This is a genomic window from Streptomyces coerulescens, assembly GCF_042657965.1.
Classification (GTDB): Bacteria; Actinomycetota; Actinomycetes; order Streptomycetales; family Streptomycetaceae; genus Streptomyces; species Streptomyces coerulescens.
Map to the genome: position 1 here is coordinate 56,182 of NZ_JBHSKM010000001.1, position 54,847 is coordinate 111,028.

Annotated in this window: 49 protein-coding genes (1 of these 49 cut by a window edge); 15 read left to right on the forward strand and 34 right to left on the reverse strand. The window is 69.9% G+C overall.

Annotated features, from left to right (window positions below):
• Both meaB and ACFPQ9_RS00275 read right to left on the reverse strand, forming a co-directional pair.
• Positions 1-771 carry the 5' portion of a methylmalonyl Co-A mutase-associated GTPase MeaB gene (gene meaB, locus ACFPQ9_RS00270; RefSeq protein WP_359045793.1) on the reverse strand. The gene continues 186 nt to the left of window position 1, outside the view, so only the first 771 of its 957 coding nucleotides appear in the window; it begins with the start codon at positions 769-771; its stop codon lies off the left edge, out of view.
• A 38-nt stretch (positions 772-809) separates the two neighbouring features.
• Entirely contained in the window at positions 810-2,012 is a 1,203-nt protein-coding gene (locus tag ACFPQ9_RS00275) for an acetyl-CoA C-acetyltransferase (protein WP_380844523.1), read from the reverse strand.
• Between the two features lie 148 nt (positions 2,013-2,160).
• Here ACFPQ9_RS00275 and mce point away from each other — a divergent pair, with 148 nt between their 5' ends.
• From mce to ACFPQ9_RS00310, 7 genes are all read left to right on the forward strand, one after another.
• Complete coding sequence (gene mce, locus ACFPQ9_RS00280; RefSeq protein ID WP_380844526.1) at positions 2,161-2,601, forward strand: methylmalonyl-CoA epimerase; 441 nt, start codon at positions 2,161-2,163, stop codon at positions 2,599-2,601.
• Positions 2,602-2,814: 213 nt separating this feature from the next.
• Positions 2,815-6,663 carry a polarized growth protein Scy gene (gene scy, locus ACFPQ9_RS00285; RefSeq protein ID WP_380844529.1) on the forward strand — a complete coding sequence of 1,283 codons (3,849 nt, stop codon included), beginning with the start codon at positions 2,815-2,817 and terminating at the stop codon, positions 6,661-6,663.
• Positions 6,664-6,847: 184 nt separating this feature from the next.
• Positions 6,848-7,786, forward strand: coding sequence for a coiled-coil domain-containing protein (locus ACFPQ9_RS00290; protein WP_125524869.1), 939 nt, complete (start codon positions 6,848-6,850; stop codon positions 7,784-7,786).
• An 86-nt stretch (positions 7,787-7,872) separates the two neighbouring features.
• A complete protein-coding gene (locus ACFPQ9_RS00295) occupies positions 7,873-8,838 on the forward strand; it encodes an ATP-binding cassette domain-containing protein (RefSeq protein WP_380844532.1) in 966 nt (321 codons plus the stop codon).
• Between the two features lie 2 nt (positions 8,839-8,840).
• Positions 8,841-9,611 (forward strand): ABC transporter permease, encoded by a 771-nt coding sequence (locus tag ACFPQ9_RS00300; RefSeq protein WP_380844535.1) that lies wholly within the window; start codon positions 8,841-8,843, stop codon positions 9,609-9,611.
• A gap of 122 nt (positions 9,612-9,733) precedes the next feature.
• Complete coding sequence (locus tag ACFPQ9_RS00305) at positions 9,734-11,014, forward strand: ABC transporter ATP-binding protein (RefSeq protein ID WP_380844538.1); 1,281 nt, start codon at positions 9,734-9,736, stop codon at positions 11,012-11,014.
• The gene (locus ACFPQ9_RS00310; RefSeq protein ID WP_380844541.1) at positions 11,011-11,883 is read left to right on the forward strand and encodes an ABC transporter permease; all 873 of its coding nucleotides are present in this window, start codon (positions 11,011-11,013) and stop codon (positions 11,881-11,883) included. The genes ACFPQ9_RS00305 and ACFPQ9_RS00310 overlap by 4 nt, the downstream gene beginning before the upstream one ends.
• 10 nt (positions 11,884-11,893) lie before the next feature.
• Here ACFPQ9_RS00310 and ACFPQ9_RS00315 read toward each other — a convergent pair whose 3' ends face one another.
• Positions 11,894-12,226 carry an ATP/GTP-binding protein gene (locus ACFPQ9_RS00315; RefSeq protein WP_380844544.1) on the reverse strand — a complete coding sequence of 111 codons (333 nt, stop codon included), beginning with the start codon at positions 12,224-12,226 and terminating at the stop codon, positions 11,894-11,896.
• A 223-nt stretch (positions 12,227-12,449) separates the two neighbouring features.
• Here ACFPQ9_RS00315 and ACFPQ9_RS00320 point away from each other — a divergent pair, with 223 nt between their 5' ends.
• A complete protein-coding gene (locus ACFPQ9_RS00320; RefSeq protein WP_380844547.1) occupies positions 12,450-13,478 on the forward strand; it encodes an LLM class flavin-dependent oxidoreductase in 1,029 nt (342 codons plus the stop codon).
• Positions 13,479-13,581: 103 nt separating this feature from the next.
• Here ACFPQ9_RS00320 and ACFPQ9_RS00325 read toward each other — a convergent pair whose 3' ends face one another.
• Positions 13,582-13,974 (reverse strand): SCO5389 family protein, encoded by a 393-nt coding sequence (locus ACFPQ9_RS00325; RefSeq protein WP_030959211.1) that lies wholly within the window; start codon positions 13,972-13,974, stop codon positions 13,582-13,584.
• Between the two features lie 265 nt (positions 13,975-14,239).
• Here ACFPQ9_RS00325 and nucS point away from each other — a divergent pair, with 265 nt between their 5' ends.
• On the forward strand, positions 14,240-14,911 hold the full coding sequence (gene nucS / locus ACFPQ9_RS00330; protein WP_380844550.1) for an endonuclease NucS: 672 nt from the start codon (positions 14,240-14,242) through the stop codon (positions 14,909-14,911).
• A 406-nt stretch (positions 14,912-15,317) separates the two neighbouring features.
• Here nucS and ACFPQ9_RS00335 read toward each other — a convergent pair whose 3' ends face one another.
• The 4 genes from ACFPQ9_RS00335 to ACFPQ9_RS00350 form a co-directional block, all read right to left on the reverse strand.
• Entirely contained in the window at positions 15,318-17,867 is a 2,550-nt protein-coding gene (locus tag ACFPQ9_RS00335; protein WP_380844553.1) for a P-loop NTPase family protein, read from the reverse strand.
• Positions 17,868-18,127: 260 nt separating this feature from the next.
• Complete coding sequence (locus ACFPQ9_RS00340) at positions 18,128-18,451, reverse strand: STAS domain-containing protein (protein ID WP_019760944.1); 324 nt, start codon at positions 18,449-18,451, stop codon at positions 18,128-18,130.
• A gap of 206 nt (positions 18,452-18,657) precedes the next feature.
• The gene (locus tag ACFPQ9_RS00345) at positions 18,658-19,506 is read right to left on the reverse strand and encodes a 3-hydroxyacyl-CoA dehydrogenase family protein (RefSeq protein ID WP_380844556.1); all 849 of its coding nucleotides are present in this window, start codon (positions 19,504-19,506) and stop codon (positions 18,658-18,660) included.
• Positions 19,507-19,666: 160 nt separating this feature from the next.
• On the reverse strand, positions 19,667-20,308 hold the full coding sequence (locus ACFPQ9_RS00350) for a TetR/AcrR family transcriptional regulator (RefSeq protein WP_380844559.1): 642 nt from the start codon (positions 20,306-20,308) through the stop codon (positions 19,667-19,669).
• Positions 20,309-20,387: 79 nt separating this feature from the next.
• Between ACFPQ9_RS00350 and ACFPQ9_RS00355 the strand changes: the two genes are divergently transcribed.
• Genes ACFPQ9_RS00355 through ACFPQ9_RS00365 form a run of 3 tightly spaced genes read left to right on the forward strand, consistent with a single transcriptional unit; the run spans position 20,388 to position 22,516 of the window.
• Complete coding sequence (locus tag ACFPQ9_RS00355; RefSeq protein WP_380844562.1) at positions 20,388-21,170, forward strand: ABC transporter ATP-binding protein; 783 nt, start codon at positions 20,388-20,390, stop codon at positions 21,168-21,170.
• Positions 21,171-21,180: 10 nt separating this feature from the next.
• Positions 21,181-21,930 (forward strand): ABC transporter permease, encoded by a 750-nt coding sequence (locus ACFPQ9_RS00360; protein WP_380844565.1) that lies wholly within the window; start codon positions 21,181-21,183, stop codon positions 21,928-21,930.
• A 13-nt stretch (positions 21,931-21,943) separates the two neighbouring features.
• Entirely contained in the window at positions 21,944-22,516 is a 573-nt protein-coding gene (locus tag ACFPQ9_RS00365; protein WP_380844568.1) for a cob(I)yrinic acid a,c-diamide adenosyltransferase, read from the forward strand.
• 81 nt (positions 22,517-22,597) lie between these two features.
• Here the strand turns inward: ACFPQ9_RS00365 and ACFPQ9_RS00370 are convergent, their stop codons facing one another.
• Positions 22,598-23,185: a hypothetical protein gene (locus ACFPQ9_RS00370; RefSeq protein WP_380844571.1), complete on the reverse strand. Its 588-nt coding sequence runs from the start codon at positions 23,183-23,185 to the stop codon at positions 22,598-22,600.
• A gap of 152 nt (positions 23,186-23,337) precedes the next feature.
• Between ACFPQ9_RS00370 and ACFPQ9_RS00375 the strand changes: the two genes are divergently transcribed.
• The 3 genes from ACFPQ9_RS00375 to ACFPQ9_RS00385 all read left to right on the forward strand — a co-directional run bounded on the left by ACFPQ9_RS00375 (position 23,338) and on the right by ACFPQ9_RS00385 (position 27,117).
• Positions 23,338-24,516 carry a sensor histidine kinase gene (locus tag ACFPQ9_RS00375; RefSeq protein ID WP_380844574.1) on the forward strand — a complete coding sequence of 393 codons (1,179 nt, stop codon included), beginning with the start codon at positions 23,338-23,340 and terminating at the stop codon, positions 24,514-24,516.
• On the forward strand, positions 24,513-25,154 hold the full coding sequence (locus tag ACFPQ9_RS00380; RefSeq protein ID WP_380844577.1) for a response regulator: 642 nt from the start codon (positions 24,513-24,515) through the stop codon (positions 25,152-25,154). The genes ACFPQ9_RS00375 and ACFPQ9_RS00380 overlap by 4 nt, the downstream gene beginning before the upstream one ends.
• A gap of 136 nt (positions 25,155-25,290) precedes the next feature.
• Complete coding sequence (locus ACFPQ9_RS00385) at positions 25,291-27,117, forward strand: glycosyl hydrolase family 18 protein (protein ID WP_380844580.1); 1,827 nt, start codon at positions 25,291-25,293, stop codon at positions 27,115-27,117.
• A gap of 8 nt (positions 27,118-27,125) precedes the next feature.
• Here the strand turns inward: ACFPQ9_RS00385 and ACFPQ9_RS00390 are convergent, their stop codons facing one another.
• The 25 genes from ACFPQ9_RS00390 to nrtL all read right to left on the reverse strand — a co-directional run bounded on the left by ACFPQ9_RS00390 (position 27,126) and on the right by nrtL (position 54,765).
• Positions 27,126-27,572, reverse strand: coding sequence for a DUF2550 domain-containing protein (locus tag ACFPQ9_RS00390; protein ID WP_380844583.1), 447 nt, complete (start codon positions 27,570-27,572; stop codon positions 27,126-27,128).
• Positions 27,573-27,734: 162 nt separating this feature from the next.
• Complete coding sequence (locus tag ACFPQ9_RS00395) at positions 27,735-28,109, reverse strand: F0F1 ATP synthase subunit epsilon (protein WP_380844586.1); 375 nt, start codon at positions 28,107-28,109, stop codon at positions 27,735-27,737.
• 129 nt (positions 28,110-28,238) lie between these two features.
• On the reverse strand, positions 28,239-29,675 hold the full coding sequence (gene atpD / locus ACFPQ9_RS00400) for a F0F1 ATP synthase subunit beta (RefSeq protein WP_380844589.1): 1,437 nt from the start codon (positions 29,673-29,675) through the stop codon (positions 28,239-28,241).
• Positions 29,675-30,592, reverse strand: coding sequence for a F0F1 ATP synthase subunit gamma (locus tag ACFPQ9_RS00405; protein ID WP_380844592.1), 918 nt, complete (start codon positions 30,590-30,592; stop codon positions 29,675-29,677). Before ACFPQ9_RS00405 ends, atpD begins: the two co-directional genes overlap by 1 nt.
• Before the next feature lie 21 nt (positions 30,593-30,613).
• On the reverse strand, positions 30,614-32,221 hold the full coding sequence (gene atpA, locus ACFPQ9_RS00410) for a F0F1 ATP synthase subunit alpha (RefSeq protein WP_380844595.1): 1,608 nt from the start codon (positions 32,219-32,221) through the stop codon (positions 30,614-30,616).
• Positions 32,222-32,353: 132 nt separating this feature from the next.
• Positions 32,354-33,169 (reverse strand): F0F1 ATP synthase subunit delta, encoded by an 816-nt coding sequence (locus tag ACFPQ9_RS00415; protein ID WP_380844598.1) that lies wholly within the window; start codon positions 33,167-33,169, stop codon positions 32,354-32,356.
• A complete protein-coding gene (locus ACFPQ9_RS00420; RefSeq protein ID WP_380844601.1) occupies positions 33,166-33,708 on the reverse strand; it encodes a F0F1 ATP synthase subunit B in 543 nt (180 codons plus the stop codon). Before ACFPQ9_RS00420 ends, ACFPQ9_RS00415 begins: the two co-directional genes overlap by 4 nt.
• 40 nt (positions 33,709-33,748) lie before the next feature.
• On the reverse strand, positions 33,749-33,979 hold the full coding sequence (atpE, locus tag ACFPQ9_RS00425; RefSeq protein WP_007384721.1) for an ATP synthase F0 subunit C: 231 nt from the start codon (positions 33,977-33,979) through the stop codon (positions 33,749-33,751).
• 76 nt (positions 33,980-34,055) lie between these two features.
• The gene (atpB, locus tag ACFPQ9_RS00430) at positions 34,056-34,883 is read right to left on the reverse strand and encodes a F0F1 ATP synthase subunit A (RefSeq protein WP_380844604.1); all 828 of its coding nucleotides are present in this window, start codon (positions 34,881-34,883) and stop codon (positions 34,056-34,058) included.
• Between the two features lie 225 nt (positions 34,884-35,108).
• A complete protein-coding gene (locus ACFPQ9_RS00435) occupies positions 35,109-35,555 on the reverse strand; it encodes a hypothetical protein (protein ID WP_030944972.1) in 447 nt (148 codons plus the stop codon).
• A gap of 317 nt (positions 35,556-35,872) precedes the next feature.
• Positions 35,873-37,207, reverse strand: coding sequence for an MraY family glycosyltransferase (locus ACFPQ9_RS00440; RefSeq protein WP_380844607.1), 1,335 nt, complete (start codon positions 37,205-37,207; stop codon positions 35,873-35,875).
• 140 nt (positions 37,208-37,347) lie between these two features.
• The gene (locus ACFPQ9_RS00445) at positions 37,348-38,586 is read right to left on the reverse strand and encodes a serine hydroxymethyltransferase (protein ID WP_380844610.1); all 1,239 of its coding nucleotides are present in this window, start codon (positions 38,584-38,586) and stop codon (positions 37,348-37,350) included.
• 74 nt (positions 38,587-38,660) lie between these two features.
• Positions 38,661-39,341 (reverse strand): arsenate reductase/protein-tyrosine-phosphatase family protein, encoded by a 681-nt coding sequence (locus ACFPQ9_RS00450; RefSeq protein WP_380844613.1) that lies wholly within the window; start codon positions 39,339-39,341, stop codon positions 38,661-38,663.
• Positions 39,338-39,985: an L-threonylcarbamoyladenylate synthase gene (locus ACFPQ9_RS00455; protein ID WP_380844615.1), complete on the reverse strand. Its 648-nt coding sequence runs from the start codon at positions 39,983-39,985 to the stop codon at positions 39,338-39,340. Before ACFPQ9_RS00455 ends, ACFPQ9_RS00450 begins: the two co-directional genes overlap by 4 nt.
• Positions 39,986-40,055: 70 nt before the next feature.
• Entirely contained in the window at positions 40,056-40,895 is an 840-nt protein-coding gene (gene prmC / locus ACFPQ9_RS00460) for a peptide chain release factor N(5)-glutamine methyltransferase (protein WP_380845178.1), read from the reverse strand.
• Between the two features lie 92 nt (positions 40,896-40,987).
• Positions 40,988-42,064 carry a peptide chain release factor 1 gene (gene prfA / locus ACFPQ9_RS00465; protein WP_380844618.1) on the reverse strand — a complete coding sequence of 359 codons (1,077 nt, stop codon included), beginning with the start codon at positions 42,062-42,064 and terminating at the stop codon, positions 40,988-40,990.
• Positions 42,065-42,169: 105 nt separating this feature from the next.
• Positions 42,170-42,394 carry a 50S ribosomal protein L31 gene (gene rpmE, locus ACFPQ9_RS00470; RefSeq protein ID WP_380844621.1) on the reverse strand — a complete coding sequence of 75 codons (225 nt, stop codon included), beginning with the start codon at positions 42,392-42,394 and terminating at the stop codon, positions 42,170-42,172.
• 196 nt (positions 42,395-42,590) lie between these two features.
• Positions 42,591-43,727 (reverse strand): LCP family protein, encoded by a 1,137-nt coding sequence (locus tag ACFPQ9_RS00475; protein WP_380844624.1) that lies wholly within the window; start codon positions 43,725-43,727, stop codon positions 42,591-42,593.
• Between the two features lie 208 nt (positions 43,728-43,935).
• Positions 43,936-45,747, reverse strand: a complete 1,812-nt coding sequence (locus tag ACFPQ9_RS00480) for a trypsin-like serine protease (protein ID WP_380845181.1) — start codon at positions 45,745-45,747, stop codon at positions 43,936-43,938.
• 150 nt (positions 45,748-45,897) lie between these two features.
• Entirely contained in the window at positions 45,898-47,877 is a 1,980-nt protein-coding gene (gene rho / locus ACFPQ9_RS00485) for a transcription termination factor Rho (RefSeq protein ID WP_380844627.1), read from the reverse strand.
• 408 nt (positions 47,878-48,285) lie between these two features.
• Positions 48,286-49,203 (reverse strand): homoserine kinase, encoded by a 918-nt coding sequence (gene thrB, locus ACFPQ9_RS00490; RefSeq protein WP_194040588.1) that lies wholly within the window; start codon positions 49,201-49,203, stop codon positions 48,286-48,288.
• 312 nt (positions 49,204-49,515) lie between these two features.
• The gene (thrC, locus tag ACFPQ9_RS00495) at positions 49,516-50,574 is read right to left on the reverse strand and encodes a threonine synthase (RefSeq protein ID WP_380844630.1); all 1,059 of its coding nucleotides are present in this window, start codon (positions 50,572-50,574) and stop codon (positions 49,516-49,518) included.
• Positions 50,575-50,580: 6 nt separating this feature from the next.
• Positions 50,581-51,879, reverse strand: coding sequence for a homoserine dehydrogenase (locus ACFPQ9_RS00500; RefSeq protein ID WP_380845183.1), 1,299 nt, complete (start codon positions 51,877-51,879; stop codon positions 50,581-50,583).
• A 157-nt stretch (positions 51,880-52,036) separates the two neighbouring features.
• Positions 52,037-53,428, reverse strand: coding sequence for a diaminopimelate decarboxylase (gene lysA, locus ACFPQ9_RS00505; RefSeq protein WP_380844633.1), 1,392 nt, complete (start codon positions 53,426-53,428; stop codon positions 52,037-52,039).
• Positions 53,429-53,445: 17 nt separating this feature from the next.
• Positions 53,446-54,765 carry an ArgS-related anticodon-binding protein NrtL gene (gene nrtL / locus ACFPQ9_RS00510; protein WP_380844636.1) on the reverse strand — a complete coding sequence of 440 codons (1,320 nt, stop codon included), beginning with the start codon at positions 54,763-54,765 and terminating at the stop codon, positions 53,446-53,448.
• Positions 54,766-54,847 lie beyond the last annotated feature (82 nt).

Sequence of the window (54,847 nt, forward strand, 5' to 3'; positions counted from 1 at the left end):
CAGGACCCCGCGCTCCTCCATCCAGGCGCGGTGCTTCTCCAGGGCCTCCACGACCTCGTCGACGCCCTCGGCGCGCGCGGCGACCGTCTTCACGATCGGCGGGCGCCAGTCACCGGGCCCCCGGGACTCGCCGAGACCGAGCATGTGGTTGAGCTCGCGGGCGGTGGCGTCGGCCCCGTCACGGTCGGCCTTGTTGACGACGTACACGTCACCGATCTCCAGGATCCCGGCCTTGGCCGCCTGGATGCCGTCGCCCATGCCCGGGGCCAGCAACACCACCGACGTGTCCGCCTGGGAGGCGATCTCCACCTCCGACTGGCCGACGCCCACCGTCTCCACCAGGATCACGTCGCAGCCGGCCGCGTCCAGGACGCGGATCGCCTGCGGGGCGGCCCAGGCGAGGCCGCCCAGGTGGCCGCGGGTCGCCATCGAGCGGATGTAGACGCCGGGGTCGGAGGCGTGATCCGACATCCGGACCCGGTCGCCGAGCAGGGCACCGCCCGAGAACGGCGAGGACGGGTCGACGGCCAGGACGCCGACCCGCTTGCCCTGCTTGCGGTACGCGGTCACCAGGGCGGAGGTGGACGTCGACTTGCCGACGCCCGGTGAGCCGGTCAGGCCCACCACATAGGCGTTGCCCGTCAGCGGGGCCAGCGCCGCCATGACCTCCCGCAGCTGCGGGGACGCCCCCTCCACCAGGGAGATCAGCCGGGCCACGGCCCGCGGCCGGCCTTCCCTGGCCTGGGCCACCAGGGTGGAGACGTCCTGCATCACAGCTCCGTTCACAAAGGGGTCCTACAAAGGAGAACTCAGGCCTTGGGTACCCGCACGATCAGCGCGTCACCCTGACCGCCGCCACCGCACAGCGCGGCCGCGCCGATGCCGCCGCCCCGCCGCTTGAGCTCAAGGGCCAGGTGCAGGACGAGCCGCGCACCCGACATACCGATCGGATGACCGAGGGCGATGGCTCCGCCGTTGACGTTCACCCTTTCCGTGGACACGCCGAGGTCCTTCATTGACTGCACGGCCACCGCGGCGAAGGCCTCGTTGATCTCGACGAGGTCGAGGTCGGCGACCTCCAGGCCCTCCTTCTTCAGGGCGTGCTGGATGGCGTTGGAGGGCTGGGACTGCAGGGAGTTGTCCGGGCCCGCGACATTGCCGTGGGCGCCGATCTCGGCGATCCAGTCCAGGCCGAGCTCCTGCGCCTTGGCCTTGCTCATGACGACGACCGCGGCGGCACCGTCGGAGATCTGCGAGCTCGAACCGGCGGTGATGGTGCCGTCCTTCGAGAACGCCGGGCGCAGCTTGCCGAGGGACTCCGCCGTGGTGTCGCCGCGGATGCCCTCGTCCTTGCTGAACAGGACCGGGTCGCCCTTGCGCTGCGGGATCTCGACCGGGGTGATCTCCGCCTCGAAGATGCCGTTCTTCTGGGCGGCGGCGGCGCGCTGGTGGGACAGGGCGGCGATCTCGTCCTGCTCGGGGCGCAGGATGCCGAGGCGGGTGTTGTGCTTCTCCGTGGACTCGCCCATGGCGATGTTCTCGAAGGCGTCGGTCAGGCCGTCGTGGGCCATCGCGTCGATCATCTGCACCGCGCCGTACTTGAAGCCCTCACGGGACTTCGGCAGCAGATGCGGGGCGTTGGTCATGGACTCCTGGCCGCCCGCGACGATCACGTCGAACTCGCCGGCGCGGATCAGCTGGTCCGCGAGCGCGATGGCGTCGAGTCCGGACAGACAGACCTTGTTGATGGTGAGCGCCGGGACGTTCATCGGGATGCCGGCCTTGACCGCGGCCTGGCGTGCCGGGATCTGCCCTGCCCCGGCCTGGAGCACCTGGCCCATGATCACGTACTGCACCTGGTCGCCACCGATCCCCGCACGGTCGAGGGCGGCCTTGATCGCGAAGCCGCCGAGGTCGGCTCCGGAGAAGGACTTGAGGGAGCCCAGCAGCCGTCCCATGGGCGTACGCGCCCCCGCGACGATCACCGAGGTCGTGCTGTTCGATCCAGACATGAGCTGCGATCCCCTTCCGGCTGCACTGCCGAGGAGTGAACGAGGGTTTACTTCGAATGTACTGAGTGGCACTCCGTGCCGTCACCGGGCTGTCGGTGTGATCGCTGGCACGTTGCGTAACCACCTCGGGCGCGCTGCACTGAATTCCATGCTGACGCGAATCGACCACATCGGGATCGCCTGCTTCGACCTCGACAAGACTGTCGAGTTCTATCGGGCCACGTACGGCTTCGAGGTGTTCCACTCGGAGGTCAACGAGGAGCAGGGCGTCCGCGAGGCCATGCTCAAGATCAATGACACCTCCGACGGCGGCGCCTCCTACCTGCAGCTTCTCGAGCCCACCCGCCCCGACTCCACCGTCGCCAAGTGGCTCGACAAGAACGGCGAGGGTGTCCACCACATCGCCTTCGGTACGGCGGACGTCGACGCGGACGCCGACGACATCCGCTCCAAGGGCGTACGCGTTCTGTACGAAGAGCCCCGACGCGGCTCCATGGGGTCACGAATCACCTTCCTGCACCCAAAGGATTGCCACGGAGTACTGACAGAACTGGTCACTTCGGCGCCGGTTGAGTCACCTGAGCACTGACCCTCGTACATATGGGCCGGTAGGGTTGGGGTCGGTCGCTCCTCTCACCGGGGTGGTGGCCGCATGCCGGGGTCCGGGTTTCGGGGGGCGAGCGTCGGGGCAGCAGCCCATGCTCCGCCGTTGATCTGACACCATTCCCCGGGGGCCCCGTTCGGCGGACGGACGGAGCCCGTTTGGCCAGACTTGCGACCAGGGGACGGATGGGACCGCGCAGTGCGGGGCTACGAACGCCAGGAGCGAGAGCCGGCGGCTGACGTCGACCACCTCTCTCGGTTCGAGGCCGAGATGGATCGGCTGAAGACCGAGCGGGAGAAGGCGATCCAGCACGCCGAGGACCTCGGCTACCAGGTCGAGGTGCTGCGCGCCAAGCTGCACGAGGCGCGGCGGACCATCATGTCCCGGCCCGCCTTCGACGGCGGGGACATCGGCTATCAGGCCGAGCAGTTGCTGCGCAACGCCCAGGTCCAGGCGGACCAGCTGCGCCAGGACGCCGAGCGTGAGCTCAGCCAGGTCCGGGCGCAGACGCAGCGCATCCTCCAGGAGCACGCCGAGCAGGCGGCCCGGCTCCAGGCCGAGCTGCACCAGGAGGCGGTCACCCGCCGCCAGCAGCTGGACCAGGAACTCGCCGAGCGCCGCCAGACCGTCGAGTCGCACGTCAACGAGAACGTGGCGTGGGCCGAGCAGCTGCGCGCCCGCAGCGAGTCGCAGGCCCGCCGCCTCCTCGACGAGTCGCGTGCCGAGGCCGACCAGGCCCTCGCGGCCGCGCGCGCCGAGGCCGAGCGGCTCACCGGCGAGGCCCGGCAGCGGCTGACGGGCGCTGCCGAGGAGGCCCGTGCGGAGGCCGAGCAGATCCTGCTCCGGGCCCGGACGGACGCCGAGCGGCTGCTGAACGCCGCCTCGACGCAGGCCCAGGAGGCCACCGACCACGCCGAGCAGCTGCGTACCTCCACCGCCTCGGAGTCGGACTCAGCCCGCCGGCAGGCCACCGAGCTGAGCCGGGCCGCCGAGCAGCGCATGTCGGAGGCCGAGGAGACGCTGCGCAAGGCGCAGTCCGAGGCCGAGAAGCTGGTCGCCGAGGCCACGACGGCCGCCGAGAAGGCGCTCTCGAACGCCGAGTCGGCCAACGAGCAGCGCATGCGTACGGCCAAGGAGCAGGTCGCCCGGCTGGTCAGCGAGGCCACCAAGGACGCCGAGGCCACCAAGGCGGACGCCGAGCAGGTCGTCGCGGACGCCCGCGCGGAGGCCGAGAAGATCGTCGCCGAGGCCGCCGAGAAGGCCCGCACGATCACCGCCGAGGAGAGCGCGACCCAGCTGTCGAAGGCGGCCAAGACGGCCGAGGACGTCCTCAACAAGGCGCAGGAGGACGCGCAGAACACCACCAAGGCCGCCGCCGAGGAGGCCGAGCGGATCCGCACCGAGGCCGAGGCCGAGGCGGACCGGCTGCGCGCCGAGGCGCACGACATCGCCGAGCAGCTCAAGGGCTCGGCGAAGGACGACACCAAGGAGTACCGCGCCAAGACGGTCGAGCTCCAGGAGGAGGCGCGCCGGCTGCGCGGCGAGGCCGAGCACCTGCGCTCCGAGGCGGTCGCCGAGGGCGAGAAGATCCGCGCGGAGGCCCGCAAGGAAGCCGTCCAGCAGATCGAGGAGGCGGCCAAGACCGCCGAGGAGCTGCTGTCCAAGGCGCGGCAGGACGCGGACGACCTGCGGCAGAAGGCCACGACGGACAGCGAGAAGGTCCGCACCGAGGCCATCGAGCGCGCCACCACGCTGCGCCGGCAGGCCGAGGAGACCCTCCAGCGCACCCGTCAGGAGGCCGAGCGCCACCGCGACGAGGTCGTCGAGCAGGCCGAGGGCATCAAGGCCGACGCCGAGCAGGCCGCCCGTGAGCTGCGCGAGGAGACCGAGCGCGGCGTCGAGGCCCGCCGGGCGGAGGCCGCCGAGGAGCTGACGCGCCTTCACACCGACGCCGAGCAGCGGCTCGCGGCGGCCGAGCAGGCGCTCGCCGACGCCCGCGAGGAGGCCGCGCGCATCCGTCGCGAGGCCGGCGAGGAGACCGACCGGCTGCGCAACGAGTCGGCCGAGCGGATCCGCACCCTTCAGCAGCAGGCCGAGGAGGAGGCCGACCGGCTGCGCAACGAGGCCGCGTCGGACGCCTCCGCCTCCCGGGCCGAGGGCGAGGCCATCGCCGTACGTCTGCGGTCCGAGGCCGCGGCCGAGGCCGAGCGGCTGAAGTCGGAGGCGCAGGACACCGCCGACCGGGTCCGTGCCGAGGCGCAGGCCGCCGCCGAGCGGCTCGCCACGGAGGCGTCCGAGACGCTCACCGCCGCCCAGGAGGAGGCCGCCCGGCGTCGCCGCGAGGCCGAGGAGCTCCTCGGCTCCGCCCGCCGGGAGGCCGACCAGGAGCGCGAGCGGGCCCGCGAGCAGAGCGAGGAGCTGCTGGCTTCCGCCCGCAACCGGGTCGAGGAGGCGCAGGCCGAAGCGGTACGGCTGGTCGAGGAGGCCGACCGGCGCGCCACCGAGATGGTGTCGGCGGCCGAGCAGCACGCCCAGCAGGTCCGTGACTCCGTGACCGGGCTGCACGAGCAGGCCCAGGAGGAGATCACCGGGCTGCGCAGCGCCGCCGAGCACGCGGCGGACCGTACGCGCCGGGAGGCCGAGGAGGAGGCGGACCGCGTCCGCTCCGACGCCTACGCCGAGCGGGAGCGGGCCGGCCAGGACGCGGGCCGGGTCCGGCGCGAGGCGAACGAGGAGGCCGCCGCCGCCAAGTCGCTGGCCGAGCGGACCGTCGGGGAGGCCATCGCCGAGGCGGAGCGACTGCGTTCGGAAGCCGCCGAGCACGCCCAGCGGATCCGTACCGAGGCGTCGGACAAGATCGGCGAGGCCGAGCAGTCCGCGTCCCGCACCCGGGCGGACGCCCGCGAGGACGCCAACCGGATCCGCTCGGACGCGGCGACGCAGGCCGACACCCTCATCACCGAGGCGCGTTCGGAGGCGGAGCGGCTCCAGTCGGAGACGATCACGGAGGCCGACCGGGTGCGCTCCGACGCGCTCGCCAAGGCCGAGAAGCTGGTCGGGGACGCCACGTCGGAGGCGGAGCGGCTGCGCGCCGAGGCCGCCGAGACGGTGGGCTCGGCCCAGCAGCACGCCGAGCGGGTCCGCAGCGACTCCGAGCGCGTCAAGGCCGAGGCGGCCGCGGAGGCCGAGCGGCTGGTCAACGCGGCCCGCGAGGAGGCCGAGCGCACCCTCGAAGAGGTCCGCAGGGAGGCGGGCAAGCGGCGCCAGGACGTGGCCGAGCAGGTCGACAAGCTCATCACGGAGACCACCGCCGAGGCGGACAAGCTGCTCACCGAGGCTCAGCAGCAGGCGCACAAGACGACCGCGGACGCCGAGGCGCAGGCCGACACCATGGTGGGCGCGGCCCGCAAGGAGGCCGACCGGCTGGTCTCCGAGGCGACCGTCGAGGGCAACTCGATGGTGGAGAAGGCCCGTACGGACGCGGACGAGCTGCTGGTCGGCGCGCGCCGGGACGCCACGTCGATCAGGGAGCGCGCGGAGGAGCTGCGCGACCGCATCACGAGCGAGATCGAGGACCTGCACGAGCGCGCCCGCCGTGAGGCCGCCGAGACGATGAAGTCGACCGGCGACCGCTGCGACGCGCTCATCAAGGCTTCTGAAGAGCAGCTGGCCAAGGCGCAGGCGAAGGCCAAGGAGCTGGTGTCGGAGGCGAACTCCGAGGCCGGCAAGGTCCGCATCGCCGCGGTCAAGAAGGCCGAGGGGCTGCTGAAGGAGGCCGAGCAGAAGCGCTCGACCCTCATCAAGGAGTCCGAGGAGCTCAAGGCCGAGGCGATCCGCGAGGCCAAGCGCACGGTCGAGGAGGGCAAGCGCGAGCTGGAAGTCCTCGTACGGCGGCGCGAGGACATCAACGCCGAGATCTCACGGGTCCAGGACGTCCTGGAGGCGCTGGAATCCTTCGAGACACCGTCGGCCGGCAAGGATGGCGGGGTCAAGGCGGGTGCGACAGTCGGAGCACCCCGATCGGGTGGCAAGTCGTCAGACGGCTAGCGTGTCGGGCCGGTTCCGGTGTCTCCTGGGGTCCTTTGACCCGGTTTTTGGCAAGCCGTCCGACGGTTAGCCACTCAAAAGGGGTCTCATTCTCCAGATCAAACACGTATCCGCTCGATGACACACCGCTTCGGCCCCTAGGATTCCACTTATCACCTCACCGGTCTCTTTCGACAGGAACCCCATGAGCGACACTTCCCCCTACGGCTTCGAGCTTGTGCGGCGTGGGTACGACCGCGCGCAGGTGGACGAACGCATCTCGAAGCTCGTCTCCGACCGCGACAGCGCTCTGGCCCGCATCACCGCTCTGGAAAAGCGCATCGAGGAGCTCCACCTCGAGACGCAGAACGCCCAGGCCCAGGTGACCGACGCCGAACCGTCGTACGCAGGTCTCGGCGCGCGTGTCGAGAAGATCCTCCGCCTCGCCGAGGAAGAGGCCAAGGATCTGCGCGAGGAGGCCCGCCGCGCCGCCGAGCAGCACCGCGAGCTCGCCGAGTCGGCGGCCCAGCAGGTTCGCAACGACGCAGAATCGTTCGCTGCGGAGCGCAAGTCCAAGGCCGAGGACGAAGGCGTCCGGATCGTCGAGAAGGCCAAGAGCGACGCCTCCCAGCTGCGTGCCGAGGCCCAGAAGGACGCGCAGTCCAAGCGCGAGGAGGCCGACGCCCTCTTCGAGGAGACCCGCGCCAAGGCCGCGCAGGCCGCCGCCGACTTCGAGACGAACCTCGCCAAGCGCCGCGAGCAGTCCGAGCGCGACCTGGCCTCCCGTCAGGCCAAGGCCGAGAAGCGTCTCGCCGAGATCGAGCACCGCGCCGAGCAGCTGCGCCTGGAGGCCGAGAAGCTGCGCACCGACGCCGAGCGCCGTGCCCGTCAGACGGTGGAGACGGCTCAGCGTCAGGCCGAGGACATCGTGGCCGACGCCAACGCCAAGGCCGACCGGATCCGTTCGGAATCCGAGCGCGAGCTCGCGGCTCTGACCAACCGCCGCGACAGCATCAACGCTCAGCTGACGAACGTCCGCGAGATGCTGGCGACGCTGACCGGTGCCGCGGTCGCCGCGACCGGTGCGCCGGCCGCCGAGGACGAGCCGATCACGCGTGGGGTGCCCGCCCAGCAGTCCCGGTAACGATCCGGCACACGCCTGCTGAATTTTGGCAAAGCCCTCTGCCACTGGGGTGGCAGAGGGCTTTGTCCCGTTTTAGCGTGGGCGGCATGATCGAGCTCGAGGGGCTGACGAAGCGGTACGGCGAGAAGGTGGCGGTCAACAACCTGACGTTCGCGGTGAGACCGGGCATCGTCACGGGGTTCCTCGGTCCCAACGGCGCGGGCAAGTCGACCACCATGCGGATGATCCTGGGCCTCGACCGGTCCACGGCCGGTGACGTCCGTATCGACGGCAAGCACTACGACCGCCTCAAGGACCCGCTCACCTCCATCGGCGCGCTGCTGGAGGCCAAGTCCTGGCATCCCGGACGCAGCGCCTACAACCACCTGCTGTGCCTCGCACAGAGCAACGGCATCCCGAACGGCCGGGTGCGCGAGGTACTGGAAGCGGTCGGGCTGACCGCGGTCGCCAAGAAGAAGACCAAGGGCTTCTCGATGGGCATGGGACAGCGGCTCGGCATCGCGGGCGCACTGCTCGGCGACCCCCGGATCCTGATGTTCGACGAGCCGGTCAACGGCCTCGACCCCGAGGGCATCCACTGGATCCGGAACCTGATGAAGTCGCTGGCCGCGCAGGGCCGGACCGTCTTCGTCTCCTCCCACCTGATGAGCGAGATGGCGCTGACCGCCGACCATCTGGTCGTGATCGGGCAGGGGCGGCTGCTCGCCGACACATCCATGCCGGAGTTCATCGCGCGCAACTCACGGGCGTACGTCCGTATCCGCACCCCGCAGCGCGAGCGGCTGCTCGACGTGTTGCAGCAGGCCGGGATCACCGCCGTGCAGAACGGCAACGGCACCCTGGAGGTGGACGGCGGCAAGTCCGAGCAGATCGGGGAGCTGGCTGCGCGCCACCAGGTCGTGCTGCACGAGCTGAGTCCGCAACAGGCCTCCCTGGAGGAGGCGTTCATGCAGCTGACCGCGGAGTCGGTTGAGTACCACGCGCACGCCGAGGCGCCCGGGCCGCCGCGACCGCAGCAGCAGCAGTGGGGCGCCGACTGGAGGAGGAGCTGAGCATGGTGGTCACCCAGGTCGTCCGCTCCGAATGGACCAAGATCCGGTCCGTCGCCTCCACCGTGTGGACGCTGTCCCTCGCCGTGGTGGTCACCATCGCCCTCGGCATGCTGATCTCGGGCCTGTCGAAGAACGAGTTCGACGACATGAGCCGGAGCGACCAGCTGTCCTTCGACCCGACCTTCATCAGCTTCGCCGGTATGGGCCTCGGTCAGCTCGCGCTGATCGTGTTCGGGGTGCTCGTCGTCTCGAACGAGTACAGCACCGGCATGATCCGCACCTCGCTGGCCGCCGTGCCGCAGCGCGGCACCTTCCTGTTCAGCAAGATCGCGGTGGCGACCGGGCTCTCCCTCGTCGTCGGCCTGGCCACCAGCTTCGTCACGTTCTTCCTCGGACAGGCGATGCTCGGCGAGTACCGGGCCGAGATCGGGGATCCGGGCGTGCTGCGGGCGGTGATCGGCGGTGGGCTGTACATGGCCCTCATCGCGATGTTCTCGATGGGCGTCGCCGCGATGCTGCGCTCGCCGATGCTGTCGCTGGGCATCCTGATGCCGTTCTTCTTCCTGATCTCCAACATCCTCGGGAACGTCTCGGCCACCGAGAAGATCGGCCGCTATCTGCCCGACCAGGCCGGCAGCAAGATCATGCAGGTGGTCACCCCGGTCGACAACGACACGCCCTACGGCCCCTGGGGCGGCCTCGGGATCATGGTGCTGTGGGTGATCGCCGCGCTCGCGGGCGGTTACGCGACGCTCAAGAAGCGGGACGCGTAGCGAGGAGACGGCGGTGCGAGGTTTTACTCGCTCTTGAGTGGAACCGTCAGCGCCTCGGTATCCTCCTAACCCTTACGGGGGCGTGTGCCCTGCTGTCCTGATCCTTTCGATGGGTGCGGAGCATGATCGAAGCAGTCGGCCTGACCAAGCGCTACGGCGACAAGACCGCTGTGTACAACCTGTCCTTCCAGGTGCGGCCCGGCGCCGTCACCGGCTTCCTGGGTCCGAACGGCTCGGGCAAGTCGACGACGATGCGCATGATCCTCGGCCTGGACAACCCGACGGCGGGGCATGTCACGATCGGCGGCTACCCGTACCGCAGGCTGCCCAACGCCCCGCGTCAGGTCGGCGCCCTGCTGGACGCCAAGGCGGTGCACGGCGGCCGCGCCGCGCGCAACCATCTGCTGAGCCTGGCCCAGCTCTCCGGCATCCCCGCCCGGCGGGTGGACGAGGTGCTGGGCGTGGTCGGCCTGCAGGACGTGGCCGGACGGCGCTCCAAGGGCTTCTCGCTCGGCATGGGCCAGCGGCTCGGCATCGCCGCCGCACTGCTCGGCGACCCCCAGGTGCTGCTGTTCGACGAGCCGGTCAACGGCCTCGACCCCGAGGGCATCCTCTGGGTGCGCAACCTGATGAAGTCGCTGGCGGCCGAGGGCCGGACCGTCTTCGTCTCCTCCCACCTGATGAGCGAGATGGCGCTGACCGCCGATCACCTGATCGTCATCGGGCGCGGTCAGCTGCTGTCCGACATGAGCGTCAAGGACTTCATCGCCGCGAACTCCGCGGGCTTCGCCCGGGTCCGTACGCCGGACACCGAGCCGCAGCTGCGCGAGAAGCTGGCCGGCGCGCTCACCGAGGCGGGTGGGCACGTGCTGCCCGAGCAGGACGGTGCCCTTCGGGTCACCGGGCTGGCGCTCCCCCGCATCAGCGACATCGCGCACGACTCCGACGTACGCCTGTGGGAGCTTTCGCCGCACCAGGCCTCGCTGGAGGAGGCGTACATGCGGATGACGCAGGGCGCGGTCGACTACCGCTCCACCATCGACCACAAGGAAGGGCTCCAGCAGCCGCTGCCGCCCGGCGCGCAGCCACCGATGCCGGTGCCCGGCCAGGGCCAGCCGGGCTGGTACGCCCCGCCGCCGCCCCAGCAGGGCGGGCAGCCGTACGCCGCACAGCCGGGCCGGCCCGGGCCGTACGGCGCTCCGGCCGCTCCGGAGACGACGCCGAACCCGTACGCGCAGACGGCTCCCCAGGCGCCCGGGACGGCCCCGGGCCAGGCTCCGGCGCAGCCCGCGCCGCCGGCCCCTCAGAGCCCCGCCCAGCCCCCCGCGAGCGCTCCTGCGCCCGCGCAGCCCGCCACGCCTCCCGTCAACGCCGCCCCGACCAAGCCCGAGGACGCCCGATGAGCACGCCCCAGCCCCCGATGCCGCAGACCGCCGCACCGAACTGGCAGGCGGCGCCCGGCTCCCCGTACCCCACCTACACCTCGCCGATCCCCGTGGTGCGTACGCACCTCGGGCACGCGCTCGCCTCGGAGTGGACGAAGATCCGCTCGGTGCGCTCCACGATGTGGACGCTCGGTGTGTTCGTGCTGCTCGTCGTCGGTATCGGCCTGGCCGCCGCGGCGCTGGTCTCCGCCAACTCCTCCGAGGAGAGCCTGGCCGGAGAGAGCCCGCTGTCGTTCGGCTTCTTCGGGCTGCTGCTCGGCAGCATGTGCATCATCACGCTCGGCGTGCTGACGACGGCCTCGGAGTACGGCACCGGCATGATCCGCACCACGATGACCGCGTGCCCGGCCCGCGGCCGGGTGCTGGCGGCCAAGGCGATCGTCTTCTTCGTCGTCGCGTTCGTGGTGACGCTGGTGTCGGCCGTGCTGGTCGCCCTCGCCGACGTGGCCATGCTGGAGGGATCGCGGGAGCCGACCGGTCAGGAGTGGCTGAAGGGCACGGTCGGCATCTCGTTCTACATCGCGCTGCTCGGACTGCTCTCGCTGGTCGTCGGCTCGATCATGCGGCACTCGGCGGGCGCGATCACGATCATGATCGGTGTCGTGCTGGCCCCGCTGGTCATCGCGCTGTTCATGTTCTCGGAGTCGCTCCAGGACCTCCAGCAGGCCCTGTTCGAGTACTCCATCCCGAACCAGCTCAGCGTCTTCTACGCCCAGTCCCTGTCCAGCTCCGGCCCGTCCGGCTGGGACCCGCTGTGGATCATGCTCGGTGTCACGGCGGCCGCGTTCGCCGGCGCCTTCGCGCTGCTGGAGAAGCGGGACGTGTGAGCCTGCCCGGCTAGAACTTCGGCGCGTTCCTGGACCGCTGCACCCGTGTGGTGCGGCGGTCCTTCGCGTTCCAGCACGCCTTGTGCCAGTGGCGGCGGTCGTCCACGCCCGCGTGGTCCGGCCAGGCGACGACGTGCGGGACACCGTCCGGGATCATCTGTTCGCAGCCCGGGCAGCGGTAGGCCTTGCCCTGCGCGCTGGCGCCCGCCACATGCCGTACGTTCCAGTCCTCGCCGTCCCAGCTCTCCGAGGACTGCCAGCCGCCGTAGCGGCCGGGACGGTCGTCCTCGGCGCTGCGACCGGACGAGCCGGAATCCTTGGGTCGGTTGCGACGCGGGGACACGGAACACCTCACGGGGCTATACAGGATGCACGGGCCGTGTCCAGCCTACGCGGCACCGACAGGGGTAGGCGTACGGCACCAACCCCCACAAGTCCCTCACGCCGGCCATTGATTCTGCAGACAATCCGCAAATCTCTTCGCCAAGCCGTGTCCTCGGCACGTGTCAGACGGTTATGCCCGGTGGGGGAGCTCCGAGTCGGAGCCAAGGAAGCAGGAAAAAGCAATGCGCGTAGGAAGTTTCGTACTCGCGGCCCGGTTCCCGGGCCAGGGCGATGGGGAGGCGCTGCACCGCGCGGTCCGCTCCGCCGAGGTCGCCGAGGAGGCGGGGCTCGACTCGGTCTGGCTGGCCGAACACCACTTCGTTCCGTACGGCACCTGTCCGTCCGCGATCACCCTGGCCGCCTTACTGCTCGGCCGCACCACCCGGCTGCGCGTCGGCACCGCGGTGAGCGTACTGCCCACGGCCCACCCGGTGGCCGTCGGCGAGCAGGCGGCGCTGCTGCACATCACCTCCGGCGGGCGGTTCTCGCTGGGGGTGGGGCGCGGCGGGCCCTGGGTCGACCTGGAGGTGTTCGGCTCGGGCCTCAAGGCATACGAGGAGGGGTTCCCGGAATCACTCGATCTCCTGGTGCGCTGGCTGCGCGAGCCGTCGGTCGCGGCCGCCGGCGAGCGGTTCGGCTTCCGCGAGGTCGCCGTCGTACCGAGGCCCTCCGAGTGCCTCACGGACGTCGAGGGCCCCGAGGTCGTCGTCGCCTGCACCTCGCCGCGCAGCGTGCGGCTCGCGGCCGAGCGCGGGCTGCCGATGCTGCTCGGGATGCATGTGGGCGACGAGGAGAAGGCCGAGATGGTCGCCCTGTGGCGGGAGCACGCACGCGCGGCCGGACGGCCGGTGGACGAGATCCGCCGCGCGGCCCATGTGTCGGCCGGCATCTGCCAGATCGCGGACCGGCGCACGGACGCGGTGGAGACCCTCACCAAGGCCATGCCGGGCTGGCTGCGCCAGGGCCTGGAGGCCCATGTGACGGTCGACGGCCGCCATCGCGCGATGCGCGACCCGCTCGCGTACACCGAACTGCTCTGCGGGCTGCACCCGGTGGGCACGCCGCGCCTGTGTGCCGACCGTCTGGCGGCGACCAGCGAGCGGACCGGGATCTCCCGCTTCGCCCTGCTGGTCGAGGGCTCGGGCGACCTGGCGGCGACCGAGGAGAACGTACGACGACTGGGCACCGAAGTGCTGCCGCACCTCGGCTGAGCCGGCCGGTGCGCACCGAACGCCCCGGGCCGCCAGAGGGCTTGCCGCCCCAGTACTGAATGCACCTCCCGCGTATGGAGCGGCAAGCAAGCGGCTCAGTGCGTCAGCAGTCCCTGAACTCCGGGGACTGGTTCAGCACCTGACTGCGCACCGAGGTGAAGCGGGACAGCGTCTCGTCGACCGAGGAGTCAAGCGGGAACACCGCCACCCGGTGGCAGTTCTGGAAGGCCAGTCGCACCCCGAAGTGCCGCTGTAGCGCGCCGCGTATCGCGTCACTCGCAAGCGCACGCAGCAGCTGGCCACGTGCCTGCTCGTCCGGCGGGGGCGTCTGGTTGTCGGCGAACGAACCGCCGTCGACCTTCAGCTGGGCCACCAGGGAGCTGATCATCTCCCATGCATAGGGCAGGGAGGTCCGGACGCAGTCGACGAAGGCGGCTTCGTCGACCTCGCCTCGCTCGGCCTGTTCGAGTAGGGCCGGTGAGACGTCGAGCGACATGGGTTCTCCTCTCGCACCCCCGCAGCAGCAGGGGTTGCCGGACAGATGAGGGAGTTCGCGATACCGGACACTCTGTGTACACGCCTCGCGACCTCCCGTTTAATACGGTAGGCAACAGACGGTGACGGCACCAGGAGAATGCGTACATGGGCGGGCCTCGTTGGGCTCACAATCGGCCAGAAATGAACAGGGGCAGTCCGGGGTCTTACGGACTCTCCCAGGGCGAATCGCGTCGACACCGGCCCGTCGAGTAGCGTTGCCGACCATGCGTCTCGTCATTGCCCGATGCTCCGTCGACTACGCGGGCCGGCTCACCGCCCATCTGCCCTCGGCGCCCCGTCTGATCCTGGTCAAGGCGGACGGCAGCGTTTCGATCCACGCGGACGACCGGGCCTACAAGCCCCTCAATTGGATGTCGCCGCCCTGCACACTGAAGGAGGGGGACGGCGAGCAACAGGACGTCTGGACGGTCACCAACAAAGCGGGCGAGAAGCTGATCATCACGATGGAGGAAATCCTCCATGACTCGTCCCACGAACTGGGCGTGGACCCCGGTCTGATCAAGGACGGGGTGGAAGCGCACCTCCAGGAACTCCTCGCCGACCGCATCGAGACGCTGGGCGAGGGGTACACGCTCATCCGCCGCGAGTACATGACGGCCATCGGGCCGGTCGACATCCTGTGCCGGGACGCCGAGGGCCGCACGGTCGCGGTCGAGATCAAGCGGCGCGGCGAGATCGACGGCGTCGAACAGCTCACGCGCTACCTGGAGTTGCTGAACCGCGACCCGCATCTCGCGCCGGTGCACGGCATCTTCGCGGCCCAGGAGATCAAGCCCCAGGCCCGCGTCCTCGCCACGGACCGCGGTATCGGCTGCCAGGTCCTGGACTACGACGCGATGCGCGGCATCGAGGACGACAAGTTGCGCCTGTTCTAGCGCGGCGGGGCGCGTCTACGTCCCCGCTCCCCCGCCGTTCTCCGGCGCTACGGCGCTCAGTCCCCACGGCGTTGTCCGGCGGTGCCGAACCGACCCCGAGGCCGGTTGGCACCGCCGAATCGGGCCATAGGGGCTGAGCACCGTAGCGCCGGAGAAGTTTTGGCCGGGGACGGGTGCCGCGCCCGACGGATCGTCGCACCCCGGACAATCGCCCCACTCACCGGCAGTCGACGGGACCACCAACCACCACTCGGACCACCGGCCCTGGGCCGCATCACGGGCGGTGGGCCGAATCGCCCACCGCCGCTCGGGTCACCGACCATGGGCCGGACCCCGGGCGGTGGGCCGCATCACGGACGGTAGGCCGGATCGATCGTCCGGCGCCGCTCGGGTCGCCGGACGTAGGTCAGATCAGCCCGTTCGCTCCCGTGGTCGGGTTCTCCTGCGTCGATGTCGGTGCGCTCGCCGACGTGGTGGTCTCCGCCGGGCTGGAGGAGGCCGGGCCGCTGGCCGAGGTCGAGGAGGTCGGCGGGTCCGTCGGGTCCTGCGTCGTCGGCTCGTCCGTCGGCGTCGGCTCCTCCGTCGTCGGCTCGTCCGTCGGCGTCGGCTTCTCCGTCGGCGACGTGGGCGGCTTCGTCGGCGAGGACGGCGGCTTGGTCGGGGACGACGGCGGCTTCGTCGGCGAGTGCGTGGAGCCACCGCTCGAACCCTGCGTCCCGGTCGGGTCGTCCGACGGGTCCGTCGGATCGTCCGTCGGGGTCGGGTCGTCCGACGTCCCGAGCGTGCCGTCGGGACCCGGATCCGTCGGCCGGCTCGTCGCCGTACCGGTGTCGCCGGAGCCCTTGCCCTCGTTGCTCTCCACCTTGTCCGCGCCCAGGCTGTCGTCGCCGGGGCCCTGGCTGGCGGACGGGTTGACGCCGACCTGGTTGGACGGGGCGTTCGGGTCGTTGTCGGACGTGGCGCCGAGCGTCACCACCGTGCCGAGCACCGCCACGAGCAGCGCGCCCGCGCCGGCCGCGACGAGGTTGCGGCGCGCGAAGCTGCGGATGCCGCCGCGGCCCTTGTGCGAGGCGGCAGGGGACGACGCCTGGTGGGTGACCAGCGTCGAGGTGTCACCGCCGGGCAGGAACGCGGCCGGCACTCCGCCGGGAGGCGACTGCGACTCCTCGTAGCGCGCGTCCGGCACCTCCTCCCCCGCGGTCGCGGCGAACGCGGCGAGCCCGGGGGCCGTACCGGAGCGGTCCGAGACCAGCGCGAGGGCGCGGCGCCCGGCGACGGTCCCGCGCTTGTCGGCGAGGGCGCCGCGCAGACCGATGGAGGTCTCCAGCTCGGCACGGGCCCGGTCCAGTCGGCCGCCGCAGAGCGCGAGGATGCCCAACTCGTGGTGGAAGTAGGCCTGTTCGGACACGTCACCGGCCAGCCGGGCGGCCTCGGCACCGGCGCGCAGCGCCCGCTCCCAGGCGCTCCAGTCCAGCCCCGCCGCGAACGCGGGCGCCGCCGTGCGGGCCAGCTGCACGGTCGGGCTCTCCTCGCCCTCGGCGGGCGGTGTCGTCGCCGGCACGAGCACGCCCAGCGCGGCGAGCACGGCGTCGGCCTCGGCGGACACCCGCTCCGGCGTGACCGAGGGGTGCCCGGCCCACCAGGCGTAGTGCTGCACGGCGGTGCGGGCGTCGTCCTGGGCGTCGTCGGCGTACCCGGCGGCCTCCAGCTGGACCTGCACCCCGGCGGCGAGCCGGTAGCGCGAGCCGACCGGCGAGACCAGCCCGCAGTCGGCCAGCTCGCCCAGCGCGGCGTCCGCGTGGGTGTCACCGACGAGTGCGGGCAGATGCGCCTGGTGCGGCACCTCGCCGCCGAGCGCGACGGCGAACCTCAGGGTGGTGCGGGCGGATGCGCTGAGCCGCGAGGCGAGCAGCTGTGCCGGTCCCGCGGCCTCACCGAGCGACGGCAGGGGTGTCTCCTCGCCGCCCTCGGTGTCGACCGGGGTGTCGAAGGGCGCGTCGGACGGCGGGGCGTCCTCGAAGACGCCGTACTCGTCGACGGCGTCCGCTCCGGCCCGCAGCCGGTCCCGCTGCCGCAGCAGCGCCCCGGCCTGGACGAACCTGAGCGGCAGGCCCTCGGACTCGAACCACAGGTCGCCGGCCCAGTTCGCCTCGTCCTCGGTGAGGACCCGGCCGATGCCGCGCTCCAACAGCTCCACGCTCGCGGCCCGGTCGAGCCCGCCGAGGGTGACCTCTTCGATGCCGGAGTCCGCGGACGGCGCGGGCACTTCGGGTGTGGCGCCGAGTACGAAGGCGCACTCGGGGGTCGCGTCGAGCAGTTCGTCGAGCGCGGTGCCGCCGAACTCGATGTCGTCCAGGACGACGACCGCGCCGATCTCACGCACGCAGGAGAGCAGTTCGTCCCGGTCCGGGCGGTAAAGGGGCGCGCTGTACACGGAGTAGAAGAGGTCGTACAGCAGATCGGCGGGCGTGCGGTGGAAGCCGCTGAGCCGGACCACGCCGTCGGGCGCGAGGTCCTCGCAGTCCTCGGCGACGAGGTCGAGCAGGCTGGTGCGGCCCGCGCCACGGGCGCCGACCAGACGTACGGAGCGGCCGCGGGCGAGCATCCGGACGAGCTGTTCGCGCTCCTCCTGGCGGGCCAGGAGCGGCTCGGCGGGACGGGTCGGGCCGGGCGGGACCGGCGGCTTGGCGGCGCGGTCGGCCTCGGCGCGTTCGGCCGCCGTCAGTTTCTCGGGCCGCCCCGGACGCTCCGCCGGCGGGCAGATCTCGATCTCGCTGCCGTCGACGGGGTTGACGGTGAGCAGGAAGTCGCCGGAGACCAGTTGCACCGTGCGGGCGAGTGCCGGCGAGTGCTGGCCGAAGTCGGGTGTGAGGGGATCCCTGGGCGGGCGCGGGCGCGACGACTGGCCGTCGGCGTCATGGCCGTACCCCTCGGGTCCCCGGGTGTTCGGGTCCATAGGTTTCAAGCCCCCCAAAAGCGTCGTGTGCAGTTCGCGGCCCCTCCCGGCCTTTGCACACCGCGCTGTCGCTTCTGGTCCGGGCCCGCTCGAAGGGGTTTGTCTAGGCAGCGGGCAGCCGAACCCTAAACCTTCGCACAGTATCTACGACAGGTCGGGGTACCGCGCCGTCCGAGACATCACAGTCTCGTGAGGATTGTGCGCGACATGCGCTTCGCAACCGGAACGCCCTACTGTCCCGCCCCACCCGTGCCGGGGTGTCACACCCGGGGCAGGGACTCCACCCCGATGCCGCCCTCGATCGCCAGGATCCGGTGCAGCCGGGTGGCCACCAGCAGGCGCTGCATCTGCGGCGGCACACCGCGCAGCACCAGGCGCCGGCCGCAGCGGCCGGCCCGCCGATGGGCCCCCATGATCACCCCGAGTCCGGTGGCGTCCCAGAACTCCAGCTCGGACAGGTCGAGCACCAGGTCGCCGACTCCGTCGTCGACGGCCGAGTGCAGGACCGTACGGGCGTCCGCCGCGCTGCGGACGTCGAGGCGGCCCCCGACGACCAGTTCGGCGTGGTCGCCCCTGATGTGCATATCGCTCCCCTAAGCGTGCGTTCGTGCTCCGCGTGTGTGGTCTGCGTAGGTGCCTGTGTCTGTGTTTGCTATGAGTCTTCGCTGTGGCCGGTGATGCAACCTCTGACTGCGTTGAGCGGCCAGAGGTTGCCGTCTGTAAGCGAACCGATACCGAATTCACCCCATCGCGTGATGCGCGCAGGGGCTGTGCGGTGGTCTACGAAACCTCAGTAGCTGTAAAAGCCTTGCCCGCTCTTGCGGCCGATGTCACCCGCGTCCACCATCCGGCGCATCAGCTCCGGCGGGGCGAACTTCTCGTCCTGGGACTCGGTGTAGATGTTGCTGGTGGCGTGCAGCAGGATGTCGACGCCGGTGAGGTCGGCCGTGGCGAGCGGGCCCATGGCGTGACCGAAGCCCAGCTTGCAGGCGAGGTCGATGTCCTCGGCGGTGGCGACACCCGACTCGTAGAGCTTGGTGGCCTCGACTACGAGCGCCGAGATCAGCCGGGTGGTGACGAAACCGGCGACGTCCCGGTTCACGACGATGCAGGTCTTGCCGACGGACTCGGCGAACTCCCGCGCGGTGGCGAGGGTTTCGTCGCTCGTCTTGTAGCCGCGGACCAGCTCGACGAGCTGCATCATCGGCACCGGCGAGAAGAAGTGCACGCCGACGACCCGCTCGGGGTGCGCGGTGGCCGCCGCGATCTTGGTGATCGGGATGGCGGAGGTGTTGGAGGCGAGCACGGTGTCCTCACGCACGATCTTGTCGAGCGCGCGGAAGATCTCGTGCTTCACCTCGAGCTTCTCGAAGACCGCCTCGATGACGACGTCCGCGTCCGCGGCGGCGTCCAGGTCGGTGGTCGCGGTGATGCGGGCGAGGGAGGCGTCGGCGTCGTGCGCCTCCAGCTTGCCCTTGCTGACGAACTTGTCGTACGACGCCTTGATGCCGTCGGTGCCACTCCTCAGGGCCTCGTCGGTGACGTCACGCAGGACCACGTCCCAACCCGCCTGAGCAGAGACCTGGGCGATACCGGAACCCATGAGACCGGCCCCGATGACGGCGAGCTTCCGTGCCACTGACGACTCCCCTTTGAATCACGGCAGCATTACTGCGAGTGTGCGCTTACACGCTGCTTACGATTGGCTTCTGCGGCGGACCTTAGCGCTCGTCGGGGACCGTGTGACCGGTTAGTAACGCGAGTCACGTCTCATCTGACGGACATCACACCGGCGCCGGTCATTCCACGCCTCGGACGGCGTAGTTGAGCACGTCCGCGCTCAACAGCTCCTCGATGTCGTCGAGAAGCACGAGTACCTCCCGTGACACTTTGCCCGGATTGCGCCCTGCCACCATCTCCCGTCCGATATGGACGAACACCGTCTGGTGGATCCAGCCGATCTGACCGGCGATCAGCCCCGGCAGCGGGTCCGCGGCGTCCGCGCCGGTCTCCTCGCGCAGGGTCTTCTCCAGGTCGTCATGGATCTCCTGCTGCAGACTCCACAGCCGGGAGCGCAGCGGCGGCGCCTCGTGGATGCAGCGCATGAAGCGGTCGTAGCCCTCCATGAGGCCCACCCTGGGCGAGACCGCCTCGACTTCGGCGCGCAGTTCGCGCAGCACGGCCCGGGCGGCCGACTCCCCCTCCGCCCGGCCGCGCACCCAGCGCGAGAGCTGCTCGACGACGCCCGCGGAGCGGTCGAAGAAGAGGTCCTCCTTGGCCGGAAAGTAGTTGTAGACGGTGTTCACGGAGACATCGGCGGCCTCCGCCACCTCGGCGATCGTCACCGTCACGAAGCCGTGCTCCAGGAACAGCCCGGTGGCGATGTCCGAGATCCGCTGCCTCGTCTCGCGCTTCTTCCGCTCCCTGAGCCCTTCCGCCATGGCCTCATCCTAACTTCCATGGACTCCATTGAACTTTGGGGTCATTGCAAAATTTAAGGGACTCTGTTTTTCTGGGGCCATGCCCATCATCAGTACGGCCGGACTGGCCCGTACCTTCCAGACCAAGCTCGGCCCGGTGGAGGCCGTGCGCGCCATCGACCTGACCGTCCGGGAAGGCGAGATCCTCGGCTTCCTGGGCCCGAACGGGGCCGGCAAGACGACGACCCTGCGGATGCTGACGACCCTCCTCGCGCCCACCGGCGGCGCGGCCACCGTCGCCGGCCACGACCTCGCGACCGACCCCGCGGGGGTGCGCCGGGCGTGCGGATACGTGGCCCAGTCGGGCGGCGTCGACCCGCAGATCACCGTGCGGGAGGAACTGGTCACCCAGGGCCGCCTGTACCGCCTGACCAAGGCGCAGGCCGCCGGGCGTGCCGAGGAGTTGGCCCATGACCTTGGTCTGACCGACCTTCTGGACCGCAAGGCCGGCGCGCTCTCCGGCGGCCAGCGGCGCCGCCTCGACATCGCGCTCGCGCTCACGCACCGTCCGAAGGTGCTGTTCCTGGACGAGCCGACGACGGGGCTCGACCCGGGCAGCCGGGCCGACCTGTGGGACCTGATCCGGCGGCTGCGCGACGAGCACGGCACGACCGTCTTCCTCACCACGCACTACCTGGACGAGGCCGACGCGCTCTCCGACCGCCTGGTGATCGTCGACCGGGGCGTGGTCGTCGCGGAGGGCACCCCGAGCGCGCTGAAGCTCCGCCACGGCGGCTCGATCGACGCGACCCTCCAGGACACGTTTCTCGCCATCACCGGCCGCGGTCCCGTCCCGGCCGACTCCGCCCCCGTAGCCGTATAGGAATCCCCGGATGCTGTTCCAGGACACGGCCCTCATCTACGGCCGCTACCTCCGTCAGACCCTCCGCTCCCGCTTCGCCCTGCTCTTCGGCGTGCTGATGCCGCTGCTGTACCTGCTCTTCTTCGGCCCGCTGCTGACGGATCTGCCGCTGGGTGCGGCTGGCTCGTCGTGGCAGGTGCTGGTTCCCGGGCTGTTGCTCCAACTCGGCTTGTTCGGGGCGTCTTTCGCGGGCTTCACGATCATCATCGAGAAGAGCCAAGGGGTGGTGGAGCGGATGCGGGTGACGCCGGTCAGCCGCCTCGCCCTGCTCCTCGGCCGGGTGCTGCGCGACGCCACGCTGTTCGTCTTCCAGGCCGTGCTGCTGGTCCTGGCCGCCCTGGTGATGGGGCTGCGGGCTCCGCTGCCCGGCGTCCTGATCGGCTTCGCGTTCGTCGCGCTGCTGACGCTGTCGCTGGCCTCGCTGTCGTACGCGCTCGCCATGAAGGTCCGCACCCCGCAGGAGTTCGGCCCGGCGATCAACGCCATGACGATGCCGATGATGCTGCTGTCGGGCCTGATGCTCCCGATGACGCTGGGACCGAGGTGGCTGGACGTCCTGTCCCACTTCGTGCCGTTCCGCTATCTGGTGGACGCGGTGCGGGACGCGTACGTCGGCTCCTACGCCACGGCGCACATGCTCTACGGCGTCCTGGTGGCCGTCGCGCTCACCGTGCTGGCCGTGACGACCGGCACACGCGTCTTCCGAACGGCCGGAGCGTAACTAGGCTGACCTCATGGTCAATCTGACACGCATCTACACCAGGACCGGCGACCAGGGCACCACCGCCCTCGGCGACATGAGCCGGGTCGCCAAGACCGACCTGCGGATCTCCGCGTACGCCGACGCCAACGAGGCGAACGCGGTGATCGGCACGGCGATCGCGCTGGGCGGCCTGGACGAGGAAGTCGTCAAGGTCCTCACCCGCGTCCAGAACGACCTGTTCGACGTGGGTGCGGACCTGTCGACGCCGGTGGTGGAGAACCCGGAGTTCCCGCCCCTGCGGGTGGAGCAGTTCTACATCGACAAGCTGGAGGCGGACTGCGACCACTTCAACGAGCAGCTGGAGAAGCTCCGCTCCTTCATCCTCCCCGGCGGCACCCCTGGCGCGGCCCTGCTCCACCAGGCCTGCACGGTCGTACGACGGGCCGAACGCTCGACGTGGGCGGCGCTGGAGGTGCACGGCGATGTGATGAACCCCTTGACCGCGACCTACCTCAACCGGCTGTCCGACCTCCTGTTCATCCTGGCGAGGACGGCGAACAAGTCCGAGGGCGACATCCTCTGGGTCCCAGGCGGAGAACGCTGAACGTCCTGGCGCGGACGCGCCCCGAAAGGGGCGCGGGGAACTGCGCGACCAGCCACGACGAGCCCGCAGACGACCGACGCTCTATCCGGCCCGCTCCTTCGACGTGACGAACCGGTCGGCGGGCCCGGACTCGGCCCCGCCCTTCGGCTGCTTCGGCCAGATCAAGTAGGCCAGCGCGACCAGGCCATGAATGCCTGCGGCCCGCAGCGCCACCCACTGGAACGACCGCAGGGACGATGTGTCCCCGTCCGCGACGTACCAGATCGCCCCCTGCAGCAGCGCAAGAGCCACCGCCGCCGCCAGAAGGGTCCGTAGCCACAGCCCGCCCTCGTGCCGGGCCCGAGCCATGCCGTACTGCGGCGGCTTGGGCGGGCGCGGGGCCCCGGCCAGGCGATACGCCGCGTGGCCGTCGAGCCAGCGGATCGTGTAGTGGCCGTACGCCACGGTGTAGCCGATGTAGAGCGCGGCCAGGCCATGCTCCCAGCCCGGCTCCGCGCCGTTCTTCAGGTCGATCGCCGTGGCGACGAACAGGACCAGCTCCAGCACCGGCTCGCACAGCAGCAGCACCACGCTCGTGCGGCGCCACTTCAGCAGGTAGCGGACGGAGAGGCCCAGCGCCAGCAGCACCCAGAAGCCGACCTCGCAGGCGATGATGAGGGCGACGATCACAACATGCTCCCTTCGGTCACCCTTCCAGGCTCCCGTCGGGACCGGCCCCTTTCGTCGTCGGCACTGACGAACTCGCGGTACATCGAAAGATGCAGTGCAGGACCGTCCCCCGGAATCAGGCGCCGACCGGGCACACCGTGTTGGATGGAGCCATGCTCCTCCCCCGCCCGCACCGCTTCGACGTGTACGTCGCCGTCGGCGGGCTGCTCGGCGGCCTGCTGCTGGTGGGCATCGGCCTGGGCACCAGGACCGCCGATGACCCCATCACGCTCTTCGACGGTCCCTGGCCGACCCTGGTCCCGCTCACGGTCCTGGCCGGCTGCGAGCTGCTGCGCCGGACGGCCCCGCGCACGGCCCTGAACGTCGGCACGGTCGCGATCTGCGCGGACCTGGTGACCCAGGGGAACCTGGCCTCGATCCTGATGTTCACCGACGTCATGTACGCGTCCGTGCTGTACGGCCCGCTCGCCTCGGCCCGCCGCACCCAGTGGATCACCGGCCTGCTCACCGTGGCCGCGACCCTGGTGCCGTTCGCGATGTGGCGCACCCCTCAGGCGCTCCTGATCGGCGTGGGCGTCGGCATCGTGGCGTACGGGCCGGCCGCGACGGGCTGGATCGTGCGCAACCACCGCGACGCCGCCGAGGCCGCCCGGCTCCGCGCCGAACAGACCGCGCTGCTGGCCGAGATGGACCGCACCCAGGCGGTCGTCGCCGAACGCTCCCGCATGGCACGCGAGTTGCACGACATGGTCGCCAACCATCTCTCCGCGATCGCCATCCACTCCACGGCCGCGCTCTCGATCGGCGATGCGAAGACCTCGCAGGAGGCCCTGTCGGTCATCCGTGAGAACAGCGTCGCGGGGCTCGCCGAGATGCGTCGGCTGATCGGCATCCTGCGTGACTCGAGCGGCGACACCGAGCCGGTGGCCGCGCCCACCCTGGACGGGCTCGGCGCCCTCGCGGCCGGGGCCCGCACCAACGGCCTCGACGTCCGCCTCGACGCCGACCCCGGAACCGTCCCCGCACCCGTCGAGCTCGCCGCCTACCGCATCGTCCAGGAATCCCTCACCAACGCCCTCAAGCACGCCTCCCCCGGCCCGGTCACGGTCGCCCTGGCCCAGCGGGACGGCTCCCTCACCGTCTCCGTGACCAGCCCGTTCGGTGACCGCGACGGGCCGCGCGCACCCGGTTCCGGTGCCGGTCTCGTCGGGATGCGGGAGCGGGTCGCCCTGCTGGGCGGCACCTTCGAGGCCGGGCCCGAGGAGTCGGCCGACGGCAAGATCTGGGTCGTACGCGCCATGCTGCCGCTGACCGAAGGAGACCCCGCATGATCCGTGTGCTCGTCGCCGAGGACCAGTCCGCCGTCCGCGCCGGGCTGGTCCTCATCCTGCGCAGCGCGCCCGACATCGAGGTGGTCGGGGAGGCGGCGGACGGTGAGCAGGCGGTGGAGCGGGCCAGGGAGCTCAGGCCCGATCTGGTGCTGATGGACATTCAGATGCCGCGTCTCGACGGGGTGTCGGCCACGCGCAAGGTCGTCGAGGAGCGGCTCGCGGACGTGCTCGTGCTGACCACCTTCGACCTCGACGCGTATGTCTTCGGGGCGCTGCGGGCGGGCGCCTCCGGGTTCCTGCTGAAGAACACCGAGGCCAAGGACCTGCTGGCGGCGGTGCGTACGGTCGCGCGCGGCGAGGGCCTCATCGCCCCGGCCGTCACCCGGCGTCTGATCGCCGAGTTCGCCGCGAAGCCCGTACGGGAGCCGACGGCCGACCCGTCCGTCCTGGACAGCCTCACCCGCCGCGAACGCGAGGTGCTGTCCTGCCTCGGCGAGGGCCTGTCGAACGCCGACATCGCGGCCCGGCTCGACATGGCCGAGGCGACCGTGAAGACACATGTCAGCCGATTGCTGGGCAAGCTGGAACTGCGCAGCCGGGTCCAAGCGGCCGTGCTGGCGCAGGAGTTGGGGATCTAGTCGGCGGAGTCGGGGACCGACCGGGCAACTGGTCCAGACCTATTGACCTGTGGTCCAGACCTTTCTATTCTCACCGCACCATGAATGGGCGTGAGGCTCAGTCATGCCCCTCAACTCCCCAACAAGGAGGCGCAGCATGCGCTTCAGACACAGAGCCGTGGCGGGGTTCGCGACCCTGCTGCTCCCGCTGGCGGGCCTGGTCGGCCTCGCGAGCCCGGCCGAAGCCGCGACATCCGCCACCGCCACCTACGCCAAGACCCAGGACTGGGGCTCCGGCTTCGAGGGCAAGTGGACGGTGAAGAACACCGGCACCACCGCCCTCAGCTCCTGGACCGTCGAGTGGGACTTCCCCTCCGGCACCTCGGTCACCTCCGCCTGGGACGCCGACGTCACCTCCTCCGGCACCCACTGGACCGCCAAGAACAAGTCCTGGAACGGCAGCCTCGCCCCCGGCGCGTCCGTCTCCTTCGGCTTCAACGGCACCGGCTCCGGCTCCCCCGCCAACTGCAAGCTGAACGGCGGCAGTTGTGACGGCGGCACCACGGAACCCGGCGACAGCGCCCCCAGCGCCCCCGGTACGCCGAGCGCCTCCGACATCACCAACACCTCGGTGAAGCTGTCCTGGAGCGCCGCCACCGACGACAAGGGCATCAAGAACTACGACGTCCTGCGCGACGGCGCCAAGGTCGCGACCGTGACGACCACGTCGTACTCGGACACCGGCCTGACCGCCGGCACCGACTACTCCTACACCGTCCAGGCCCGCGACACCGCCGACCAGACCGGCCCGGTCAGCGGCGCCCGCGCGGTGCGCACCACCGGCGGCACCACCGACCCGCCGCCCACCGGCGACAAGGTCAAGCTCGGCTACTTCACCGAGTGGGGCGTCTACGGCCGCAACTACCACGTCAAGAACCTGGTGACCTCAGGCTCCGCGTCGAAGATCACGCACATCAACTACGCGTTCGGCAACGTCAAGAACGGTCAGTGCACCGTCGACGACACCTACGCCGCCTACGACAAGGCCTACACCGCCGACCAGTCCGTCAGCGGCACCGCCGACACCTGGGACCAGCCGCTGCGCGGCAACTTCAACCAGCTGCGGCAGCTCAAGGCCAAGTACCCGCACATCAAGGTGCTGTACTCCTTCGGCGGCTGGACCTACTCCGGCGGCTTCGGCCAGGCCGCGCAGAACGCGGCCGCGTTCGCCAAGTCCTGCAAGGCCGTGGTCGAGGACCCGCGCTGGGCCGATGTCTTCGACGGCATCGACATCGACTGGGAGTACCCGAACGCCTGCGGCCTGACCTGCGACACGAGCGGGCCCGCGGCCTTCAAGAACCTCATGTCCGCCCTGCGCACCGAGTTCGGCTCCAACTATCTGGTCACCGCGGCCATCACCGCCGACGGCTCCTCCGGCGGCAAGATCGACGCGGCCGACTACGGCGGCGCCGCCCAGTACCTCGACTGGTACAACGTGATGACGTACGACTACTTCGGCGCCTTCAACGCACAGGGCCCGACCGCCCCGCACTCGCCGCTCACGTCGTACCCCGGCATCCCGCAGGCCGGCTTCAACTCGGCGGACGCGATCGCCAAGCTGAAGTCGAAGGGCGTGCCGTCGGCCAAGCTGCTGCTCGGCATCGGCTTCTACGGCCGCGGCTGGACCGGCGTCACCCAGGCCGCCCCCGGCGGCACGGCGACCGGCGCGGCCCCCGGCACCTACGAGGCCGGCATCGAGGACTACAAGGTCCTGAAGAACTCCTGCCCCGCGAACGGCACCATCGCCGGCACGGCGTACGCCTACTGCGGCAACAACTGGTGGTCCTACGACACCCCGTCGACGATCGCCGGGAAGATGACCTGGGCCAAGAACCAGGGCCTCGGTGGCGCGTTCTTCTGGGAGTTCAGCGGCGACACCACCAACGGTGAGCTGGTGACGGCCATCAACAACGGGCTCAACTAGCAGTCGAGTTACGCGACATTGACGCGCTGACCGGGCGGGGCCGCTTCGAGCCACGCGAGGAAACCGGTCAGCGCGTCTTCGCTCATCGCGAGTTCGAGGCGCGTGCCCCGGTGCAGACAGGTGAGGATCACCGCGTCGGAGAGCAGCGCCAGTTCCTCCTCGCCGTCGGGCAGCCGGCGGCCGGCCACCTCGATCGCGGACCGCTCCAGGATGCGGCGCGGACGGTAGGCGTAGGAGAAGACGCGGTACCACTCGATGCGGTCGCCGTTGTAGCGGGCGACGCCGTAGCTCCAGCCCTTGCCGCTGGTGTCGGTCTTCTCCGGCACGTCCCAGCGCAGCGAACAGTCGAAAGTGCCGCCCGAGCGCTGGATGAGTCTGCGGCGCAGGCCGAAGACGAACAACCCCAGCACCACAAGGGCGACGACGATTCCGCACACAGTCAGAGCGAGGACCATCGGCACCGACCTCCTCGTCTCCTAGGTAACGGAACGGAAAAAACTTCCATATCTGCCTCAGCCGCGACCGGCACCGGATTGCTCCGGTCCCAGCCGCGGCTGAGTGACGTCATCGCGTGCTCTCCCCCAGAGCCTAGACGGCCCGGAAGGTGACGCCGTGGGTCAGCGCGCCGTCGCCGCCCGCAGGCGGACCTCCGCGCGGCGCTCGGCGGACGCGTCGTCCTCGCCCTTCGCGCGCTCGAGTGCCCGCTCCGCGCGCTGGACGTCGATCTCGTCCGACAGTTCGGCGATCTCGGCCAGCAGCGACAGCTTGTCGTCCGCGAACGAGATGAAACCGCCGTGCACCGCGGCGATGACGGTCCCGCCATCACTCGTACGGATGGTCACCGGGCCCGACTCCAGCACACCGAGCAGCGGCTGGTGACCGGGCATGACGCCGATGTCGCCGGACGTGGTGCGCGCGACGACCAGGGTGGCCTGGCCCGACCAGACCTCACGGTCGGCGGCGACCAGCGCGACGTGCAGCTCAGCAGCCAAGGTGGCTCCTCGGGTCACCACCCGGCGGTTGTGCCGGGTGTTGGTTACAAGTCTAGTAGGCATGGATGAGGGGGCGGGACGTGCCCCGCCCCCTCATCAAGAGCTCAGTGGCTCACGAAGACCTGTGCGTCAGGAGACGCCCAGCTCCTTGGCGTTCTTCTTGAGGTCCTCAAGACCACCGCACATGAAGAACGCCTGCTCCGGGAAGTGGTCGAACTCACCGTCGCAGATCGCGTTGAACGCGGTGATCGACTCGTCCAGCGGCACGTCGGAGCCGTCCACACCGGTGAACTGCTTGGCGACGTGGGTGTTCTGGGACAGGAAGCGCTCGACGCGGCGGGCACGCTGGACGACCAGCTTGTCCTCCTCGCTGAGCTCGTCGATACCGAGGATCGCGATGATGTCCTGGAGGTCCTTGTACTTCTGCAGGATCCCCTTGACGCGCATGGCGGTGTTGTAGTGGTCCGCCGCGATGTAGCGGGGGTCCAGGATGCGGGACGTGGAGTCCAGCGGGTCGATCGCCGGGTAGATGCCCTTCTCGGAGATCGGACGGGACAGAACCGTCGTCGCGTCGAGGTGGGCGAAGGTGGTGGCCGGCGCCGGGTCGGTCAGGTCGTCCGCGGGGACGTAGATCGCCTGCATCGAGGTGATCGAGTGACCACGGGTCGAGGTGATGCGCTCCTGGAGGAGACCCATCTCGTCGGCCAGGTTCGGCTGGTAGCCCACCGCGGAGGGCATACGGCCGAGCAGGGTCGACACCTCGGAACCGGCCTGAGTGAAGCGGAAGATGTTGTCGATGAAGAACAGCACGTCCTGCTTCTGGACGTCACGGAAGTACTCGGCCATGGTCAGGCCGGCCAGCGCGACGCGCAGACGGGTGCCCGGGGGCTCGTCCATCTGACCGAAGACCAGCGCGGTCTTGTCGATGACGCCGGACTCGCTCATCTCGTCGATGAGGTCGTTGCCCTCACGGGTGCGCTCACCGACACCGGCGAACACCGACACACCATCGTGGTTGTTGGCAACGCGGTAGATCATCTCCTGGATGAGCACCGTCTTGCCGACGCCGGCACCGCCGAACAGACCGATCTTTCCACCCTTGACGTACGGGGTGAGAAGGTCGATGCACTTGACGCCGGTCTCGAACATCTCGGTCTTGGACTCGAGCTCGTCGAAGTTCGGGGCCTTGCGGTGGATGGTCCAGCGCTCGCCGTCGTACTTCTCGTCGACGTTCAGCACCTCACCGAGGGTGTTGAACACCTTGCCCTTGGTGAAGTCGCCGACCGGGACGGTGATGCCCGTGCCGGTGTCGGTGACCGCGGCCTGGCGGACCAGACCGTCGGTGGGCTGCATGGAGATGGTGCGGACCAGGCCGTCACCCAGGTGCTGGGCGACCTCCAGGGTCAGGATCTTCTTCTCGCCGGCGTTGGCCGGGTCGGCCACCTCGACGTGAAGGGCGTTGTAGATGTCCGGCATCGCGTCGACGGGGAACTCCACGTCGACGACCGGGCCGATGACCCGGGCGACGCGGCCCGTGGCCGTCGCGGTCTCAACAGTGGTGGTCATTAGCGGTCACTCCCCGCGGTCGCGTCGGCGAGGGCTGCAGAGCCACCGACGATCTCGCTGATTTCCTGGGTGATTTCGGCCTGGCGGGCCGCGTTGGCAAGACGGGAGAGCGTCTCGATGAGCTCGCCCGCGTTGTCGGTCGCCGACTTCATGGCACGCCGCGTGGCGGCGTGCTTCGAAGCGGCCGACTGGAGCAGCGCGTTGTAGATACGGCTCTCCACATAGCGCGGCAGAAGGGCGTCGAGGACGTCCTCCGCCGAGGGCTCGAAGTCGAACAGCGGGAGGATCTCACCCTTGGTGTGGGTCTCCTCCGCGACTTCCTCGAGGCTGAGCGGCAGCAGCTGGGCGTCCAGCGCCTGCTGCGTCATCATCGAGACGAACTCGGTGTAGACGATGTGGAGCTCGTCCACGCCGCCCTCCGCCGTCTCCGTCTCGATGGCCTCGATCAGCGGGGCCGCGACCTTCTTGGCGTCCGCGTACGTGGGCTCGTCGGTGAAACCGCTCCACGACTCCGAGATCTTGCGCTCACGGAAGTTGTAGTGCGCCACACCACGGCGGCCGACGATGTAGACGTCGACCTCCTTGCCCTCGCGCTCCAGGCGCTCGGTCAGCTGCTCCGCCGCCTTGATGGCGTTGGAGTTGAACGCGCCGGCGAGGCCACGGTCGCTCGTCAGGAGCAGCACCGCGGACCGCACGACCGTCTCGGCCTGCGTGGTCAGCGGGTGCTTCGTGTTCGAGCCGGTACCGACCGCCGTGACCGCGCGGGTGAGCTCGGTCGCGTAGGGCGTGGAGGCCGCCACCTTGCGCTGCGCCTTGACGACGCGCGAGGCGGCGATCATCTCCATCGCCTTCGTGATCTTCTTGGTCGCGGTGACGGATCGGATGCGACGCTTGTAGACCCGGAGCTGGGCTCCCATGAGTCAGGTCCCTTCCTTACGTCACTTGGAGGCGCTGGTCGCCTTCGGAGCGGCCGGAGCGTCCTCGCCGAGCAGCTTGCCGTCCGCGGTCTCGAACTGCTTCTTGAACTCCGCGATGGCGTCGGCGACGGCGGTGAGGGTGTCGTCCGACATCTTGCCGCCCTCCTTGATGGAGGTCATGAGGCCCTGCTCCTTGCGGTGCAGGTACTCCAGGAGCTCCTTCTCGAAGCGGCGGATGTCGCCGACCGGGACGTCGTCCATCTTGCCGGTGGTGCCGGCCCACACGGAGACGACCTGGTCCTCGGTGGACATCGGCTCGTACTGGGCCTGCTTCAGCAGCTCGACCATGCGCTGGCCGCGCTCCAGCTGCGCCTTCGACGCGGCGTCCAGGTCGGAACCGAAGGCGGCGAACGCCTCCAGCTCACGGAACTGGGCGAGGTCGACGCGCAGACGGCCCGAAACCTGCTTCATCGCCTTGTGCTGCGCGGAACCACCGACTCGGGAGACGGAGATACCGACGTTCAGCGCGGGGCGCTGACCGGCGTTGAACAGGTCCGACTCCAGGAAGCACTGGCCGTCGGTGATGGAGATGACGTTGGTCGGGATGAACGCCGAGACGTCGTTGGCCTTGGTCTCGACGATCGGCAGACCCGTCATCGAGCCCTTGCCCATGTCGTCGGAGAGCTTCGCGCAGCGCTCCAGCAGACGGGAGTGCAGGTAGAAGACGTCACCCGGGTAGGCCTCACGGCCCGGCGGGCGGCGCAGCAGCAGGGACACGGCGCGGTAGGCGTCGGCCTGCTTGGAGAGGTCGTCGAAGATGATGAGGACGTGCTTGCCCTCGTACATCCACTGCTGGCCGATGGCCGAACCGGTGTACGGCGCCAGGTACTTGAAGCCGGCCGGGTCGGACGCCGGGGCGGCGACGATGGTCGTGTACTCCAGCGCGCCGTTCTCCTCCAGCGCGCGGCGGACCGACGCGATCGTCGAGCCCTTCTGGCCGATGGCGACGTAGATGCAGCGGACCTGCTTGTTCGGGTCGCCGGTGCGCCAGTTGTCGTGCTGGTTGATGATCGTGTCGACGGCCAGCGCGGTCTTGCCGGTCTGACGGTCACCGATGATCAGCTGACGCTGACCACGGCCGATCGGGGTCATCGCGTCGACGGCCTTGTAGCCGGTCTCCATCGGCTCGTGCACCGACTTGCGCTGCATGACCGTGGGGGCCTGCAGCTCGAGGGCGCGGCGGCCGGACGTCTCGATCTCGCCGAGGCCGTCGATCGGGTTGCCGAGCGGGTCGACGACGCGGCCGAGGTAGCCCTCGCCGACGGCCACGGAGAGGACCTCACCGGTGCGCTGCACCGGCTGACCCTCCTCGATGCCGCTGAACTCACCGAGGACGATGGCGCCGATCTCGCGCTCTTCCAGGTTCAGCGCGAGGCCGAGGGTGCCGTCCTCGAACTTCAGCAGTTCGTTGGCCATGGCCGAGGGAAGACCCTCGACCTTCGCGATGCCGTCGCCGGCAAGGGTGACCGTACCGACCTCCTCGCGCGAGGCCGCGTCCGGCTTGTACGACTGGACGAAGTTCTCCAGCGCGTCCCGGATCTCCTCCGGCCGGATCGTGAGCTCCGCCATCTGGGTTCCCTGCTCTCCTTGTTGGGCCCGAAGTTTCACTTTGGGGGGATGGGGACTCCCCCCTGAACGAGGTGAATCCTCTGCACGGCCCAACATGGGCCGTCGTAAGTACGTACTGCTATGAAGTTGCTGCTAGCTCGCCAGTCGGCGGCCGGCGTCCTCGATGCGGTCCGCGAGGGAGCCGTTGATGACCTCGTCACCGACCTGCACCCGGATTCCACCGACGACCTCGGGGTCCACGTCGATGTTGAGGTGCATGGTGTGGCCGTAGAGCTTCCCGAGGGCGGCGGCCAGGCGTCGCCTCTGGGTGTCGCTCAGCGGCACCGCCGTGGTCACGACGGCCACCAGTCGCTGCCGGCGCTCGGCGGCGAGCTTGGACAGGGACTCCAGTCCCGACTCCAGGCTACGTCCACGCGGCGCGGTCACAAGACGCGTCACCAGACGCTCGGTGGTCGCCTTGGCCCGGCCGCCGAGCAGGCTGCGCAGCAGCTCGCTCTTGGCCGAGGTGGTGGCGGCGCGGTCGGTCAGCGCGGCGCGCAGCTCGGTGCTGCCGGAGACGATCCGGCCGAACCGGAACAGCTCGTCCTCGACGTCGTCGAGCGTGCCCGCCTTCTGCGCGGCGGTGAGGTCGGCGGTGTCCGCCAGCTCCTCCAGCGCGTCCACCAGGTCGCGGGACTGCGACCAGCGGGAGCGCACCATGCCGGCGAGCAGGTCAGCGGTCTCGCCGCCGACCTGGCTGCCGAGCAGGCGCTGGGCCAGCTCGGCCTTGGCCTCGCCGGCCTGCGCCGGGTCGGTCAGGACCCGACGCAGCGACACCTCGCGGTCGAGCAGCGCGGTGACGGCGGCCAGCTCGTCGGCGAGCCGTCCGGCGTCCACGGACGTCGAGTCCGTCAGCGCGTCGAGTCGCTCGCGTGCGGCTGCCAGGGCCTCGCGGCTCGCTCCGTTCATCGTCCGGCCTCGGCCTTCTCCTCGAGCTCGTCGAGGAAGCGGTCGATGACGCGGCTCTGCCGGGCGTGGTCCTCGAGGGACTCGCCGACGAGCTTGCCGGCCAGGTCGGTGGCAAGCTTGCCGACGTCCTGGCGCAGCGCGGACGCGGCGGCCTTGCGGTCGGCCTCGATCTGGGCGTGACCGGCGGCGACGATCTCCTCGCGCTGCCGCTGGCCTTCCGCGCGCATCTCCGCGATGAGCGTGGCGCCCTGCTCCTGCGCCTCCTGGCGCAGACGCGCGGCCTCGTGCCGGGCCTCGGCGAGCTGGGCCTTGTACTGCTCCAGAACGCTCTGTGCCTCGGTCTGGGCGGCCTCGGCCTTCTCGATACCGCCCTCGATGGCCTCGCGGCGCTCTTCCAGAACCTTGTTGATGTTCGGGAGGAGCTTCTTGGCGAGGAAGCCGAAGACGATGACGAAGGCGAGCAGGCCGATGACAAGCTCAGGGATCGGCGGGACGAGAGGGTTCTCCCCCTCGCTCGCCGCGATGAGCAGCTGGCTCATGTGAGTGCCTTTCGTCTAGTCGGCTGGACTGGTGGGTGGATCAGTAGCCGTAGACGAACGGCATGACCAGACCGATCAGGGCGAGCGCCTCACAGAAGGCGAAGCCGAGGATCTGGTTGGCACGGATCAGGCCGGCGGCCTCGGGCTGACGGGCGAGCGCCTGGGTGCCGTTACCGAAGATGATGCCGACGCCGACGCCAGGGCCGATGGCGGCGAGACCGTAACCGATGGAACCGAGGGAACCTTCGACGGCAGCAAGGGTCGTGGACATGCGAGGTTCTTCCTTCTCTTTACGGACCGGTGGGGGTTGGCCACCGGACGATCTGTGGAGGTGTGAGGGCGGTGGCTCAGTGGTGCTCGGCGAGAGCGCCCTGGATGTAGGTGCACGTCAGCAGGACGAAGACGTACGCCTGCAGGGCCTGGATGAACAGCTCGAAGGCCGTCATCACGATGACCATCACGAACGAGACACCCGCGTACGCGATACCGAAGCCGTTCAGCATGTACCAGCTGGCGATCGTGAAGAGCAGCAGCAGGGTGTGACCGGCGAACATGTTCGCGAAGAGTCGCACGGCGTGGGTGAACGGCCGGATCAGCAGGTTCGAGAAGAGCTCGATCAGCATGGCCAGCGGGAGCACCGCGCCGAGCGACTTGTCGTAGCCGGTGACGTTCTTCCAGAAGCCGACGAAGCCGTGCCGCTTGAAGGTCAGGGACACCCACAGGATGTAGACGATCAGCGCCAGGACCAGCGGATACGAGATGATCGACGTGACCGGGAACTGGGCGATCGGAATGATCGACCACAGGTTCAGCATCCAGACGAAGAAGAACAGCGAGACGACGAGCGGTACGTACTTCTCGCCTTCCTTCTTGCCGATGGTCTCGTAGACGACACCGCGCCGGATGAAGTCGTAGCCCGCCTCGGCGACCATCTGGAGCTTGCCCGGGACCACCTGCGGCCGGCGGAACGCGGCCCAGAAGAAGCCCACGATGATGATCGAGCCGAGCAGCGCCAGCAGCATCGTCTTGTTGAAGTACAGGTTGCTGTCGCCGTCACCCCACAGGGGCTGGAACATGAACGAGTGCAGGCCGGGCGAGACTTCGGCGAAGCCACACCCGTCGAAAAGGTGGCAGTCGGTCTCGAAGGCGAGCACCTGCGTCGGGTCAGCACTCACCGCGGGCTCCTTCAGCGTGGCGCATAGGTACGGCAACCTCGTTGTGTCGGCGCGGCGCGCAGCCGCGGTTCGGCACGGGACTGGTGTTACGGATGTGGGGGCGGCTGTGGGGCATCTCGCCTCGCGATTGAGCAGGCGTCAGCTCAGATGCCCGCGCCCGCGATGCCGCAGTTGGCACCGGACGATAGCAGGACTTCTTCCGCCCCTTTATCCCGCCCCTACCTCTCACGACGAGTGCCCCGTCTTTTCGGACTTCCCGCCCTTGGAGGAGGTGTCCGAATCGGGTTCGACGTAGAGGATCTTGGCCTTCATGTGGGCACGCGTCTGCATGGCGATCCACACGAGGGTGGTGCCGAGCAGTGTGAACGCGAAGACCCGGGGGTTGAACAGCGTCGTGTTCTTGAACGCGGCCATGAAGATGAACAGCAGCAGGATCTGCGCGGCGTACAGCATCAGACCCATTGCCTGGAACAGATGCGGAAGCGATTTGGCAGTGCGCTGAAGTACGTAGAGGCCGAGCCCCATGAAAAGGATCACGACCAGCGTCGCGACGACGGCCCCGATCGCTCCCTTGCCACCGGCGACCACGCCACTGACGACGGCGGCAACAGCGCCGGCGACGGCTGTGGGTACAGCGGCCTGGAGCAGGGTGCGGGCGTCATTGGACGGCATGGCGGCAACTCCGCTTTCACGGTGGGGGCAGGGTGTCGTCATGGACGAGCGTAGTCCCGGGCAGAGAGAGAACCTCACGCCGGGTGGACCGTCGCACTTCGGTCCTTCGGCTCTGTCCCGGGTTCTCGTGAACCGTATCACAAACTATTTGATGAGGTCTTTACCTGGGCGGTGTGCCTACTGTCACACATGAGAGTGAAGGTGCGCGTCTGTGCAGAAACACTGCCGACTTGTCTGGTATTGGGGTGCTTGGTTCCCCCATGAGTTGGCAATGCTCTAGTCAGATTCTTACCTTGGGGGTTCTCTCACCTTGACCGTCAGCGCGACGTACCGGCTTTACGCCTGTCCAGGGGCCGCGAACGAGCGCCGATCGCGGTCGCACCGTTGACGCGCGACACCCCGGCGGCGACCGGAGTGCGCGGCTGCTCGTCGTTCGCGGCCGCCGCGGTCTGCGGTGTGGTCGCCGCGGGTTCGGCGACGGCCCCGCCCCGGCGGTAGCGCGGCGGCACGAAGGCCTCGGCCCACTGCGGGGCACGCGGCGTGAAGCGCGGCAGAAGCAGCAGGACCAGGCCGATGAAGCTGAGGAACACCACGCCGAGCACGATCCACATCGACGCCGAGTTCACGGAGTAGGCGAGCGCTCCGAAGGCGATCAGCGCCGACCAGAAGTACATGATCAGCACCGCCCGGCTGTGGGAGTGGCCGATCTCCAGCAGCCGGTGGTGCAGATGGCCGCGGTCGGCGGCGAACGGCGACTGTCCGCGCCAGGTGCGGCGCACGATGGCGAGGACCAGGTCGGCGGCCGGGATCGCGATGATCGTCAGCGGCAGCAGCAGCGGGATGTAGACCGGCACCGTCTGGTGCACGGCCGCCTTCTCGGAACCGGCGAACAGCTTCAGCGCGTCCGGGTCGACCTGACCGGTGATGGAGATGGCGCCCGCGGCGAGGACCAGACCGATCAGCATCGAGCCGGAGTCGCCCATGAAGATGCGCGCGGGGTGCATGTTGTGCGGCAGGAAGCCCAGGCACATGCCCATCAGGATCGCCGAGAACAGGGTGGCCGGGGCGGCGGCCTCGATGCCGTACGACACCCAGACCCGGTAGGCGTAGAGGAAGAACGCGGCCGAGGCGATGCAGACCATGCCGGCGGCGAGGCCGTCCAGGCCGTCGACGAAGTTGACCGCGTTGATGGTGATGACCACCAGGGCGACCGTCAGCAGGGTGCCCTGCCACTGGGTCAGGGCGACCGAGCCGAACCCCGGGATGGGCAGCCACAGGATCGTCAGACCCTGCATGACCATGACGCCGGCGGCGATCATCTGGCCGCCCAGCTTGATCAGGGCGTCGATCTCGAACTTGTCGTCCAGGACCCCGATCAGCCAGATGAGCGCCGCTCCGGAGAGCAGCGCCCGTGGTTCGTTGGAGTTCGCGAAGACGGTACTGAGGTTGGTGAGGTGGTCGGCGACCAGCAGGCCCGCGCACAGGCCGAAGAACATGGCGATACCGCCGAGCCGCGGAGTGGGTTCGCGGTGCACGTCGCGTGCCCGGATCTCCGGCATCGCTCCGGCCACGATCGCGAACTTGCGTACCGGCCCTGTCAGCAGGTACGTCACCGCGGCCGTGATGCAGAGCGTCAGCAGGTATTCACGCACGGGCTTCCCCACAAGTCTCGCTGGCCATCTCAGCCCCACACCCTAGCGACGTACGCGTAGGCCACGCATATGTGTGGGGACTTCCGGGTAGCGACGATGGTTGCACGTGTGGCTGTGTGCTCAGGTGCGTCTACCCCGCCTCAGCCGGGATACGGCGGAAATCTACCGGTGAGCTCCCGCACATCTTCACGGGCCTTGTGGCTTTCGGTACCGCCTCTGAGCACGCTCGCCAGCAGCGCGGCGAGCCACGCCATCTCCTCCTCCCCCATGCCCTGGGTGGTCACGGCCGCGGTGCCCAGGCGCAGGCCGCGGGCGTCGCCGTGCGGCAGCGCGCAGCAGTCCAGGACCACTCCGGCCGCCGCGAGCCGGCCACGCGCGTCGCGGCCGTCGACGCCGAGGGGCGCCGTGTCGGCGGTGATGAGGTGGGTGTCGGTCCCGCCCGTGGTGACGCCGAGCCCCTCCTCGGCGAGGTGGGCGGCCAGGGTGCGCGCGTTGGCCACGACCTGATGGGCGTACACGGCGAACGCCGGCGTCGCCGCCTCTCCGAAGGCGACGGCCTTGGCGGCGATGGTGTGCATCTGGGCGCCGCCCTGGGTGAACGGGAACACGGCCCGGTCGACACGCTCCGCGAGGTCCGAGCCGCACAGGATCATGCCGCCGCGCGGGCCGCGCAGCACCTTGTGGGTGGTGGCGCACACCACGTCGGCGTACGGCACGGGGCTGGGTGCCGCTCCCCCGGCGATCAGCCCCATGGGGTGGGCCGCGTCGGCGATGAGATAGGCGCCCACCTCGTCGGCGATCTCGCGGAAGACGGCGTAGTCGATGTGGCGCGGGTAGGCGATGGACCCGCACACGAGGGCCTTGGGCCGGTGGTTGCGGGCGAGGGTGCGGACCTGGTCGTAGTCGATGAGCCCGGTCTCGGCATCGACCCCGTAGCCGACGAAGTCGAACCAGCGCCCGGAGAAGTTCGCGGGCGAGCCATGGGTGAGGTGTCCGCCGTAGGGCAGGCCGAGGGCGAGGACGGTGTCGCCGGGGCGCAGCAGCGCGGCGTACGCGGCGAGGACGGCCGAAGACCCGGAGTGGGACTGCACGTTGGCGTGCTCGGCGCCGAACAGGGCCTTGGCCCGCTCCACGGCGAGCCGCTCGGCGGCGTCGACCAGCTCGCATCCGCCGTGGTAGCGGGCGCCCGGGTAGCCCTCGGCGTACTTGTTGGCCAGTGGCGATCCGAGGGCCGCCAGCACGGCCGGCGACGTGAAGTTCTCCGCGGCGACGAGCTGGAGCGTCGTCGACTGCCGGTCGAGCTCCCCGAGCAGGATGTCGGCGAGCTGCGGGTCCTGACGGCGCAGGACATCGGCCTCGAGGGTAGGGGTGACCGACATGGTGGGCTCCGGGCGTGCGTCGACGGTGACGTACGTCCAATGTAGGCCGGTGACGTCGGGTACGCCCTGTGTCGTTACGTCCTCGCGGGGACACCCGTGAGTGCCGTCACCACCGGATCCAGTGCCTCGTGTATCTCCTCCCCGACCGACCGGAAGAAGGTCAACGGCGCCCCGTACGGGTCGTACACCTCGTCAGCCTCGGCCGTCGGCGCCAGAAGCCACCCGCGTAGAGCCGCCGCCGCACGGACCAGGGCGCGTGCGCGGATGACCACGCCGTCCTCCAGGGGCGGCAGGGTCGCCGGGTCTATGGCGCGGACCAGGCGGGTGAACTCCTTCAGGGTGAAGGTGCGCAGGCCCGCCGAATGGCCCATGGAGATGACCTGGGCGCGGTGGTCGCGGGTGGCCGTGAGGACCAGGTCGGCCATGATGACGTGCTCGTCGAGGAGCTCGCGGCCGACGAAGCCGGAGGCGTCCGCGCCGAAGTCGGCGAGGACCATCTCCGCGTTGGATTCCATGGGCGCGCCCTCATGGCCCCAGGTGCCCGCGCTCTCCACGATCAGCGAGCCGCCCAGCACACCGAGTCGCTGCGTCACGAAATGACGGGTCAGCCGCTCGGTGATCGGCGAGCGGCACACGTTGCCGGTGCTGACGTGGAGGATGCGGAAGCTGTCGCGCGGCAGTCCTACAAAGGTGGTCGTGATCTCCGCCGCGCTTTCCCCGTTGCCTATGCCACGCCCCGCGTCAGGGGCTGTCAATTCGCCACCTCGAGGTCGGGTACGACCTTCCGCAGCTCCTCCGCCGAGAGGGCGCCGGCGCGCAGCAGCAGCGGCACCTCCCGCGTGACGTCGACGATCGACGACGGGACGTTGCCCGGGGTCGGACCGCCGTCCAGGTACACCGAGACCGAGTCGCCGAGCATCTCCTGCGCGGCGTCACAGTCCTCCGGCGCCGGGTGTCCGGTGAGGTTCGCCGAGGAGACGGCCATCGGGCCGACCTCGGTGAGCAGCTCGATGGCGACCGGGTGCAGTGGCATGCGCACGGCAACCGTGCCGCGGGTGTCGCCGAGGTCCCACTGGAGGGACGGCTGGTGCTTGGCGACCAGCGTGAGCGCGCCCGGCCAGAACGCGTCGACCAGCTCCCAGGCCAGCTCGGAGAAGTCGGTGACGAGACCGTGGAGCGTGTTCGGGGAGCCGATCAGGACAGGGGTGGGCATGGTGCGGCCCCGCCCCTTGGCCTCCAGCAGATCGCCGACGGCCTCCTTGGTGAAGGCGTCGGCGCCGATGCCGTACACCGTGTCGGTCGGAAGGACCACGAGTTCGCCACGGCGGACGGCGGACGCGGCCTCACGCAGACCGGTCGTGCGGTCGGTCGCGTCATTGGTGTCGTATCGCCGTGCCATATCTAGCGGGCCTCCTCGTACATGAAGTACACGTACTGCCGGATCTGCTGGTTCGAAGTCTTCGGGGCGGTCACGGCAGCGCCTTGCGGGCCGTCGCGAACCGGGGGCGGTTGTTGAGGTCGGGGTGATCGGCCGCGTCGGCCCAGCCCCTTTCCTCGGTGAAGATCCACGGCACCTGGCCGCCCTGGGTGTCGGCGTGCTCGATGACCACGACGCCGCCGGGCCGCAGCAGACGGTGTGCCGTCCGCTCCAGACCGCGGATGAGGTCGAGGCCGTCCTCACCGGAGAACAGGGCGAGATCGGGATCGTAGTCCCGCGCCTCGGGAGCGACGTACTCCCATTCGGTGAGCGGGATGTAGGGCGGGTTGGAGATGACCAGGTCGACCTGGCCGTCGAGGTCGGGGAAGGCGTCCAGGGCGTTGCCCTGCCGCAGATCGACCCTGGACCCCTCCACGTTCTTACGGGTCCACACCAGGGCGTCCTCGGACAGCTCCACGGCGTGCACGCGCGAGCGCGGGACCTCCTGGGCGAGGGCGAGCGCGATGGCGCCGGAGCCGGTGCACAGGTCGACGATGCACGGCTCTACGACGTCCATCGCGCGCACGGCGTCTATGGCCCAGCCGACCACGGACTCCGTCTCCGGACGCGGCACGAACACGCCCGGCCCCACCTGGAGTTCGAGATAGCGGAAGTAGGCCCGCCCGGTGATGTGCTGGAGCGGCTCGCGCTGCTCACGGCGGGCGATGACCTCCCAGTACCGGGCGTCGAAGTCCGCGTCCTTCACGGAGTGCAGCTCGCCGCGCTTCACGCCGTGCACGAACGCGGCGAGCTCCTCCGCGTCGGTGCGCGGCGAGGGCACGCCGGCGTCCGCCAGCCGCTGGGTGGCCTGTGCCACCTCCGCGAGCAGCACGCTGCGGGGGCTTGGGGTCCGCCCCCCGATGAATTGCTGCACGCAAGTCCTCCGTGTCGTACTCGTACGTGCGTACGTCCGTCCCTACGCCCTTACGCGGCCGCCAGCTTCGCCGCCGAGTCCGCGTCGACGCACGCCTGGATCACCGAATCGAGGTCGCCGTCCAGGACCTGGTCCAGGTTGTACGCCTTGAAGCCGACGCGGTGGTCCGAGATGCGATTCTCCGGGAAGTTGTAGGTGCGGATCTTCTCGGAGCGGTCGACGGTGCGGACCTGGCTGCGACGGGCGTCGGCGGCCTCCTTCTCGGCCTCCTCCTGCGCCGCGGCGAGCAGCCTGGAGCGCAGGATACGCATCGCCTGCTCCTTGTTCTGCAGCTGGCTCTTCTCGTTCTGGCAGGAGGCGACGACTCCGGTCGGAATGTGCGTGATGCGCACGGCGGAGTCGGTGGTGTTGACGGACTGGCCACCGGGTCCTGACGACCGGTACACGTCGATGCGGAGGTCGTTCGGGTTGATCTCGACGTCGATCTCCTCGGCCTCGGGCGTGACGAGCACACCGGCCGCGGAGGTGTGGATACGGCCCTGCGACTCGGTCGCCGGCACGCGCTGCACGCGGTGTACACCGCCCTCGTACTTCAGCCGGGCCCAGACACCCTGGCCGGGCTCCGTGGCGCCCTGGCCGCCCTTGGTCTTCACCGCGACCTGGACGTCCTTGTAGCCGCCCAGCTCGGACTCGGTGGCGTCGATGATCTCGGTCTTCCAGCCGACGCGCTCGGCGTAGCGCAGGTACATGCGCAGCAGGTCGCCCGCGAACAGCGCGGACTCGTCACCGCCGGCGCCCGCCTTGATCTCCAGAATGACGTCCTTGTCGTCACTCGGGTCACGCGGGACGAGCAGCAGGCGCAGCTTCTCGGTCAGTTCCTCGCGCTGCTTGTCCAGCTCCTTGACCTCGGCCGCGAAGTCCGGGTCGTCGGCGGCGAGTTCCTTCGCCGTCTCGATGTCGTCGCCGGTCTGCTTCCAGGAGCGGTACGTGGCGACGATCGGGGTGAGCTCGGCGTAGCGCTTGTTCAGCTTGCGCGCGTTCGCCTGGTCGGCGTGCACCGAAGGGTCGGCGAGCTTCTTCTCCAGGTCGGCGTGCTCAGCGACCAGTTCCTCGACGGCCTCGAACATCTTGGGCTCCTGTGTGAATACGTCTGTGCAGGGCGGGCGACCAAAAACGCCGGTCCCGGCGCGCCTGAGACAGGGCGCGGCCGTGGACCGGCGGATTGGAGCTCGCTACTTCTTGGAGCCGGCAGTCGCCTTGCCGAAGCGGGCCTCGAAGCGGGCCACACGGCCACCGGTGTCGAGGATCTTCTGCTTGCCCGTGTAGAACGGGTGGCACTCGGAGCAGACCTCGGCACGGATGGTGCCGCTGGCGATCGTGCTACGGGTGGTGAACGACGCGCCACAGGTGCAGCTGACCTGCGTCTCGACGTACTCGGGGTGGATGTCGCGCTTCAAGGTGTCTCCTAGTTTCGGGAGGGCGCCGGGTCGCTGCCGCGGGATGCGGGAGCGTGAACCGGAGCCGACGTACCAGTCTGCCAGGACTGGGGCCATCCCCCAAAACCGGGGGTTGCCGTGATCTATTCCCTGCGGCCGAGTGGGGGCTGGTCGCGCCCACGCGGCGGAGCCGCACATCGATACAGCCCCGCGCCCCTTACGGGGCGTTCACGACGCCCGTGGCATCGCCCTTCGCCGTGCCTTCGCTGGCCGACTTCGGGATGGCCTTGTCTGCCTTCAAGGCGCCCCACACCAGCTTTGCCTTGCCCTGGGCGACGATCACGCGGTTCGGGTTCGCCGGGTCGTACCGGACCGGCAACGTCACCATGGTCATGTTCTTGGAGCTGATGCCCTTGAGGCCGTTGGTGAACGACATGAGCTTGTTGACCGAGCCCAGGTCGGAGTCGGTGGTGACCGTCTTGGTGGCGGTGTTGGCCAGGTCGTACAGCCGCTTGGGGTTGCCGAACAGATTGATGTCCTTGACCTGCTCGAGGAGCGCCTTGATGAAGGCCTGCTGGAGCTGGATGCGGCCGAGGTCGGAGCCGTCGCCGACGCCGTGGCGGGTGCGGACAAGGCCGAGGGCCTGCTTGCCGTCGAGCTGGTGCGTGCCGGCCTTGAGGTCGAGGTGGCTGTCGGGGTCCTTGATGTCCTTGGTGGTGGTGACCTCGACGCCGCCGAGCTCGTCGATGAGCTTCTGGAAGCCGGCGAAGTCGACCTCCAGATAGTGGTCCATGCGGATGCCGCTGAGGGACTCCACGGTCTTCACCGCGCAGGCGGCGCCGCCCGTGCCGTACGCCTCGTTGAACATGACACCGGACGCGGCGTCGTGTGTCTCGCCGTCGGTGTCGGTGCACTCGGGGCGGTCGACGAGGGTGTCGCGCGGGATGGAGACCACGCTGGCCTTCTTGTGGCCCTCGTACACGTGCAGGATCATCGCCGTGTCCGAGCGGGCGCTGCCGTCGTCGGCGCCCCCGCCGAGCTCCTTGTTGCTGCCGGAGCGGGTGTCCGAGCCGAGGACGAGGATGTTCTCCGAGCCGTTGTCGACCTTCTGCGGCCGGTCGGTGCCGAGGGCCTGGTCGATGTCGACGCTCTTGAGGTTGCCGTTGAGCTTGAAGTAGAGGTACCCGGCGCCGGTCCCGCCCAGGACCACGATCCCGGCGGCCGTCCAGGCCATGATCCGCAGGCCCCTGCGCTTCTCGCGGGGCTTGCGGCGGCGGCCCTTGGCGCGGTGGCGCGGGCCGTTGCTGCCGGTTTCACCCGGTATGCCGGGCTCCGGCGTGCTCTCGGCGGACACTGTGCTCCTCGGTTCTCGTCCGGTCGGTTACCCCCTGTTTTCAGGGTCAGGCCTGGTCAAAAAGACCCTTTCCGCACCATCGTCACCCCGTCCGGTCAGACGGGGAAACCCGGGAAAGGGTTGCACAACGGACTGTGCCCACCGCCGGGCGGGCGATGGGCACAGTCCGTTCTCGGCGACACCGGGCAGGCCGGTCTCACCTGGGCTTTCAGCCGAAGATGTCGTACTGCTTGAAATCGGTACCGACGGACTTCGGTGTGGCAAAGATCTCGCTCGTGGCCTTTCCGGTGCCCGGGTACAGGTAGAGCGTGCCGGAGGAGTTGCGGGCCAGGAAGTCGGCCTTGCCGTCGCCGGTGACATCGCCGACGGCGTCGAAGCCGTTGTAGGTGGCCCAGGTGCGCACCTTCACGCGGGTGGCGAAGGCTCCGGTGCCGGACTTGCCGGTGCCCTTGAACAGGTAGATGTAGCCGCCGGACGAGCTGCGTGCGATCAGGTCGGTCTTGCCGTCGCCGGTGAAGTCACCGTGGCCGCGCAGGGAGTTGTACTGGTTCCAGCCGGAGCCGACCTTCACCCGGGTCCCGAACGTGCCGTTGCCGTTGCCCGGGTAGATCCAGAGGTAGCCGGCGGAGTCGACCGAGAGCAGGTCGGGCTTGTAGTCGCCGGTGACATCGCCCGGGACGACGATGCGGGTGCGGGTCTTCCAGTTGTCGGCGATCTGCTTGGTGGCCCAGGTGCCGCTGGAGGGCACGAAGTGCGACCAGAACATGTCGCCGTCCGAGCTGCGCCGGAACAGCAGGTCCTGGTAGCCGTCCCGGTCGAGGTCGGTCTGCAGGACGAGGTTCACGCCGTTCCAGTTGCCCCAGGACTCGCGCGCCGCGAACGAGGTGCCCTTGGAGTCCTTGGAGTAACCGGTCTTGGTGGAGGCGTTGCGCAGCCACAGGTCGGCCCGGTGGTCACCGCTGATGTTGGTGTCGTCGATGCGCGGGTAGACGGCACCGACGTACGAGGTCACCTTGGCGAACACGCTGTACGCGCCCTTGGCGACGCAGTCCTGCACGCCCCAGGAGACGACACCCGCGATCCGGCCGTTCACGACGAGCGGCCCGCCGGAGTCGCCGTTGCAGGCGGAGACCGTGCCGCTGTCGCTGCCGGTGGCCGGCTTGCCCGCGCAGACCATGTGGCCCTTGACGAAGTCGCTGCCGTAGAAGCCCGTGCAGGTGCTGTCGGACTGGATCGGCAGCGTCGCCGACTTCAGCGTCTGCGAGATGTCCTGACTGGTGGAGCTGGTGCGGCCCCAGCCGTAGACCTTGGCGTTCGTCCCGGCGGCGTACGAGGCTGTGTCACCGGACGTGGTCATGCGGATCGGCGTCGCCTTGACCGGGTTGGCCAGCGTGATCACGGCGATGTCGTTGTCGATCGTCGTCGCGCTGTACGACGGGTGGTACCACTGCCGGTGCGGCAGCGAGACCGTGCCGCCGTGCAGGTCGCTGTTGCCGGCCTCGTCGGTGGTCGGCAGCTGGTTGGTGCCGGTGACGACGGCGCCGTAGTTGTACCAGTCGTAGCCCTTGACGCAGTGCGCGGCGGTGAGGATCTTCGTCGGCGCGACGACGGCGCCGCCGCAGAAGAAGCCCGTGTCGTCGGCCTCGTCGGTGGTGCCCTGGTCGTCGTAGTACCAGAGCTGCGCCATCCAGGGCGCCGAGGTGATGCTGGTGGTGGTGCCACCGATGACCATGGGGCTCACGGTGGAGTCGCCCTCGGCGTCGGTCGTGCTCGCGCCGAACGACGACTTCTTCGCCGTCTCCCCCGCGGTGTCGTCACCCTCGACGGCACCCGCCACGCGCCGCTCCAGCTCGGCGAGCGAGGCCGAACTGGTGACGGGCTTGACGGTGGGCTGGGGCAGCGCGGTCGCGGCCCCCGCGGACGTGGTCAGAAGTGCGCCTGCGACGGCTGCGGCGAGGCCTGCGGCGGCGACGGGCAGTGCGAGGCGTATCCGACGTCTGTGACGGCCGGCCCCGGGCATGGAAGTGCCCACTGAGTCCCCCCTCGGGACGGAAAGTTGATGATTCGGATCACGATCGAATACGAGTCCGAAGAGCGCGATAGTACACCGGTCGCAGAAACCGCAAAGGGCCGCTCCCTCAACGGGAGCGGCCCTTCAGCAGGCGTGGTCTCAGTCGCCGTTGCCGGGGGTCGGCGTCGTCTTCTGGATCTGCATCAGGAACTCGACGTTCGACTTGGTCTGCTTCATCTTGTCGAGCAGCAGCTCGATCGCCTGCTGCTGGTCGAGCGCGTGCAGCACCCGGCGCAGCTTCCAGACCACCGCGAGCTCCTCGTTGCCGAGCAGGATCTCTTCCTTACGGGTACCGGACGCGTCGACGTCCACCGCCGGGAAGATGCGCTTGTCGGCGAGCTTCCGGTCGAGCTTGAGCTCCATGTTGCCGGTGCCCTTGAACTCCTCGAAGATCACCTCGTCCATGCGGGACCCGGTGTCCACCAGCGCGGTGGCGAGGATGGTCAGCGAGCCGCCGTCCTCGATGTTGCGGGCCGCACCGAAGAAGCGCTTCGGCGGGTACAGGGCGGTCGAGTCGACACCACCGGACAGGATGCGGCCGGAGGCCGGGGCGGCGAGGTTGTACGCACGGCCCAGACGCGTGATCGAGTCGAGCAGCACGACGACGTCGTGGCCCAGCTCCACCAGACGCTTGGCGCGCTCGATGGCGAGTTCGGCGACCGTGGTGTGGTCCTCGGCCGGGCGGTCGAAGGTCGAGGAGATGACCTCGCCCTTGACCGACCGCTGCATGTCGGTGACCTCTTCCGGACGCTCGTCGACCAGGACGACCATCAGGTGGCACTCGGGGTTGTTGTGCGTGATCGCGTTGGCGATCGCCTGCATGATCATGGTCTTGCCGGTCTTCGGCGGGGCCACGATCAGACCGCGCTGGCCCTTACCGATCGGCGACACCAGGTCGATGATGCGCGTGGTGAGGACGCCCGGGTCCGTCTCCAGGCGGAGGCGGTCCTGCGGGTAGAGCGGGGTGAGCTTGTTGAACTCCGGGCGGCCGCGGCCGTGTTCGGGCGCCATGCCGTTGACGGAGTCCAGGCGGACCAGCGCGTTGAACTTCTCGCGCCGCTCGCCTTCCTTGGGCTGACGGACCGCGCCGGTGATGTGGTCGCCCTTGCGCAGGCCGTTCTTGCGGACCTGGGCGAGGGAGACGTACACGTCGTTGGGGCCCGGCAGGTAGCCCGAGGTACGGATGAAGGCGTAGTTGTCGAGGATGTCCAGGATGCCCGCGACGGGGATCAGGACGTCGTCCTCGGCGATCTGCGGCTCCTGCACGTCGTCACGGCCACGACGGCCCCGACGGTCGCGGTAGCGCCCTCGACGGCCACGACGGCCGCCCTCGAAGTCGTCGTCGTCCTGCGGGCCGTTGTCGCGCTGGCGGTCCTGACGGCCACCGCCCTGCTGCTGGCCCTGCTGACGGTCCTGACGGCCGCCGCCCTGCTGGTCGTCGCCCTTGCGACGGTCACCGCGGTCACGGTCGCGGCCGCGCTCACGGCGGTCACGACGACGGCCCTCGCCGCCGTCGGCGTCGCTCTTGGCGTCACCCTGCGACTGCGCGGGCGTCTCGGCCTTCGGCTCGCTCTTGGCCTCGGCGGCGACGGTCTCGGGCGCCGCGGAGGGGCTGCCCGCGTCCGCGGTGGCGCGACGGCGACGGCGCTCACCGGCCGGCGCGTCGTCGCTGGCGGGCTGGCCGGGAATCTCGATCTGCTGCTGGGCCACGGCCTTCTCGGCGGGGGCCTCAGCCGCCTTCTCCGCCTTCTTCTCGGCGTCTTCGCCGGTACGAGCCTTGGAGGTGGCGCGGCGCTTGGGCTTGGTCTCGGTGGCGGACTCCGCCTTCGGAGCCGCGGCACCTCCCCCGGCCTGCGCCTCCTTGATGACCTCGATCAGCTGGCTCTTGCGCATGCGCGCCGTGCCCCTGATGCCGAGGCCGGATGCGACCTGCTGAAGCTCGGCCAGCACCATGCCCTCGAGGCCGGTACCGCGGCGCCGCCGGGAGCCGGCACCGCTGGCAGGCGCGGAGGCGTCCGTGGCGGGCGCGGCAGCGGTCTCCTCGACACGTGCGCCCATCAGATCGGTGGTGTCGCTCACGAAGGGTCCTTCCCTGGAGCGGACGTCGGCCTGTCTGGCTCGGCGACCGGTTGTGCTGTCCGGCTTAGGTCCTTGGTGTGTGGACCGCGCCGGGGCGGTGGTCCGCCCAAAACGGCGGAGAAATTTCTGGTGATGGCGGTTCCCAGAGCCGTGGCACTGAGTGTCGGTGTCACTCGGCTCGGTCGCGCCGGTTCCGGAGCGTGCCCGGCGAGTCGCTCAGTGCTCGTGTACGAGGTACTGCCCGCGTACGTCGTACGGAACACAGTGCGGCTTGGGAGGCTCCCGGAAGAATGTCTGTCCCGGACGGGGACAACAAGCACCTCGCCATGGTGGGGTCGGGTGCAGACTTGAGGTTAACACTACCGGATCCAACAAACATTCCCCCTCTCGAAATCCGGCAACCGTGTGTCAGGTCGCAAGCGGCAGCACGCTCGCTCCCTGGGCGTCGAGGTCGAGCCGGTTCGCGGCCCACCCCTCACCTGCCAGATGGGCGACCTTGTCGGCGCTGTCCTCGTCGGCCAGTGCCAGCACAGTGGGTCCCGCGCCCGAGATGACCGCCGGCACTCCGTCGGCCCGCAGCCGCTCCACCAGCGCGGCGCTCTCCGGCATCGCGGGAGCGCGGTACTCCTGGTGCAGACGGTCCTCGGTGGCGGGCAGCAGCAGCTCGGGGCGCCTGGTGAGGGCCTCGACGAGGAGTGCGGCACGGCCCGCGTTGGTGGCGGCGTCGACGTGCGGAACGGTGCGCGGCAGCAGGCCGCGCGCGGTCTCCGTCAGGACCGGCTTCCCGGGCACGAAAACCACCGGAACGATGGAATCGGCGGGCTCCATCCTGATCGCCCGCGCGGCGCCGGCCTCCATCCAGGACAGGGTGAATCCGCCGAGCAGACAGGCCGCGACGTTGTCGGGGTGGCCCTCGATCTCGGTGGCGAGTTCCAGCAGGGCCGTGTCGTCGAGCCTGGCCTCGCCGCCTATGGTCACGGCGCGCGCCGCGACGATGCCGGCGCAGATGGCGGCGGAGGAGGAGCCGAGGCCGCGGCCGTGCGGGATGCGGTTGGCGCAGACGATCTCCAGGCCGCGCGGCTGGCCGCCCAGCAGATCGAAGGCGGTGCGCAGGGAACGTACGAGGAGGTGGTTCTCGTCACGCGGCAGCGTCTCGCTGCCCTCACCCGCGATGTCGATGTGCAGCCCGGAGTCGGCCACCCGGACGACGACGTCGTCGTAGAGCCCCAGCGACAGGCCGAGGGCGTCGAAGCCCGGGCCGAGGTTGGCGCTGGTGGCGGGGACGCGCACCCGGACGGCGGCGGCGCGGAAGGCTGGACCGGCCATCTCTCGATGACTCTCCTTGAGCTGCGTGATTGTCGAAGACATTCGATGACGTACGGGTACCCGATATGTACGAGTACCCCTGGGCCGCTTCCGGGCCGCGGAGACGGCGCAGCACCGCACCCCATGCGGAGGCATATGCGGCGGGCGGGTTCGCTACAGCCTATCGAAGGTAGGTTCTGTGGCGACATAGGGCGCACAGGAGGCGCACGATGCGTGTCGTATGCCCCCTGTGCACCCCCTGTAGGGAAGTTTCCCAGGTGAGCGCCTCGTGGTCGCGTACGCGAGCCCGCTGCGACGGAGCGTGGGCCCCGCTTACGCCAGCCCGAGCCGCTCGGCCGCCGTGACCGCGTCGACCGGGACGGTGACGGGCTGCGGGGCGCCGGCGACGGCCCAGTCGGGGTCTTTCAGGCCATTGCCGGTGACGGTGCACACGATGCGCTGGCCCGGGTCGACCTTGCCCTGCTCGGCGGCCTTCAGCAGACCCGCGACCGACGCGGCGGAGGCGGGCTCGACGAAGACGCCCTCCTGAGCCGCCAACAGCCGGTAGGCGCGCAGGATTTCACGGTCCGTCACCTCGTCGATGAACCCGCCCGACTCGTCCCGCGCGGCGAGCGCGTACTGCCAGGACGCCGGGTTGCCGATGCGGATGGCGGTGGCGATGGTCGACGGGTCCTTGACGACCTCGCCGCGCACGATGGGCGCCGAGCCGGAGGCCTGGAAGCCCCACATGCGCGGGGTCCGCCGGGAGACACCGTCGGCGGCGTACTCCGTGTACCCCTTCCAGTACGCGGTGATGTTGCCCGCGTTGCCCACCGGAAGGACGTGGATGTCGGGGGCGTCGCCCAGCATGTCCACGATCTCGAAGGCGGCCGTCTTCTGCCCCTCGATTCGCACCGGGTTGACCGAATTGACCAGCGCCACGGGGTAGTTGTCGCTCAGGTCGCGGGCGAGCGTGAGGCAGTCGTCGAAGTTGCCGTCGACCTGGAGGATCTTCGCGCCGTGCACGAGGGCCTGGCCCATCTTGCCGAGCGCGATCTTGCCCTGCGGGACGAGCACGGCCGAGACCATGCCCGCGCGCACGGCGTAGGCGGCGGCCGAGGCGGAGGTGTTGCCGGTGGAGGCGCAGATGACCGCCTTGGCACCCTCCTCCTTGGCCCTGGTGATGGCCATGGTCATACCGCGGTCCTTGAAGGACCCGGTGGGGTTGGCGCCTTCCACCTTGAGGTGGACCTCGCAGCCCGTGCGCTCGGAGAGCACCTGCGCGGGCACGAGGGGCGTGCCGCCCTCGCGGAGCGTCACGACCGGCGTGGTGTCGGAGACGGGCAGCCGGTCCCGGTACTCCTCGATGATTCCGCGCCACTGGTGGGTCATTGCTGGTTACTCTCCTTCAACCCGCATGATGCTGGCGACACCCCGCACGGTGTCGAGCTTGCGCAACGCCTCGACGGTCCCGACGAGGGCCGCGTCGGACGCACGGTGGGTGACGACGACGAGGGACGCCTCGCCGCCTCCGTCCTGTCGTCCTTGCTGGCGCACCGTATCGATCGAGACACCGTGCTCGGCGAACACGGTCGCCACCTGGGCGAGAACACCCGGTTTGTCGGCCACGTCGAGGCTGATGTGGTAGCGCGTGACGACATCGCCCATCGGGGAGACGGGCAGGGCGGCGTACGCCGACTCGCCGGGCCCCGTTGCCCCGCTGAGCCGGTTGCGGCAGACGGCGACGAGGTCGCCGAGCACGGCCGAGGCGGTCGGGGAACCCCCCGCGCCGGGGCCGTAGAACATGAGCTGCCCGGAGGCGTCGGACTCCACGAACACGGCGTTGTAGGCGCCGCGCACGGAGGCGAGCGGGTGGGTCAGCGGAATCATGGCGGGATGCACCCGCGCGGTGACCGACTGGCCGTCCTCGGCCCGCTCACAGATGGCGAGCAGCTTGATGGTGCAGCCCATCTCCTTGGCGGAGGCGAAGTCGGCCGCGGTCACCTCGGTCATGCCCTCGCGGTAGACGTCGTCGAGACGCACGCGCGTGTGGAAGGCGATACCGGCGAGGATGGCGGCCTTGGCGGCGGCGTCGAATCCCTCGACATCGGCGGTGGGGTCGGCTTCCGCGTACCCCAGGGCGGTGGCCTCGTCGAGGGCCTCCTGATAGCCGGCCCCGGTCGAGTCCATCTTGTCGAGGATGAAGTTGGTGGTCCCGTTGACGATGCCGAGCACGCGATTGACCTTGTCACCGGCGAGGGACTCGCGCAGCGGCCGGATCAGCGGAATGGCGCCGGCGACCGCGGCCTCGTAGTAGAGGTCCTTGTCGTTCGCCTCGGCCGCGGCGTGCAGCGCGGCGCCGTCCTGGGCGAGCAGCGCCTTGTTGGCGGACACGACGGAAGCACCGTGTTCGAAGGCGGTGGTGATGAGGGTACGGGCGGGCTCGATGCCCCCGATGACCTCGACCACGACATCAATGTCGCCGCGTTTGACGAGGGCGGTGGCGTCGGTGGTGATGAGGGCCGGGTCGATGCCCTCACGGACCTTGGAGGGCCGCCGTACGGCCACGCCCGCGAGTTCGACGGGGGCGCCGATCCGGGCGGCGAGGTCGTCGGCGTGCGTCGTCATGATGCGCGCCACCTCTGAGCCGACAACCCCACAGCCCAGCAGCGCCACCTTCAGCGGACGCGTACGCATCATCCGACCTCGTTTCCTCATACCGTCTACGGTTGCACCAGTCTCACTCACCGGACGGGAGTTTCTGCCCTTCGTCCGGATCGTGAGACATCTATTTCATTTGTACCGGGGTGGAAGACAGGAGATCTTCCACCCGTGTTCGTGCCGTTGTTACGGCTCAGCCGACGTCGAGCCGAAGAAGATCCTCTTCGGTCTCCCGCCGGACGATCACCCGGGACTCGCCCTCGTGCACGGCGACGACCGGGGGCCGCAGCACGTGGTTGTAGTTGCTGGCCATGGACCGGCAGTAGGCACCCGTCGCCGGTACGGCGATCAGGTCACCCGGTGCCAGGTCGGCCGGCAGGAACGCGTCCTTCACCACGATGTCCCCGCTCTCGCAGTGCTTGCCGACGACGCGCGCGAGCATGGGCTCGGCGTCGCTGGTCCGGGACACGAGCGCGACGCTGTACTCGGCGTCGTACAGCGCCGTACGGATGTTGTCGGACATGCCCCCGTCCACGGAGACGTACGTCCGCAGCCCGTCGAGCGGCTTGATGGTGCCGACCTCGTAGAGCGTGAAGGCGGTGGGCCCGACGATGGCCCGCCCGGGCTCGACGGAGATCCGCGGAGTACGCAGCCGGGCGCCCTCGCACTCCCGGGTGACGATCTCGGTGAGCGCCTTGGCGATCTCGTGGGGTTCGCGGGGATCGTCGGAGCTCGTGTACGCGATCCCGAGCCCGCCGCCGAGGTCGATCTCGGGGAGCTCGACGCCGTGCTCGTCACGGATGTCCTTCAGCAGCCCGACCACCCGATGCGCGGCGACCTCGAACCCGGACATGTCGAAGATCTGCGACCCGATGTGGCTGTGGATCCCGATGAGCTCGAGCCCGTCGAGCCGCAGCGCCCGCCGCACCGCCTCGGCGGCCTGCCCCCCGGCCAGCGGAATCCCGAACTTCTGGTCCTCGTGGGCGGTGGCGATGAACTCGTGCGTGTGCGCTTCCACGCCCACGGTGATGCGGATCTGGACCCGCTGCCGCTTGCCGAGCTCCTGCGCGATGTGGGCGACGCGGACGATCTCCTGGAAGGAGTCGAGGACGATCCGGCCGACACCGGCCTCGATGGCCCGACGGATCTCGGCCTCGGACTTGTTGTTCCCGTGGAAAGCGATCCGCTCGGCGGGCATGCCGGCCGAGAGGGCGGTGGCGAGCTCACCCCCGGAGCACACGTCCAGGTTGAGCCCTTCCTCATGCAGCCATCGCACGACGGCCCGGGACAGGAACGCCTTGCCGGCGTAGAAGACGTCGGCGTCGTTGCCGAAGGCGCTGCGCCAGGCGCGGGCCCGGGCACGGAAGTCGGCCTCGTCGATGAAGTAGGCGGGGGTGCCGTGCTGTTCGGCGAGGGTCTTCACGTCGACACCGCCGACGGTGACCACGCCGTCGGCGTCACGGCCGACGGTCTGCGCCCACACCTTCGCGTCGAGGGCGTTGAGGTCGGCGGGAGGCGCGGAGTAGTGCCCCTCGGGCAGGACATCGGCGTGACGGGGCCCGGCGGGGTGTGCGGAACGGCTCATGACTGTCGTGGGCTCTCTCAGAGATGTTCGGGTGCGTCGATGCCGAGCAGGGACAGGCCACCGGCCAGCACCGTCCCGGCGGCTTCGGCGAGGGCGAGCCGGGCACGGTGGGCGGCCGAGGGTTTCTCCGCCCCACGCGGAAGAACGACGGCCAGCAACGGCAGCACCCCATCGGCGACGGCGACGAGGTGCCGGGCAAGACGATCCGGAGCACGGTGGGCCGCGGCTTGGGCCAGGACTCGGGGGTGGTCGGCGAGGGTGGTGAGGAGGGGGTGGGGCTGGGCGTGCGTGTGGGGGTGCGGGTGCGGGTGCGGGTCCTGGGGCCGGTGGGTGGGGTGGTCCGTGGGGTGCTTGAGGAGGTGGGCCGCCGGCTGCCGGGTCAGGTGGTCCGGGGCCTGCTCAGTCGGGTGGTCCGGGGACTGCTCGAAGGAATCGTGCGCGGACTCGCGCGGGGCGTGGGCCGTGTCGGCCTGCCCCGCGAATGACTCCACGGGTCCCGGCTCGGCAGCGAATCCCAGGTCGGCGGCGTTGCGGCCGAGGGCCCGGGTGCGGGCGTAGGCGTAACGGACGCGGAAGAGAGGGTTGCTCTCGCGCTGGACGAGATGCTCGTCGGTGACACGGGGCCGGTCGTGCTCGGCAGGATGGAGCAGGGCCCAGCGGGCGGCGTCGCGTCCGAGGAAGAGGGGGTCGACGGGGGCGGGCACCGGCCGCACGGTGCAGTGGGGCAGGGCAGGCTGATGCGGCTGCCGCCGGGGACCCCGCGCGAGGACGGCATCGTCATCGCCCCGCCGACCGGGTGCGTTTGCCTGACCGCCGACCGCGTCCACCCTTACGCCCAGGACGTCGACCCACTCCGCGGCGAACTCAGCCTCACAACGGGTGTGTACGGCGGCGCCCTGCGAGCGCAGGATCCGCGCGGCGGCGTCCATCACGACAACGGCCCGCACCTCACGAGGACAGGACAGGGGCACGAATTCCCCGGAGGGACCGCTGGCGTGCCCGTACCGGTCCCCGCGCCGAAGGATCTCCTCGACGAGGGCGACGGACGCGGTACCGCCGAGGCTGATGTTCAAGAACCCGGGCCCGGTGACGACGACATCGGCGACACCGTCCGCCCCCGCGAGATGCGGCCGCAGAATCTCGGCGACGCGCAGGGCGGGCTGCCCGGCCGGGCGGGCCAGCTGGAGGGCGATGTTGGTGGCGTAGTCCCCACACCCACCGGGCCCCGGCACGGTGACCACGGCTCGCTCGGGCACGGCGACAACAAGTTCCCCCTCGTCGACAGCACGACGCACCGCGCACAGCACGGAACGGGAGAGCTCGACGGGGGTGGTCACGGGACAAGCGTATGGGAGGAGGGGGGTGGGTATGCGAACGGGTTTGGGGTGGGTTTCGGGATGTGGACGGGGGCGGGGGGGT

What these genes read in the sequence shown, in the direction of transcription:
- ACFPQ9_RS00380 (WP_380844577.1), top strand. Translation starts at nt 24,513, where the DNA reads ATGATCCGTGTGCTCGTCGCCGAGGACCAGTCCGCCGTCCGCGCCGGG.
- prfA (WP_380844618.1), bottom strand. Translation starts at nt 42,064, where the DNA reads ATGTTCGAGGCCGTCGAGGAACTGGTCGCTGAGCACGCCGACCTGGAG.
- ACFPQ9_RS00390 (WP_380844583.1), bottom strand. Translation starts at nt 27,572, where the DNA reads ATGGTCCTCGCTCTGACTGTGTGCGGAATCGTCGTCGCCCTTGTGGTG.
- thrC (WP_380844630.1), bottom strand. Translation starts at nt 50,574, where the DNA reads ATGACCCACCAGTGGCGCGGAATCATCGAGGAGTACCGGGACCGGCTG.
- atpA (WP_380844595.1), bottom strand. Translation starts at nt 32,221, where the DNA reads ATGGCGGAGCTCACGATCCGGCCGGAGGAGATCCGGGACGCGCTGGAG.
- ACFPQ9_RS00310 (WP_380844541.1), top strand. Translation starts at nt 11,011, where the DNA reads ATGAGCACGCCCCAGCCCCCGATGCCGCAGACCGCCGCACCGAACTGG.
- ACFPQ9_RS00320 (WP_380844547.1), top strand. Translation starts at nt 12,450, where the DNA reads ATGCGCGTAGGAAGTTTCGTACTCGCGGCCCGGTTCCCGGGCCAGGGC.
- atpE (WP_007384721.1), bottom strand. Translation starts at nt 33,979, where the DNA reads ATGTCCACGACCCTTGCTGCCGTCGAAGGTTCCCTCGGTTCCATCGGT.
- ACFPQ9_RS00335 (WP_380844553.1), bottom strand. Translation starts at nt 17,867, where the DNA reads ATGGACCCGAACACCCGGGGACCCGAGGGGTACGGCCATGACGCCGAC.
- ACFPQ9_RS00435 (WP_030944972.1), bottom strand. Translation starts at nt 35,555, where the DNA reads ATGCCGTCCAATGACGCCCGCACCCTGCTCCAGGCCGCTGTACCCACA.
- ACFPQ9_RS00480 (WP_380845181.1), bottom strand. Translation starts at nt 45,747, where the DNA reads ATGCCCGGGGCCGGCCGTCACAGACGTCGGATACGCCTCGCACTGCCC.
- ACFPQ9_RS00405 (WP_380844592.1), bottom strand. Translation starts at nt 30,592, where the DNA reads ATGGGAGCCCAGCTCCGGGTCTACAAGCGTCGCATCCGATCCGTCACC.
- ACFPQ9_RS00300 (WP_380844535.1), top strand. Translation starts at nt 8,841, where the DNA reads ATGGTGGTCACCCAGGTCGTCCGCTCCGAATGGACCAAGATCCGGTCC.
- ACFPQ9_RS00420 (WP_380844601.1), bottom strand. Translation starts at nt 33,708, where the DNA reads ATGAGCCAGCTGCTCATCGCGGCGAGCGAGGGGGAGAACCCTCTCGTC.
- ACFPQ9_RS00350 (WP_380844559.1), bottom strand. Translation starts at nt 20,308, where the DNA reads ATGGCGGAAGGGCTCAGGGAGCGGAAGAAGCGCGAGACGAGGCAGCGG.
- ACFPQ9_RS00445 (WP_380844610.1), bottom strand. Translation starts at nt 38,586, where the DNA reads ATGTCGGTCACCCCTACCCTCGAGGCCGATGTCCTGCGCCGTCAGGAC.
- ACFPQ9_RS00340 (WP_019760944.1), bottom strand. Translation starts at nt 18,451, where the DNA reads ATGCACATCAGGGGCGACCACGCCGAACTGGTCGTCGGGGGCCGCCTC.
- ACFPQ9_RS00355 (WP_380844562.1), top strand. Translation starts at nt 20,388, where the DNA reads ATGCCCATCATCAGTACGGCCGGACTGGCCCGTACCTTCCAGACCAAG.
- ACFPQ9_RS00295 (WP_380844532.1), top strand. Translation starts at nt 7,873, where the DNA reads ATGATCGAGCTCGAGGGGCTGACGAAGCGGTACGGCGAGAAGGTGGCG.
- atpD (WP_380844589.1), bottom strand. Translation starts at nt 29,675, where the DNA reads ATGACCACCACTGTTGAGACCGCGACGGCCACGGGCCGCGTCGCCCGG.
- mce (WP_380844526.1), top strand. Translation starts at nt 2,161, where the DNA reads ATGCTGACGCGAATCGACCACATCGGGATCGCCTGCTTCGACCTCGAC.
- ACFPQ9_RS00365 (WP_380844568.1), top strand. Translation starts at nt 21,944, where the DNA reads ATGGTCAATCTGACACGCATCTACACCAGGACCGGCGACCAGGGCACC.
- ACFPQ9_RS00500 (WP_380845183.1), bottom strand. Translation starts at nt 51,879, where the DNA reads ATGCGTACGCGTCCGCTGAAGGTGGCGCTGCTGGGCTGTGGGGTTGTC.
- ACFPQ9_RS00375 (WP_380844574.1), top strand. Translation starts at nt 23,338, where the DNA reads ATGCTCCTCCCCCGCCCGCACCGCTTCGACGTGTACGTCGCCGTCGGC.
- ACFPQ9_RS00290 (WP_125524869.1), top strand. Translation starts at nt 6,848, where the DNA reads ATGAGCGACACTTCCCCCTACGGCTTCGAGCTTGTGCGGCGTGGGTAC.
- nucS (WP_380844550.1), top strand. Translation starts at nt 14,240, where the DNA reads ATGCGTCTCGTCATTGCCCGATGCTCCGTCGACTACGCGGGCCGGCTC.
- ACFPQ9_RS00305 (WP_380844538.1), top strand. Translation starts at nt 9,734, where the DNA reads ATGATCGAAGCAGTCGGCCTGACCAAGCGCTACGGCGACAAGACCGCT.
- ACFPQ9_RS00360 (WP_380844565.1), top strand. Translation starts at nt 21,181, where the DNA reads ATGCTGTTCCAGGACACGGCCCTCATCTACGGCCGCTACCTCCGTCAG.
- lysA (WP_380844633.1), bottom strand. Translation starts at nt 53,428, where the DNA reads ATGAGCCGTTCCGCACACCCCGCCGGGCCCCGTCACGCCGATGTCCTG.
- ACFPQ9_RS00415 (WP_380844598.1), bottom strand. Translation starts at nt 33,169, where the DNA reads ATGAACGGAGCGAGCCGCGAGGCCCTGGCAGCCGCACGCGAGCGACTC.
- ACFPQ9_RS00455 (WP_380844615.1), bottom strand. Translation starts at nt 39,985, where the DNA reads ATGGCACGGCGATACGACACCAATGACGCGACCGACCGCACGACCGGT.
- ACFPQ9_RS00385 (WP_380844580.1), top strand. Translation starts at nt 25,291, where the DNA reads ATGCGCTTCAGACACAGAGCCGTGGCGGGGTTCGCGACCCTGCTGCTC.
- ACFPQ9_RS00275 (WP_380844523.1), bottom strand. Translation starts at nt 2,012, where the DNA reads ATGTCTGGATCGAACAGCACGACCTCGGTGATCGTCGCGGGGGCGCGT.
- ACFPQ9_RS00325 (WP_030959211.1), bottom strand. Translation starts at nt 13,974, where the DNA reads ATGTCGCTCGACGTCTCACCGGCCCTACTCGAACAGGCCGAGCGAGGC.
- thrB (WP_194040588.1), bottom strand. Translation starts at nt 49,203, where the DNA reads ATGGCCGGTCCAGCCTTCCGCGCCGCCGCCGTCCGGGTGCGCGTCCCC.